The 55,693-nt window shown below is 74.3% G+C and carries 60 protein-coding genes and 1 pseudogene (2 of these 61 only partly in view); 13 read left to right on the plus strand and 48 right to left on the minus strand.

All coding sequences use genetic code 11. The features are described 5' to 3' along the window. Positions 1-61, minus strand: partial view of a glutamate synthase large subunit gene (gene gltB, locus C569_RS0107640; RefSeq protein ID WP_018785203.1) — the beginning only. The gene continues 4,625 nt to the left of window position 1, outside the view; the window shows 61 of its 4,686 coding nt (coding positions 1-61); it begins with the start codon at positions 59-61; the stop codon falls past the left edge of the window. Positions 62-206: 145 nt separating this feature from the next. On the opposite strand from gltB, the gene C569_RS0107645 reads away from it, so the two are divergent. Continuing rightward, entirely contained in the window at positions 207-1,049 is an 843-nt protein-coding gene (locus C569_RS0107645; protein WP_018785204.1) for a GNAT family N-acetyltransferase, read from the plus strand. Positions 1,050-1,128: 79 nt separating this feature from the next. Here the strand turns inward: C569_RS0107645 and C569_RS0107650 are convergent, their stop codons facing one another. Together C569_RS0107650 and lgt are read right to left on the minus strand one after the other, a co-directional pair. Next, positions 1,129-2,316 carry an NAD(P)/FAD-dependent oxidoreductase gene (locus C569_RS0107650; RefSeq protein WP_018785205.1) on the minus strand — a complete coding sequence of 396 codons (1,188 nt, stop codon included), beginning with the start codon at positions 2,314-2,316 and terminating at the stop codon, positions 1,129-1,131. 11 nt (positions 2,317-2,327) lie between these two features. Next, complete coding sequence (gene lgt, locus C569_RS0107655) at positions 2,328-3,533, minus strand: prolipoprotein diacylglyceryl transferase (protein WP_026267831.1); 1,206 nt, start codon at positions 3,531-3,533, stop codon at positions 2,328-2,330. Between the two features lie 102 nt (positions 3,534-3,635). Here lgt and C569_RS0107660 point away from each other — a divergent pair, with 102 nt between their 5' ends. Beyond that, positions 3,636-4,187, plus strand: a complete 552-nt coding sequence (locus C569_RS0107660; protein ID WP_018785207.1) for an NUDIX hydrolase — start codon at positions 3,636-3,638, stop codon at positions 4,185-4,187. A 146-nt stretch (positions 4,188-4,333) separates the two neighbouring features. On the opposite strand, the gene trpA is transcribed toward C569_RS0107660, so the two are convergent. Genes trpA through trpC form a run of 3 tightly spaced genes read right to left on the minus strand, consistent with a single transcriptional unit; the run spans position 4,334 to position 7,266 of the window. Beyond that, positions 4,334-5,137 (minus strand): tryptophan synthase subunit alpha, encoded by an 804-nt coding sequence (gene trpA, locus C569_RS0107665; protein WP_018785208.1) that lies wholly within the window; start codon positions 5,135-5,137, stop codon positions 4,334-4,336. 4 nt (positions 5,138-5,141) lie between these two features. Continuing rightward, entirely contained in the window at positions 5,142-6,368 is a 1,227-nt protein-coding gene (gene trpB, locus C569_RS0107670) for a tryptophan synthase subunit beta (RefSeq protein ID WP_018785209.1), read from the minus strand. 34 nt (positions 6,369-6,402) lie between these two features. Next, positions 6,403-7,266 carry an indole-3-glycerol phosphate synthase TrpC gene (gene trpC / locus C569_RS0107675; protein ID WP_018785210.1) on the minus strand — a complete coding sequence of 288 codons (864 nt, stop codon included), beginning with the start codon at positions 7,264-7,266 and terminating at the stop codon, positions 6,403-6,405. A 385-nt stretch (positions 7,267-7,651) separates the two neighbouring features. On the opposite strand from trpC, the gene C569_RS0107680 reads away from it, so the two are divergent. Further along, positions 7,652-7,927: a hypothetical protein gene (locus C569_RS0107680; protein ID WP_026267833.1), complete on the plus strand. Its 276-nt coding sequence runs from the start codon at positions 7,652-7,654 to the stop codon at positions 7,925-7,927. On the opposite strand, the gene C569_RS0107685 is transcribed toward C569_RS0107680, so the two are convergent. From C569_RS0107685 to C569_RS0107700, 5 genes and pseudogenes are all read right to left on the minus strand, one after another. After that, positions 7,920-8,477: a Trp biosynthesis-associated membrane protein gene (locus C569_RS0107685; RefSeq protein WP_018785212.1), complete on the minus strand. Its 558-nt coding sequence runs from the start codon at positions 8,475-8,477 to the stop codon at positions 7,920-7,922. The two genes, C569_RS0107680 and C569_RS0107685, sit on opposite strands and share 8 nt — an antisense overlap. Next, a complete protein-coding gene (locus tag C569_RS0107690) occupies positions 8,474-10,027 on the minus strand; it encodes an anthranilate synthase component I (protein WP_018785213.1) in 1,554 nt (517 codons plus the stop codon). The genes C569_RS0107685 and C569_RS0107690 overlap by 4 nt, the downstream gene beginning before the upstream one ends. Beyond that, positions 10,024-10,437 carry a phosphoribosyl-AMP cyclohydrolase gene (gene hisI / locus C569_RS34140; RefSeq protein WP_026267834.1) on the minus strand — a complete coding sequence of 138 codons (414 nt, stop codon included), beginning with the start codon at positions 10,435-10,437 and terminating at the stop codon, positions 10,024-10,026. Before hisI ends, C569_RS0107690 begins: the two co-directional genes overlap by 4 nt. A gap of 180 nt (positions 10,438-10,617) precedes the next feature. Continuing rightward, positions 10,618-11,268: pseudogene (locus C569_RS34145) on the minus strand (phosphoribosyl-AMP cyclohydrolase); the annotation flags it as partial. 162 nt (positions 11,269-11,430) lie between these two features. Beyond that, on the minus strand, positions 11,431-11,820 hold the full coding sequence (locus C569_RS0107700) for a MerR family transcriptional regulator (protein WP_018785215.1): 390 nt from the start codon (positions 11,818-11,820) through the stop codon (positions 11,431-11,433). A 109-nt stretch (positions 11,821-11,929) separates the two neighbouring features. On the opposite strand from C569_RS0107700, the gene C569_RS0107705 reads away from it, so the two are divergent. Genes C569_RS0107705 through C569_RS0107715 form a run of 3 tightly spaced genes read left to right on the plus strand, consistent with a single transcriptional unit; the run spans position 11,930 to position 13,997 of the window. After that, positions 11,930-12,652 carry an ABC transporter ATP-binding protein gene (locus C569_RS0107705; protein WP_018785216.1) on the plus strand — a complete coding sequence of 241 codons (723 nt, stop codon included), beginning with the start codon at positions 11,930-11,932 and terminating at the stop codon, positions 12,650-12,652. Continuing rightward, positions 12,649-13,404, plus strand: a complete 756-nt coding sequence (locus C569_RS0107710; protein WP_018785217.1) for an ABC transporter permease — start codon at positions 12,649-12,651, stop codon at positions 13,402-13,404. The genes C569_RS0107705 and C569_RS0107710 overlap by 4 nt, the downstream gene beginning before the upstream one ends. Continuing rightward, the gene (locus C569_RS0107715; RefSeq protein ID WP_018785218.1) at positions 13,401-13,997 is read left to right on the plus strand and encodes a TetR family transcriptional regulator; all 597 of its coding nucleotides are present in this window, start codon (positions 13,401-13,403) and stop codon (positions 13,995-13,997) included. Before C569_RS0107710 ends, C569_RS0107715 begins: the two co-directional genes overlap by 4 nt. 50 nt (positions 13,998-14,047) lie before the next feature. On the opposite strand, the gene C569_RS0107720 is transcribed toward C569_RS0107715, so the two are convergent. Next, complete coding sequence (locus C569_RS0107720) at positions 14,048-14,779, minus strand: DUF2470 domain-containing protein (RefSeq protein ID WP_018785219.1); 732 nt, start codon at positions 14,777-14,779, stop codon at positions 14,048-14,050. 67 nt (positions 14,780-14,846) lie between these two features. Between C569_RS0107720 and rpsD the strand changes: the two genes are divergently transcribed. Further along, complete coding sequence (gene rpsD, locus C569_RS0107725) at positions 14,847-15,455, plus strand: 30S ribosomal protein S4 (RefSeq protein ID WP_018785220.1); 609 nt, start codon at positions 14,847-14,849, stop codon at positions 15,453-15,455. 28 nt (positions 15,456-15,483) lie between these two features. Here the strand turns inward: rpsD and C569_RS0107730 are convergent, their stop codons facing one another. Next, complete coding sequence (locus C569_RS0107730) at positions 15,484-17,274, minus strand: ABC transporter ATP-binding protein (protein ID WP_018785221.1); 1,791 nt, start codon at positions 17,272-17,274, stop codon at positions 15,484-15,486. Next, positions 17,271-19,145, minus strand: a complete 1,875-nt coding sequence (locus tag C569_RS0107735) for an ABC transporter ATP-binding protein (RefSeq protein WP_196806694.1) — start codon at positions 19,143-19,145, stop codon at positions 17,271-17,273. Before C569_RS0107735 ends, C569_RS0107730 begins: the two co-directional genes overlap by 4 nt. A 191-nt stretch (positions 19,146-19,336) precedes the next feature. On the opposite strand from C569_RS0107735, the gene C569_RS0107740 reads away from it, so the two are divergent. From C569_RS0107740 to C569_RS0107750, 3 genes are all read left to right on the plus strand, one after another. Continuing rightward, a complete protein-coding gene (locus C569_RS0107740) occupies positions 19,337-19,966 on the plus strand; it encodes a TIGR03085 family metal-binding protein (RefSeq protein ID WP_026267837.1) in 630 nt (209 codons plus the stop codon). Between the two features lie 127 nt (positions 19,967-20,093). Further along, entirely contained in the window at positions 20,094-21,044 is a 951-nt protein-coding gene (locus C569_RS0107745; protein WP_018785224.1) for a terpene synthase, read from the plus strand. A 139-nt stretch (positions 21,045-21,183) separates the two neighbouring features. Then, positions 21,184-23,010: a long-chain fatty acid--CoA ligase gene (locus C569_RS0107750; RefSeq protein ID WP_026267838.1), complete on the plus strand. Its 1,827-nt coding sequence runs from the start codon at positions 21,184-21,186 to the stop codon at positions 23,008-23,010. A 71-nt stretch (positions 23,011-23,081) separates the two neighbouring features. Here the strand turns inward: C569_RS0107750 and C569_RS0107755 are convergent, their stop codons facing one another. Continuing rightward, the gene (locus tag C569_RS0107755) at positions 23,082-24,383 is read right to left on the minus strand and encodes a low temperature requirement protein A (protein ID WP_026267839.1); all 1,302 of its coding nucleotides are present in this window, start codon (positions 24,381-24,383) and stop codon (positions 23,082-23,084) included. A gap of 70 nt (positions 24,384-24,453) precedes the next feature. Beyond that, complete coding sequence (locus C569_RS0107760; protein ID WP_018785227.1) at positions 24,454-25,905, minus strand: PLP-dependent aminotransferase family protein; 1,452 nt, start codon at positions 25,903-25,905, stop codon at positions 24,454-24,456. 59 nt (positions 25,906-25,964) lie between these two features. Here C569_RS0107760 and C569_RS0107765 point away from each other — a divergent pair, with 59 nt between their 5' ends. Together C569_RS0107765 and C569_RS0107770 are read left to right on the plus strand one after the other, a co-directional pair. After that, entirely contained in the window at positions 25,965-26,600 is a 636-nt protein-coding gene (locus tag C569_RS0107765; RefSeq protein WP_018785228.1) for a YitT family protein, read from the plus strand. Positions 26,601-26,716: 116 nt separating this feature from the next. Further along, positions 26,717-27,175: a hypothetical protein gene (locus C569_RS0107770; RefSeq protein WP_018785229.1), complete on the plus strand. Its 459-nt coding sequence runs from the start codon at positions 26,717-26,719 to the stop codon at positions 27,173-27,175. 12 nt (positions 27,176-27,187) lie between these two features. Here C569_RS0107770 and hisF read toward each other — a convergent pair whose 3' ends face one another. From hisF to hisD, 12 genes are all read right to left on the minus strand, one after another. Beyond that, a complete protein-coding gene (hisF, locus tag C569_RS0107775) occupies positions 27,188-27,955 on the minus strand; it encodes an imidazole glycerol phosphate synthase subunit HisF (RefSeq protein WP_018785230.1) in 768 nt (255 codons plus the stop codon). An 86-nt stretch (positions 27,956-28,041) separates the two neighbouring features. Further along, positions 28,042-29,043, minus strand: coding sequence for an NADP-dependent oxidoreductase (locus C569_RS0107780; RefSeq protein WP_026267840.1), 1,002 nt, complete (start codon positions 29,041-29,043; stop codon positions 28,042-28,044). After that, complete coding sequence (locus tag C569_RS0107785) at positions 29,040-29,465, minus strand: organic hydroperoxide resistance protein (RefSeq protein WP_018785232.1); 426 nt, start codon at positions 29,463-29,465, stop codon at positions 29,040-29,042. The genes C569_RS0107780 and C569_RS0107785 overlap by 4 nt, the downstream gene beginning before the upstream one ends. Before the next feature lies 1 nt (position 29,466). Continuing rightward, complete coding sequence (locus C569_RS0107790) at positions 29,467-29,913, minus strand: MarR family winged helix-turn-helix transcriptional regulator (RefSeq protein WP_018785233.1); 447 nt, start codon at positions 29,911-29,913, stop codon at positions 29,467-29,469. Positions 29,914-29,996: 83 nt separating this feature from the next. Beyond that, the gene (locus tag C569_RS0107795) at positions 29,997-30,422 is read right to left on the minus strand and encodes a RidA family protein (RefSeq protein WP_018785234.1); all 426 of its coding nucleotides are present in this window, start codon (positions 30,420-30,422) and stop codon (positions 29,997-29,999) included. Further along, on the minus strand, positions 30,419-31,147 hold the full coding sequence (gene priA / locus C569_RS0107800; RefSeq protein WP_018785235.1) for a bifunctional 1-(5-phosphoribosyl)-5-((5-phosphoribosylamino)methylideneamino)imidazole-4-carboxamide isomerase/phosphoribosylanthranilate isomerase PriA: 729 nt from the start codon (positions 31,145-31,147) through the stop codon (positions 30,419-30,421). Before priA ends, C569_RS0107795 begins: the two co-directional genes overlap by 4 nt. Before the next feature lie 19 nt (positions 31,148-31,166). Continuing rightward, complete coding sequence (locus tag C569_RS0107805; protein ID WP_018785236.1) at positions 31,167-31,487, minus strand: hypothetical protein; 321 nt, start codon at positions 31,485-31,487, stop codon at positions 31,167-31,169. A 31-nt stretch (positions 31,488-31,518) separates the two neighbouring features. Further along, positions 31,519-32,139 carry an imidazole glycerol phosphate synthase subunit HisH gene (gene hisH / locus C569_RS0107810; protein ID WP_018785237.1) on the minus strand — a complete coding sequence of 207 codons (621 nt, stop codon included), beginning with the start codon at positions 32,137-32,139 and terminating at the stop codon, positions 31,519-31,521. Continuing rightward, on the minus strand, positions 32,139-32,306 hold the full coding sequence (locus tag C569_RS33630) for a hypothetical protein (protein WP_018785238.1): 168 nt from the start codon (positions 32,304-32,306) through the stop codon (positions 32,139-32,141). Before C569_RS33630 ends, hisH begins: the two co-directional genes overlap by 1 nt. A 235-nt stretch (positions 32,307-32,541) precedes the next feature. Continuing rightward, positions 32,542-33,153, minus strand: coding sequence for an imidazoleglycerol-phosphate dehydratase HisB (gene hisB, locus C569_RS0107820; RefSeq protein ID WP_018785239.1), 612 nt, complete (start codon positions 33,151-33,153; stop codon positions 32,542-32,544). Then, positions 33,150-34,223, minus strand: a complete 1,074-nt coding sequence (locus tag C569_RS0107825; protein WP_018785240.1) for a histidinol-phosphate transaminase — start codon at positions 34,221-34,223, stop codon at positions 33,150-33,152. Before C569_RS0107825 ends, hisB begins: the two co-directional genes overlap by 4 nt. After that, positions 34,220-35,545 carry a histidinol dehydrogenase gene (gene hisD, locus C569_RS0107830; protein ID WP_018785241.1) on the minus strand — a complete coding sequence of 442 codons (1,326 nt, stop codon included), beginning with the start codon at positions 35,543-35,545 and terminating at the stop codon, positions 34,220-34,222. Before hisD ends, C569_RS0107825 begins: the two co-directional genes overlap by 4 nt. A 108-nt stretch (positions 35,546-35,653) precedes the next feature. On the opposite strand from hisD, the gene C569_RS0107835 reads away from it, so the two are divergent. Beyond that, positions 35,654-36,358: an LON peptidase substrate-binding domain-containing protein gene (locus C569_RS0107835; protein WP_018785242.1), complete on the plus strand. Its 705-nt coding sequence runs from the start codon at positions 35,654-35,656 to the stop codon at positions 36,356-36,358. Here C569_RS0107835 and C569_RS0107840 read toward each other — a convergent pair. The 20 genes from C569_RS0107840 to murF all read right to left on the minus strand — a co-directional run. Continuing rightward, positions 36,324-37,169 (minus strand): DUF2567 domain-containing protein, encoded by an 846-nt coding sequence (locus C569_RS0107840; RefSeq protein WP_018785243.1) that lies wholly within the window; start codon positions 37,167-37,169, stop codon positions 36,324-36,326. The two genes, C569_RS0107835 and C569_RS0107840, sit on opposite strands and share 35 nt — an antisense overlap. 48 nt (positions 37,170-37,217) lie before the next feature. After that, a complete protein-coding gene (locus C569_RS0107845) occupies positions 37,218-38,789 on the minus strand; it encodes an ATPase (protein ID WP_026267841.1) in 1,572 nt (523 codons plus the stop codon). A gap of 117 nt (positions 38,790-38,906) precedes the next feature. Continuing rightward, entirely contained in the window at positions 38,907-39,755 is an 849-nt protein-coding gene (locus C569_RS0107850) for a hypothetical protein (RefSeq protein WP_026267842.1), read from the minus strand. Position 39,756: 1 nt separating this feature from the next. Next, complete coding sequence (locus C569_RS0107855) at positions 39,757-40,701, minus strand: RluA family pseudouridine synthase (RefSeq protein WP_018785246.1); 945 nt, start codon at positions 40,699-40,701, stop codon at positions 39,757-39,759. Next, a complete protein-coding gene (gene lspA / locus C569_RS0107860) occupies positions 40,698-41,300 on the minus strand; it encodes a signal peptidase II (protein ID WP_018785247.1) in 603 nt (200 codons plus the stop codon). Before lspA ends, C569_RS0107855 begins: the two co-directional genes overlap by 4 nt. 66 nt (positions 41,301-41,366) lie before the next feature. Next, the gene (locus tag C569_RS0107865) at positions 41,367-41,786 is read right to left on the minus strand and encodes a TraR/DksA C4-type zinc finger protein (protein WP_018785248.1); all 420 of its coding nucleotides are present in this window, start codon (positions 41,784-41,786) and stop codon (positions 41,367-41,369) included. 225 nt (positions 41,787-42,011) lie between these two features. Then, positions 42,012-43,517 (minus strand): potassium/proton antiporter, encoded by a 1,506-nt coding sequence (locus tag C569_RS0107870; RefSeq protein WP_018785249.1) that lies wholly within the window; start codon positions 43,515-43,517, stop codon positions 42,012-42,014. Positions 43,518-43,539: 22 nt separating this feature from the next. After that, positions 43,540-43,848 carry a DUF167 domain-containing protein gene (locus tag C569_RS0107875; protein ID WP_018785250.1) on the minus strand — a complete coding sequence of 103 codons (309 nt, stop codon included), beginning with the start codon at positions 43,846-43,848 and terminating at the stop codon, positions 43,540-43,542. Between the two features lie 2 nt (positions 43,849-43,850). After that, entirely contained in the window at positions 43,851-44,534 is a 684-nt protein-coding gene (locus C569_RS0107880) for a hypothetical protein (protein WP_018785251.1), read from the minus strand. Positions 44,535-44,606: 72 nt separating this feature from the next. Further along, complete coding sequence (locus C569_RS0107885) at positions 44,607-45,410, minus strand: DivIVA domain-containing protein (RefSeq protein ID WP_018785252.1); 804 nt, start codon at positions 45,408-45,410, stop codon at positions 44,607-44,609. A 41-nt stretch (positions 45,411-45,451) separates the two neighbouring features. Next, positions 45,452-45,757, minus strand: a complete 306-nt coding sequence (locus C569_RS0107890) for a YggT family protein (protein WP_018785253.1) — start codon at positions 45,755-45,757, stop codon at positions 45,452-45,454. Between the two features lie 28 nt (positions 45,758-45,785). Further along, positions 45,786-46,484: a cell division protein SepF gene (locus C569_RS0107895; RefSeq protein WP_018785254.1), complete on the minus strand. Its 699-nt coding sequence runs from the start codon at positions 46,482-46,484 to the stop codon at positions 45,786-45,788. Positions 46,485-46,677: 193 nt separating this feature from the next. Beyond that, complete coding sequence (locus C569_RS0107900) at positions 46,678-47,424, minus strand: YggS family pyridoxal phosphate-dependent enzyme (protein ID WP_026267843.1); 747 nt, start codon at positions 47,422-47,424, stop codon at positions 46,678-46,680. A 9-nt stretch (positions 47,425-47,433) separates the two neighbouring features. Continuing rightward, positions 47,434-48,549, minus strand: a complete 1,116-nt coding sequence (ftsZ, locus tag C569_RS0107905) for a cell division protein FtsZ (protein ID WP_018785256.1) — start codon at positions 48,547-48,549, stop codon at positions 47,434-47,436. Positions 48,550-48,777: 228 nt separating this feature from the next. After that, complete coding sequence (locus C569_RS0107910) at positions 48,778-49,596, minus strand: cell division protein FtsQ/DivIB (RefSeq protein WP_018785257.1); 819 nt, start codon at positions 49,594-49,596, stop codon at positions 48,778-48,780. Then, positions 49,593-51,074: a UDP-N-acetylmuramate--L-alanine ligase gene (murC, locus tag C569_RS0107915; RefSeq protein WP_018785258.1), complete on the minus strand. Its 1,482-nt coding sequence runs from the start codon at positions 51,072-51,074 to the stop codon at positions 49,593-49,595. The genes C569_RS0107910 and murC overlap by 4 nt, the downstream gene beginning before the upstream one ends. Positions 51,075-51,105: 31 nt before the next feature. Continuing rightward, positions 51,106-52,212, minus strand: coding sequence for an undecaprenyldiphospho-muramoylpentapeptide beta-N-acetylglucosaminyltransferase (gene murG, locus C569_RS0107920; RefSeq protein WP_018785259.1), 1,107 nt, complete (start codon positions 52,210-52,212; stop codon positions 51,106-51,108). After that, positions 52,212-53,627, minus strand: a complete 1,416-nt coding sequence (locus tag C569_RS0107925) for an FtsW/RodA/SpoVE family cell cycle protein (protein ID WP_026267844.1) — start codon at positions 53,625-53,627, stop codon at positions 52,212-52,214. Before C569_RS0107925 ends, murG begins: the two co-directional genes overlap by 1 nt. A gap of 231 nt (positions 53,628-53,858) precedes the next feature. After that, on the minus strand, positions 53,859-54,986 hold the full coding sequence (gene mraY / locus C569_RS0107930) for a phospho-N-acetylmuramoyl-pentapeptide-transferase (RefSeq protein ID WP_018785261.1): 1,128 nt from the start codon (positions 54,984-54,986) through the stop codon (positions 53,859-53,861). Next, positions 54,983-55,693 carry the 3' portion of a UDP-N-acetylmuramoyl-tripeptide--D-alanyl-D-alanine ligase gene (gene murF, locus C569_RS0107935; RefSeq protein WP_018785262.1) on the minus strand. 699 nt of this gene lie beyond the right edge of the window, so 711 of the gene's 1,410 nt are visible here — the last part of the coding sequence; its start codon lies beyond the right edge, outside the window; its stop codon occupies positions 54,983-54,985. The genes mraY and murF overlap by 4 nt, the downstream gene beginning before the upstream one ends.

The raw sequence follows: 55,693 nt of genomic DNA on the forward strand, positions 1-55,693 counted from the left end.
GGTCGTAGAGCCCGGTCGTCTGTGGGGCCGGCTGCGGGCTGTGAGGGTACGGAAAGGCCACCGGGCCTCCTGTCGTCACTCAGGTTCGATCATGATGGGGACGACGTCGGCCCTCTGCGGTTTATTGAGTCTACGTTAGGGCTTCCGGCGCAAGGCCAGTTCAGATTGATCACACTTCCAGATGCTGGGACGTGTAGTCTCGCGCGGTGGATCTCGCACGTGCTGACACACTCGACCGGTTGGAGCGGTTCTACGACGCGGTGCCCCGCGACGGGGCCCGGACCGAGGATTACGGCGCCCTGGTGCTGTTCGTCCGGGACGGGGCGGGCTGGCCGTTCTACGCCCGGCCCCGGCTCGACGCCACCGAGGCGCCCACGCTGGCCGACGTGACGGCGGTCCGCGAACGGCAACGGGAGCTGGGCCTGCCGGAAACGTTCGAGTGGGTGCACGAGCACCAGCCCGACCTGCTGGCGGTGGCCCGCTCGGCCGGACTCAGCGTGCTGGAGGCGCCGCTGATGCTGCTGGAGCCGGAGCGGCTGCCCGAGCCGGGGATTTTCAGCGCCGTACCGGTGCGGGTGCTGGACCCCGCCGGCCCCGGCTTCGCGGCGGACATCGCGCTGCGGCGGGCCGTCGCGGCGGTCGGCTTCGCCAACGGCGGCACCGCGCGCGGCGAAGCCGGACCGGCCGAGCGGGACGCCGCCCTCGCCCAGCTGGACGTGGCCGCGCTGGAGGAGGAGGCGACCCGGGTCGCCGACGGGCGGCGCATCTCGGTGCTCGCCGAGACGCCCGACGAGGGCGCGCTCGCCAGCGGGATGGCGATGCGGGTGGACGACGTGGCGGAGATCGCCGGCGTGGCCACGCTGCCCTCCGCCCGGCAGCGCGGGCTCGGCGCGGCGGTGACCGCCACCCTCGCCCGGGAGCTGCGCGCCGCCGGTACCGACCTGATCTTCCTGAGCGCCGGCAGCGAGGACATCGCCCGCGTCTACCTGCGAGTCGGGTTCCGCCGGGTGGGCACCGCCTGCATCGCCGAGCCCACCGCCGTCATCTGAGCACCCGCCCGGCCCGCGTGGTCCCCGAGCCCGCACCACCGGGGCCGGGCCGCCGAGAGGCCGGCTCGCGGCGGCACGGTCAGGACGGCGGCTGCCAGGCGGCGGCCGCCGCGGCGGCGGTGTTGCGCAGCCGCGGGCTGATCGTGCCCAGCGCGGCGTCCCGGGCGCGCAGCGCCAGCCGGCCCCGGGCCTGGAGGACCGCCGACATCCGCCGGGTCTGCCGGACCATCGTGGCCGCGCGGGGGCGGCGCAACCTGTCGTACCCGGCCACCGCGTCCGGCAGCCGCGACTCCCGCAGCAGCCCGGCCAGCGTCGCCGCGTCCTCGAACGCCAGGCAGGCGCCCTGCCCGAGGTGCGGCGGCATGGCGTGCGCGGCGTCGCCGAGCAGCACCACACCGCCCGGGCCGGCCGGGAAGCCGTACGCCTTGGGCAGCGGGCGCAGCTCGCGGATCTCCTGCTGCACCACGTCCTCCGGGTCGGTCGCCTCCAGCAGTGTGCCGATCGGGGCGGGCCAGCCCGCGAACCAGCGTTTGAGCAGCGCGAGCTGGATCTCCGGCGGTTCCGGGCGGGGCGCGCCGGCGGCCGTGGCGACCCAGTAGACGCCGCCCCGGCGGGACGCGCCCGCCGTGCCCCGCTCGCCGAGCGAGGCGGCCAGGAAGCGGTACCCGGCACCGAGCGTCTCGCCGTGCACCGGCTGGTCGTCGGGCAGTTGCGGGGCCCGGTACCAGGGGATGACCGCCCGCCAGGCGGCGCACCCGGAACTGACCACTGCGGTCTCCGGGGCGAGCTGCCGGCGGACCTCGCTGTCCGTGCCGTCGGCGGCCACCACCAGGTCCGCCTCGTAGGTGTGCCGGCCGTCGCCCACCGCCGGGCGCTCACCCGACACCGCGCGTACGGTCCGCACCGTCACGCCGGTCCGCAGTTCGACCCGGTCGCCCAGGCCGGCGATGAGCGCGTCGTGCAGGTCCTCCCGGTGCACCACCACCGGCATCCGCTCGGCCGGCATGGACCGGGCCTGCACCAGCCAGTGGCCGTCCGGGCGGCGCACGCCGCCGTCGGGCAGCGGGGTGGCGATCGCGTCCAGCCCGTCGCCCAGTCCGAGAGCGCGCAGCGCGCGTACCCCGTTGGGCCAGAGCACCACGGCGGTCGGCTCCGGGCGGACCCGGTCGGCGCGTTCCAGCAGCGTGACCTGCCAGCCCGACCGGGCCAGCACACCGGCCGCCGCCATTCCGCCGAGGCCGGCGCCGACCACCACCGCGCTGCGCATGACTCCCCCGCTCAGCTGTCCCGGTCCGCCGGGCGCCCGCCGCCGTCGGCCCGGCCGGCGTTCGTGCGCTCCGCGTCCGCCCGCTCCGGATCGGTGTCGTCGCCGTCCGCCCGGTCGGCGTTCGCGCTGTCGCCGCCGTCCGCGCCGCCCGTCGCGTCGCCGTCGGCGGCGGACTCGGCCCGCGCCGGTTCGTCGTCGGCCGGGGGCAGCACACCGGTCGTCCGGTACGCGTCGAACTGCTCCTCGCTCACCACCCGGTAGCCCTCGGGCGCGGCCGGCCGGGCGGTGACCTCCCGGGCGGAGAGGTCGACCTGGGACACGTCGCCCGCCGGGGCCGCCGCGGGGGCCGGCTCGCCCACCGGCACCAGGTATTCGCGGGGTCCGCGGACCCGGACGAAGTAGGCGAGCGCGCCGAGGAAAACCAGCGCGGCCGTCCAGACGTTGAGGCGTACGCCGAGGATCAGGTTCGCCTCGTCGGTGCGCATCAGCTCGATCCAGAACCGGCCCGCCGTGTAGCCCATCACGTAGAGCGCGAACGCCCGGCCGCGGCCGAGCCGCAGCCTGCGGTCGAGGAACAGCACCAGCGCGGCGACACCCACGTTCCAGAGCGCCTCGTAGAGGAACGTCGGGTGGTAGAGCCCGGGCTGGAGCACCGGGTTGCCGGCGTCGTCGCGCAGCGCGTGACCCGGGTTGTCCGGGTCCATGACGTGCACCTCCAGGCCCCACGGCAGCGTGGTCCGCCCGCCGTACAGCTCGTTGTTGAACCAGTTGCCCAGGCGGCCGACGGCCTGCGCCAGGGGCAGCCCCGGCGCCAGCGCGTCGGCGACGACGGCGAACGGGATGCCGAGCTGCCGCGCGGCAAGCCACGCGCCGACCGCGCCACCGGCCACCGCACCCCAGATGCCGAGGCCGCCCTCCCAGATGTAGAGCGCCTTGATCGGCTCACCACCGGCGCCGAAGTATTTCTCCGGCGAGGTGATCACGTGGTAGATCCGCGCGCCGACGATGCCCGCGGGCACGGCCCAGACGGCGATGTCCAGCACCGCGCCCGGCGCCACACCGCGCCGGCGCAGCCGGTACTCGGTGACCACGCAGGCCACCACGATGCCGAGGATGATGCAGAGCGCGTACGCCCGGATCGGAACCGGACCGAGCTGCCAGACAGCGGTGCTGGGGCTGGGCATGGCCGCCAGTGGGGTCATCGGGGCGAGGGTCACGGGTGCACACGGTACCGGTGCGGACCGTGTGTGCGGCACCCCGGGCCGCCTGCCGCGCGGGTGGGATGACTTCTGGTTTGCACGGTCGTAGGCTCTTTGTCCATGAGCCCGCTCACCTGGGCTGTCGCCGCTGTCGTCACCGACGGGTCCGGCCGGCTGCTGCTGTGCCGCCGGTCCGCGGGGGCCCGCCGCTGGGGGTTGCCGGGCGGGCGGCTGCGCCACGACGAGAGCCCGGCGGACGCCGTCGTCCGGGCGGTCCGCGCGGAGACCGGCTGGGCGGTGACGCCGGCCGACCTGGTGGGCCTCTACCGGGTCACCGATCCGCAGGCGCCCGCGCCGCCGGCCGGGCGGTGCGGCGGGCGGCCGGACGTGCTGGTGCACGTGTTCCGCGCCGCGCCGGCCGGCGCCGATCCGCCGGGTGAGCCGGTGGCCGGCTGTCTGGCGGAGTGGTGGCCCGCGGACGGGCTGCCCGGCGCGCTCACCCCCACGACGCGCGCGGCGGTCGCGGACGCGCTCGCCGGGCGCTCCGGCGTGCTGCGCCGCACCACCGCCGCCGACGCGTTCACGCCACCCGGCGACGGACCGCCCGGCGACGGGCGGCCCGCCCCGCCCGGCCAGCGCGCATCCGAGCAGGCCGACAGCAGTAGCCGCTGACCACCCGCTCGCGCATGATCGGCACCAGTTCGGCGAAGTGGCGGTCCTGGCGTCCATGACCACGCCAGGTCGGCGGAATGGAGTCGATCAAGCAGCTGGCCCCGGTGCGGCCGGGGCCGGTCAGCGCAGCCTCGGCGAACCGACCGTCAGCGGGCGGGGTTGCGGACGCCGTCGGCCAACTCGGCGCTGAGCTTGCGCAGCGCGGTCAGGCCGGCCGCCTGGTCCGGAGCGTCCAGCACGCAACGGACCAGCGCGCTGCCCACGATCACCGCGTCCGCGTACCCGGCGACGGTGGCGGCCTGCGCGCCGGTGCCCACGCCCAGCCCCACGCCGACCGGGATGTCGGTGACCTCGCGCAGCCGGGAGACCAGGACCGGTGCCGCCTCGGAGGTCTGCGCGCGGGCGCCGGTGACCCCCATGATCGCGGTGGCGTAGACGAAGCCGCGGCAGTGCTCGACAGTCATCCGCAGCCGCGCGTCGGTCGAGGACGGCGAAACCAGGAACGTGCGGTCCAGGCCGTGCGCGTCGGAGGCGGCCAGCCACTCGGCGGCCTCGTCCGGGATCAGGTCGGGCGTGATCAGGCCGGTGCCACCGGCGGCGGCCATGTCGCGGGCGAACGCGTCCACGCCGTACTGCTCGATGGGGTTCCAGTAGGTCATGGTGACCACGCTCGCACCGGTCGCGGCGACCGCCTCGACGACGCGCAGCGCGTCGGCGACGCGGACGCCGCCGGCGAGCGCGATGTCGCTCGCCTTCTGGATCACCGGGCCGTCCATCACCGGGTCGGAGTACGGGATCTCCACCTCGATGACGTCCACGCCCGCCTCGACCATGGCCTTCATGGCGGCGATGCTGCCCTCGACGGTCGGGAAGCCCGCCGGCATGCAGCCGACCAGCACCGCCCGCCCGTCCGCCCGCGCCTTGTCGAAGGCGACCCCGATGCGGCTCACGCTGTCACTCCTTGTCGAGGATGCCGAAGTACGCGCCGGCGGTGTGCACGTCCTTGTCGCCCCGGCCGGACAGGTTGACCACGATCACCGGTTCCCGGCCCAGCTCCTCGGCGAGCCGGGGGGCGATCGCACGGGCGCCGGCGAGCGCGTGTGCGCTCTCGATCGCCGGGATCACGCCCTCGGCGCGACAGAGCAACTCGAACGCGGCCATCGCGTCGGCGTCGTCCACCGGCAGGTAGGTGGCCCGGCCGGTGTCGTGCAGCCAGGCGTGCTCCGGGCCGACGCCCGGGTAGTCCAGGCCGGCCGAGATCGAGTGCGACTCGATGGTCTGCCCGTCGGCGTCCTGGAGGACGTACGTGCGGGTGCCGTGCAGCACACCGGACGAGCCGCCGGTGATGCTGGCGGCGTGCCGGCCGGTGCCGACACCCTCACCGCCGGCCTCGAAGCCGTAGAGACGGACCCCGGCGTCGGGCACGAACGCGTGGAAGATGCCCAGCGCGTTGGAGCCGCCGCCGACGCAGGCCGCCACCGCGTCCGGCAGCGCGCCGGTCAGCTCCAGGCACTGCCGGCGCGCCTCCTCGCCGATGCCGCGCACGAAGTCGCGGACCATCTCCGGGAACGGGTGCGGTCCGGCGGCGGTGCCGATCAGATAGTGGGTGTCCTCGACGTTGGCGACCCAGTCCCGCATCGCCTCGTTCATCGCGTCCTTGAGCGTGCGCGAGCCGGTTGTCACCGGGACGACTGTGGCGCCGAGCATCCGCATCCGGGCCACGTTCAGCGCCTGCCGCTCGGTGTCCACCTGGCCCATGTAGACGACGCATTCCAGGTCGAACAGGGCGGCGGCGGTGGCGGTGGCGACGCCGTGCTGACCGGCGCCGGTCTCCGCGATGACCCGCCGCTTGCCCATCCGCTTGGTGAGCAGCGCCTGGCCCAGCACGTTGCGGACCTTGTGCGCGCCGGTGTGGTTGAGGTCCTCCCGCTTGAGCAGGATCCGCGCGCCGACCCGCGCGGAGAACCGCCGGGCCTCGTAGAGCAGCGAGGGCGTACCGGCGTAGTCGCGCAGCAGCGCGTCGAACTCGGCGAGGAAGTCCTCGTCGCCCATCGCCTTCCGGTACGCCGCGTCCAGCTCGTCGAGCGCGGCGACGAGCGCCTCGGGGACGAACCGGCCGCCGAACCGGCCGAAGTGACCGGCGGCGTCGGGAACCTGGCCGGTTGCGGGTGCGGCGCTCATCGCGGGCGTCCTCTCGGATCGGGTGCCCGGCGGCTCAGCGCACCGGGCGGGGCGTGGCCGGGTGGTTACCGGCGTTGACCAGCTCGGCGACCGCTTCGCGCGGGCTCTTCTGGGTGACCAGGCCCTCGCCCACCAGCACGGCGTCGGCGCCGGCGGAGGCGTACCGGATCAGGTCGTGCGGACCGCGCACCCCGGACTCGGCGATCTTGACGACGCTGCTCGGCAGGCCCGGCGCGATCCGCTCGAACACCGAACGGTCGACCTCCAGGGTACGCAGGTCGCGGGCGTTCACACCGATCACCTGCGCACCGGCCTCCAGGGCGCGGTCCGCCTCCTCCTCGGTGTGCACCTCGACCAGCGCGGTCATGCCGAGGGACTCGATCCGCTCCAGCAGCCCGACCAGCGCGTTCTGCTCCAGCGCGGCCACGATCAGCAGCACCAGGTCGGCGCCGTGCGCGCGGGCCTCGTGCACCTGGTAGCTGGAGACCACGAAGTCCTTGCGCAGCACCGGCACGTTCACCGCGGCCCGCACCGCGGCGAGGTCGTCGAGCGACCCGCCGAACCAGCGGCCCTCGGTCAGCACGCTGATCGCCCGCGCGCCACCTGCCGCGTAGTCCCCGGCCAGGTCGGCCGGGTCGGCGATCTCGGCCAGCCGTCCCCTGGACGGCGACGAGCGCTTCACCTCGGCGATCACCGCGACGCCGGGGCGGCGCAGGGCCGCGTACGCGTCGAGCGGTGGCGGCGCGGCAGCGGCCAGTTCCCGGATCCGCTCCAGCGGAACCTGCTCCTGGCGCCGGGCGACGTCCTCCCGCACGCCGGCCAGGATCTCGTCGAGGACCCCTGCGGACGGCGCCGCTCCGGCGTCGTCCCCCTCCTCGTGCGCATGCTCAGCAGTCACCAACGGACTCCCCTCTCCGGGCGTCATGGGCCGATGCTAGGGGGCGCCACCTGGCGACGAGTGCCGGGGGGTATGGCGCACCTCACGACATGGGCTGTGGCATGATGGCCGACTTCCGGTGAACGCCATGTCACGCAGCGCCACCGCTTGCATCGACCGTCACCCATCCCCTATCTCACCACGATCGATCCGGGCCCGCAGGACGGGTTCCGGGCGACCGCTGTGACCAAGCTCAAGGACCTCCGGCCCTGCCCAGGTCGCCCCCGGTGCGACAGCGTTGACCTGTGCTTCACTGCGGCGAAACGTCCGCCCGGGAGCATCGTCGTCGGGCACACTCGACGCCGGCGGCTGCCGACCGTCGCCAACGATCTCGGATGGGGTGACCATGAGCGCCAACGGGCCGACCCAGACCATCGGCTTGACCACCATCTCCCGCACCGTCGCCTCGCTCGCCGTCGGCGTGGTGCACACGCTCGAACGCGCGGCGGCCGGTGACGGCCGGATGCGTACCGCCCGGGGCAACGCCTGGGAGGCGGTCTGCGCCGACCGGGCCCGCGCCGCGCAGCGCCGCGAGCTGGAGCGGCTGGTGGCGGAGCTGGCCGCCGCACGGGCCGCGGCCCGGCAGCGGCGCGACGCCCGCGAGGCGCAGCCGGTCAGCTGACCGTCGGGTCCTCGCCCCGGTCCAGCGCGTCCCACGCGTCCCGGGTGCCACGCTCGACCGCCGGCCGGCCGGGCTCGTCCGCCGGGTCGGACCGCCGCTCGTACCGGGCACCCATCGCCGGCCAGCCGTCGCCACGCAGCGCGGTGAACGCGCCGCCGGCCGCCAGGGCCAGGCCCCCGGCCAGCACCAGCGCCGGCCACCGGAGAGTCACCCCGGTCTCGGTCAGGCCGATCCCGCCGCCGGCCGCCACCGCCACGCCGACGCCGGCCAGCAGCACACCCAGCAGCCGGCGCAGCCGGCCCCGGGTGGCGAGCACCGCGCCACCGCCGGCGAGTCCCACGTAGGTCAGCGCCAGCACCCAGGGCAGCAGCTCCGTCCCGGTACGCTCGGCCCGTCCGGACGGCAGCGACCCCCGCGCGGTCACCTCGACCGCCCAGGTCCGGGTCACCGCCCAGCCGGCCAGGCCCGCGCCGGCCAGGCAGAGCAGCACCGCGTACGCGAGTTCGCGCCGGCCGCGGGCCGCCGGCGCGGTGGTGCCGGGCACGCTCACCGGGCCGCCCGCAGCGTCTCGGCGGCCGCGATGGCGGCGAGGACGGCGGCGGCCTTGCTGCGCGTCTCCTGGTCCTCGGCGGCGGGGTCGGAATCGGCCACGATCCCGGCGCCGGCCTGCACGTAGGCGCGGCCGTCGCGGATCAGCGCGGTCCGGATCGCGATGGCCATGTCCAGGTCGCCGCCGAACGCGAAGTAGCCGACGGTGCCACCGTAGACACCGCGCCGCACCGGCTCCAGCTCCTCGATGATCTCCATGGCGCGCACCTTGGGCGCACCGCTGAGCGTCCCGGCCGGGAACGTCGCGGCCAGCGCGTCGAACGCGGTGCGGTCGTCGCGCAGCTCCCCGACGACTGTGGAGACGATGTGCATGACGTGGCTGTAGCGCTCGATGGTGGCGAACTCGGGCACCTCGACGGTGCCCGGCCGGCACACCCGGCCCAGGTCGTTGCGGCCCAGGTCGACGAGCATCACGTGCTCGGCGCGTTCCTTCGGGTCGGCGAGCAGCTCGGTGGCGAGCTTGGCGTCGCCGTCCGGGGAGCCGCCACGCGGACGGGTGCCGGCGATCGGGTGCAGCAGCGCCCGCCGCCGCCCGTCCGGCCCGGCACTGACCTTGAGGTGCGCCTCCGGTGACGAGCCGACGATGTCGAAGCCGTCGAAGCGCAGCAGGTACATGTACGGGCTGGGGTTCGTGGTGCGCAGCACCCGGTAGACGTCGAGCGGGTCGGCGTCGGTGGGGCGCTCGAAGCGCTGGCTGAGCACGACCTGGAAGCACTCGCCGGCCCGGATCGCCTCCTTGGCCGCCTCCACCGCCTCCGGGTAGCCGCCCTCGGGGGTGCGGCTGACCACCTCGCCGACGCCGGGGCGCCCGACGGTCGAGACCATGGGCGGAATCGGCCGGGACAGCGCTGTGGTCATCGCGTCGAGGCGCCCGACGGCGTGGTGGTACGCGGCCTCGACCCGCTGCGCCCGGCCGCTGTCGTCGAGCGGCGGCAGCACCGCGTTGGCGACCAGGATCGCGGAGCCCTCGTAGTGGTCGAGGACCACCAGGTCGGTCGCGAGCATCATGCCCAGCTCGGGCACGTCCAGCTCGTCCCCGGTCAGCTCGGGCAGGCGCTCGAAGCGGCGGACCAGGTCGTAGGCGAGGTAGCCGACAAGGCCGCCGGTCAGCGGCGGCATGTCACCGGCCGGATCCCAGCCCGGCCCGGCGAGCGCGGCGACGGTCTCGCGGAGCACGGTGACCGGGTCGCCGCCGGTGGGCACGCCCGCCGGTGGTGTGCCGGTCCAGCTCGCCGCGCCGTCGCGCTCGGTGAGCGTGGCGCTGCTGCGGACGCCGATGAACGAGTAGCGCGACCAGGTGGTGCCGGCCGAGCCGACGCCCTGCTCGGCGGACTCCAGCAGGAACGAGCCGGGACCGCCGGCCAGCTTGCGGTAGACCCCGACCGGCGTCTCCGCGTCGGCGAGCAGCCGCCGGGTCACCGGCACGACCCGCCAGCGGGCGGCCAGGTCGGCGAAGGTGGACCGGTCCGGGCTGACCGCGCCGTCGGTCACGGGGTCACCTCCGGCGAGCTGACCGGCAGGTCGGTGAAGAAGCAGGTGCGCTGCCCGGTGTGGCAGGCGGCGCCGACCTGCTCGACGCCGACCAGCAACGCGTCGCCGTCGCAGTCGAGGGCCACCGAGCGCACGTACTGGTGGTTGCCCGAGGTGGCGCCCTTGACCCAGTACTCGCCGCGGCTGCGCGACCAGTAGGTGGCCCGCCCGGTGGTGAGCGTGCGGTGCAGCGCCTCGTCGTCCATCCAGGCGACCATCAGCACCTCGCCCGAGTCGTGGGCGCGGACCACGGCGGCGACGAGGCCGTCCGGGGTCCGGCGGAGCTTGGCCGCGATGGCCGGGTCGAGCCGGGACGGACGGGCCGGGCCGGGAGCGGGGGCGCCGGTCAGCGGCGCGTCAGGGGCGGGCACGGTTGACCATTCTCCCGCACGCGGCCCGGGCACCGCCGACGTGTCCCGGGAGGCGGGCGGCACCGTGCGCAGCACCCGGCCCAACTCGCCGAGGTAGCGGTCCACCCGGCCGTCGACCAGCGCCTCAGCCAGGTCCGCGCCGTGGGTGGCGGCGATCTCGTCCGCGTACGGGCGGATCAGCGGGAGGATGCCGGTGACCAGCCGTCCGGCGGCGGCGCCGACAGCGGCCGGGTCACCGGCGCGCAGCCCGAGGCAGAGCAGCATGTCGTGGCGGTAGCCGGGCGGGGCGACCGGCAGGTCCAGCGCGGCGGTCAGGGCGGCCCGGCGGGACACCACGCGTACCGACGGATTGGCCGGCCGCAGCACCGAGGGGCAGAGCCGGGCCAGGTCGGCCGCGGCGAGCCGGACCCCGACCGGGTCGTCGGCCACGCGGGCGGCGGCGACCTTGCCGAGCGTCGCGACCAGTTCCTCCAGGCGCGGCTCGTCGGCGGGCTGGCAGAGCACCGGCAGGTCGATCCGGCGGCGCCATTCCGGTACGGCCCACAGCAGCCGGGCGGGCGCGGTGACCGGGAGCCCGAACGCCCAGTCGGCGGGCTGGCCGAGGCGGCGTACCCAGGAGCGGACGTCGCGGGCCGCCACCGACACGTGCACGAGGCGACCACCGTACTCGGTCAGGTACGCCCGCCGGGCCGCGTACGGCGTGCCGCGGCGGGACGTGGCCGGCCGGATCCCCGGGCCGGCCGGCCGCCCGTCGTCGGCGACCACGAGCACGTCCACGTCCACGTCGCTGTGCTCGGTGGCGGCCCGCCGGGCGTGACTGCCGCGCAGCATGATCCCGACGACCGGCCGGTCGGCGGCCTGCCGCAGGCGGGCGGCCCAGTCGTCGAGGAATGCGGTGTCGGGCAACTGCGCTGGACCCACGGCGTCATGGTGCCCAAATCCGATCTTCGCCGCAATGACCGTTGCCGGACCCGGTGTCCGCCGCTGGGGCGTTCAGGCTGATTCCTCCTCGGCCCGGCGGTACGCGTCGATCTTGTGTTCGAGGATCTTCAGGTCCTCCTCCAGCTCGGCCATCCGGGCCAGTACGCGGGCCCGGTGCGCCTCGAACAGTGCCCGTCGCGCGCCGAGTGTGCTGTCGCCGTACCGGGCCAGTTCGGCGTAGCGGCGCATGTCGCGCACCGGCATCCCGGTGCGGCGCAGCCGGGTGAGCAGGAACAGCCAGTTGACGTCGGACTCGGTGTAGCGCCGGCGGCCCGACGAGTCCCGCCCGACGCGACCCACCAGGCCCTCCTGCTCGTACCAGCGCAGCGTGTAGGTGGTCAGGCCGACCCGTTCGGCCGCCTCACCCACGGTGAGGCTCGTCTCCCGCGTGCTGATGTCCACGCTCTCCAGGCTTCCAGTTCGAGCGCACTCGAAGTCAAGTCCCCGTTGCCGGGCGGACACAATTCACCTACCGTTGAGTTCAACGCATGGTGAATTGACGGAGGCGAGCATGGACGACGCGGTGTCGGTCCACGAGCTGGTGGTCGAGCGGGGCGGGCGGCGGGTGCTGCACGGCATCAGCTGCGGGGTGCCCCGGGGCACGGTGACCGGGCTGCTCGGGCCCAGCGGCAGCGGCAAGACCACGCTGATGCGCGCGGTGGTCGGCGTGCAGACGGTCGGTTCCGGCGCCGTCGACGTGCTCGGCCGCCCCGCCGGCTCGGCCGATCTGCGCCGCCGGGTGGGTTACCTCACCCAGGCACCGAGCGTCTACGCCGACCTGACGGTGCGGGAGAACGCCCGCTACTTCGCGGTGCTCCAGGGCCGGGGCCGCGCCGAGGCCGACCGCGCGGTGGCCGACGTCGGCCTGGCGACCGCCGCCGACCAGCTCGTCGGCACGCTCTCCGGTGGCCAGCGCAGCCGCGCCTCGCTCGCCTGCGCACTCGTCGGCGAACCCGAACTGGTGGTCCTCGACGAACCCACCGTCGGGCAGGATCCGGTGCTGCGGGCCGACCTGTGGGCCCGGTTCCACGCCATGGCCGCGAACGGCACCACGCTGCTGGTCTCCAGCCACGTGATGGACGAGGCCGCCCGCTGCGACCGGCTGCTGCTCATCCGCGAGGGCCGCCTGGTCGCCGACGACACCCCGGCCGCGGTCCGCGCCGCCACCGGGACCGACGACCTGGAGGAGGCGTTCCTGCGCCTGATCCGCGACGCCGAGGGGGAGACGCGATGAACGGACGGATCCTGGCCGCCACCACCGGGCGCATCCTGCGCCAGCTCCGCCACGACCGGCGGACCGTGGCGCTGCTCGTGGTGGTGCCGTCGGTGCTGCTCACGCTCGTCTACTTCATGTACGTCGACCAGCCCGCCCCGCCCGGCGGGCCCAGCACGTTCGACCGGGTGGCCCTGATCATGCTGGGCTTCTTCCCGTTCATCATCATGTTCCTGGTGACCAGCATCGCCATGCTCCGCGAGCGCACCACGGGCACCCTGGAGCGCCTGCTCACCACGCCGCTGGGCAAGCTCGACCTGCTGTTCGGGTACGGCATCGCGTTCGGCCTGGCCGGGGTGCTCCAGTCCACCGTCTCCTCGGTCGTCGCGTACCGGGTGTTCGGCCTGGAGACCGCGGGCAGCGCCTGGCTGGTCGTGCTGATCGCCGGGGTGAACGCGGTGCTCGCGGTGGCGCTCGGGCTGTTCTGCTCGGCGTTCGCCCGCACCGAGTTCCAGGCGGTCCAGTTCATGCCGGTGGTGGTGGCCCCGCAACTGCTGCTGTGCGGCCTGTTCGTGCCGCGCGACCAGATGGCCGGCTGGCTCCAGGCGGTCAGCGACGCGCTGCCGCTGTCGTACGCGGTCGAGGCGTTGCAGGAGGTCGGCGCGCACGCCGAACCGACCGCGACGATGTGGCGCGACGTGGCGATCGTGGCCGGGGCGGCGGTGGCGGCACTGGTGCTGGCCGCGGCGACGCTGCGCCGGCGCAGCGGGTGAACGCGCGGCGCACCGGGCGGCGGCCCGGCAGCCCGGACACCCGCGAGGCCATCCTCGCCGCGGCGCGGGAGGCGTTCGCCGAGCGTGGCTACGACGCCGCCTCGATCCGGGCGATCGCCGCCGCGGCCGGCGTGGACCCGGCGCTCGTGCACCACTACTTCGGCGGCAAGGAGGAGCTGTTCCGGGCCGCGACGGCGTTCCCGGCGGACCCGGGACGGCTGCTGCCGGCGGTCCTCGCCGGCGGCCCGGACGCGGCCGGCGAGCGGATGGTCCGGGTGTTCCTGGAGGTCTGGGACTCCCCCACCGGCACGGCAGCGGTGGCGCTGCTGCGCTCGGCGGTCAGTAACGAGTGGACCGCCCGGCTGCTGCGCGAGTTCCTGGTCACGCAGGTGCTGCGCCGGGTGCTCGACCAGCTCGACATCGACCCGGGGCAGCGCGCGCTGCGCGGCGGCCTGGTCGCCACGCAGCTCGCCGGGCTGGCCATGATGCGGTACGTGCTCCGCCTCGACGCGGTCGCCGCCGCCGAGCCGGCGACGCTGGTGGCCGCCATCGGCCCGACGGTGCAGCGTTACCTCACCGGCGACATCACCTGAGCCGTCGGGGCCCGGAGCGTCACCGGCCCCGGCGACTCGCGGCGACCCGTTCAGGCGGCGGCCCGGGGGCAGAGCATCGGGTGCAGCAGGCGGGACAGCTCCGCCACGTCGGCGACGGGCCGGGGGAAGGCGAGTCGGGCCCGCCGGGTCGCGCCGGGCCGCCCGTGCGCGACCAGCAGCCCGTACCTGTCGATCCGGACCACCCGCGGGATCTGGTCGCCGGGCAGGTCCAGCCGCCGCCGCAGGTAGTCGCCGACCTGCTCGGCGTGGTGGTCGGCCAGGTCCGCCAGCAGGTCGGCCTCGACCGGGTGCAGCGGGTCCGGCTCGGCCTCCGCGTACGCCTCGGGGTCGATCCGGCGCACGCGCCCGGCGCGCTCCCAGCGGGCCTCGGCCACCTCGAAGCGGTGCAGGTGGAACCGCCTGCCCACGTCGAGCAGGTCGCCGGCCGGGTCGGTGGCGGCGAAGTCGACTGCGGCGTCGCGCGCCTCGTCCCCGTCCAGCCGCTCGGCCCAACCGGACACCCAGGCCCGGCCGAGCGAGGGCGCCCCGGCCGCCGGCGGCAGGTCGAGCACGTCGAGCACTGTCGCCACGTCGGTGTCGTCAGCCGGCGGAACGAGCGCCGCGGCGAGGTCACTGACCACCGGTACGAGCAGCAGCACCCGCCCGTCCGGGTCGACGGCGTGCCGGACCTGGTGCGGGCCGGGATGCCGGGCCAGGTGGACGAGGGCGGGCAACCGGCCCGCGACCAGGGTTCGCACGATCTCCGCCGGGCTGGGCCGCATGATCCCGACCTCCTCAATGTAGGTTAGGCTTACCTAAGTGTCAGGTTAGACGATCGGAGACGTCCCCGTGAACCACCCCCGGCCCAAGGCCCGGCTCTCCCGCGCCCTCGGAATCCCACTCACCCGCAAGTGCGTGCGGTACTTCGAGCGGCGCCCCTATCCCCCGGGCGTGCACGGCCGGTCCCGCCGCACCACCTCCGACTACCAGGTGCGGCTGCTGGAGAAGCAGCGGCTGCGCCACCAGTACCACGTCAGCGAGGCCCAGCTGCGCCGGCTGTTCGACGAGGCCGCCCGCGGTGCCGGCAAGACCGGCGAGACGCTCGTCGCGCTGCTGGAGCGGCGCCTCGACGCGGTGGTGCTGCGGGCCGGCCTGGCGCGCAGCATCTACCAGGCCCGCCAGCTCGTCGCGCACGGCCACATCACCGTCGACGGGCGCAAGGTGGACCGGCCGTCGTACCGGCTGCGCCCCGGCCAGGTGGTCGGCGTACGCGAGCGCAGCCGCGCGCTGCCACCGTTCCAGCTCGCCGCCGCCGGCGCGCACGCCGACGCGCACCCCCGGCCGTACCTGTCGGCGCAGCCGGGCGAGCTGCGCGCCACGCTGGTACGCGAACCGGCCCGGCACGAGGTGCCGGTGATCTGCGACGAGCAGCTGGTGGTGGAGTTCTACTCCCGCTGACCGCCGCTTGCGAGCAGACCCGCCAGGATCAGCGGGTCTGCTCCAACCAGGAGGCGTACAGCAGCGCGTACACCGAGTCGGCGTCGCGGACCAGTTCCTCGTGCGGGCCACGCTGCACGATCCGGCCCCGGTCCACCACGATCACCTCGTCCGCCGCCTGCGCGGTGGACAGCCGGTGCGCGATGGCGAGCGTGGTCCGGCCCCTGGTCACCGCATCCAGGGTCCGTTGCAGGCGGACCTCGGTGGCCGGGTCGACGGCGCTCGTCGCCTCGTCCAGCACCAGCAGGTCCGGGTCCGCGACGTACGCCCGGGCCAGCGCCACGAGCTGCCGCTCGCCGACGCTCAGCGCCTCCCCGCGCTCACCGACCGGCGTGTCCAACCCGGACGGCAGCCCGTCCAGCCAGTCGGACAGGCCCAGCTCGGCAAAGGCGGCGCTGAGCCGCTCGTCGGTCAGGTCGGGGCGGGCGAAGCGGACGTTCTCCCCGACCGTGGCGTCGAACAGGAAACCGTCCTGCGGCACCATCACCACCCGGGAGCGCAGCGAGTCGAAGCGCACCTGCCGCAGGTCGACCCCGGAGAGCAGCACCGCGCCCTCGGTCGGGTCCATCAACCGGGTGAGCAGCTTGGCGAACGTGGTCTTACCGCTTCCGGTCTCGCCCACCACCGCCACCCGGCTCTTGGCCGGGATGTCCAGCGTCACGTCGTGCAGCACCGGCGGGCCGCCCGGATAGGCGAACGTCACACCCGCGAACCGGGCGTCCAGCGGCCCCGGCGGCAGCTCCCGGCCCTGCTCGCCCGGGTCGGCCACGTCCGGGGAGACGTCCAGCACGTCCAGCACCCGCCGCCAGCCGGCGATCGCGTTCTGCGCCTCGTTGAGCACCTCGGTGGCGATCTGCACCGGCTGGATGAACAGCGTGACCAGGAACAGGAACGCGGTGAGCTGGCCGATCGACAGCGTGCCGCCGACGCCCAGACTGACCCCGACCACCACCACACCGGCCAGCGCCAGCCCGGCGGCCAGCTCCCCCACCGAGCTGCCCATGATGCTGATCCGGATCGCCCGCTGCTGGGCCGTCCGCTGCCCGTCGATGGCCGTGTCCAGTCGGCGCGCGGTGCGCCCGGCGATGCCGTACGCCCGGATCACCGACGCGCCCACCACGCTCTCGCCGATCGCGCCGAGCAGCGTGCCGGTGCGCTGCCGCACCAGCCCGTACGCTCCGGCCAGGCGGCGCTGCAACCGCCGGATCACCAGCACCGCGGGCGCGAACGCGACGAGCACCACGAGCGTCAACTGCCAGGAGTACGCCAGCATCACGGCGGTGGTCACCAGCAACTGGCCCAGGTTGACGATCAGGATCACGCCGCCCCACTGGAGGAACTGGGTGATCTGGTCGACGTCGCTGGTGACCCGGGAGACGAGCGACCCGCGCCGCTCCGACTGCTGGTGCAGCATGGACAGGTCGTGCACGTGCCGGAACGCCCGGGTGCGCACCCCGGCCAGCGCGGTCTCGCTGACGGTGAACAGCCGCCGCATCATCAGGTACCCGCAGGCGGTGGTGATCACCAGCACGCCGGCGGTGATCGCCACGGTGACCGAGATGACGTTCAGGTCGAGCCCGCCGACGATGCCGTCGTCGATGCCGCGCTGCACCGCCACCGGCACGGCCACCCGGCCGACCATGTAGACAAGCGCCAGCGCCAGCGTGCCGGCGAGGCCGGTGCGCAGCTCCGGGGAGAGCGCCAGCCCGCGCCGCAGCGTCCGCCAGGTGGTCTCGATGTTCTCGATGTTCTCGATGTTCTCCCCCGTGGTCGTACTCACCGGTCCACCTCGATCTCCAGGCCCGAGGGCAACGGCGTGACCTCGTCGTACGTCCGACCCTGCTCGCGTTCCTGCTCGGCCTGCTCGTACGCGGTGACCAGGTCGGCGTAGCCGGGCACGGTGCCCAGCAGCTCGGTGTGGGTGCCGCGGGCGACCACCCGGCCCTGCTCCACGTAGACCACCTCGTCGGCGAGCGCGATGGTGGCCCGGCGGTACGCCACCACCAGGATCGACGCCGGGGCGCCGCCGTCGGCGGGCGCGCGCAGCCCGGCCAGGATGGCCGCCTCGACGCGCGGGTCGACGGCGCTGGTGGCGTCGTCGAGCACCAGCAGCCGGGGGCGTCCGGCGAGCGCCCGCGCCAGCGTCAGCCGCTGGCGCTGCCCGCCGGACAGCGAGGTGCCCCGCTCGCCGACCATGGTGTCCAGCCCGTCCGGCAGCGCGGCCACGAAGCCGTCCGCCTCGGCCAGCCGCAACGCCGCCCACACCTCGTCGTCGCCGATGCCGGCGCGGTCCAGCGCGATGTTGGCCCGGACCGTGTCGTCGAAGACGAACGGCACCTGCGCCACCAGCGCCACCGTCCCGGCGAGCGAGGCGGCGGTCAACTCCCGCACGTCCACGCCGTCCAGCGTGACCCGCCCCGCGCCCGGGTCGACCAGTCGCACGGCGAGCGACGCGATCGTGGACTTACCCGCGCCGGTCGGGCCGACCAGGGCGACCGTCTTGCCGGCCGGGACGGTGAACGTCACAGCGCCGAGCACCTGGGCGCCGGGCAGGTGCGCCTCGGCCGGCTCGTACGCGAAGTGCACGTCGCCGAAGGCGAGCGTGGCCGGCTCGCGGGTCGCCGGGTCCAGGGTCGTCGTGCCGTACGGCATCTCGCCGGTGGCGTCGAGCACCCGGCGTACCCGGTCCCACCCGGCGACGCTGCGCGGCAGTTCGGCCAGCACCCAGCCGATGGCGCGTACCGGGAAGGCCAGCACGGTGAACAGGAACGCGACGCTGACCAGCTCGGTCACGCTGATCGCGCCCTGCCGCAGCCGGATCGCGCCGACCACCAGCACGGCGAGCGTGCCGAGGCTCGGCAGCGTCTCCAGCATCGGGTCGAACACGCCGCGCAGCCGGCCGACCGAGATCAGCGCGTCGCGCAGCTGACCGGCGCGGGCGGCGAAGCGGGCGGTCTCCTGAGCCTCGCGGCCCATCGTCTTGACCACCAGCGCGCCGTCGAAGCTCTCGTGCGCGATGCCGCTGACCTCGGCCCGCAGCCGCTGTGCCCGGGCCTGCCGGGGCGCCATCCGGCGGGAGTAGACCACGTTGAGCGCGAACAGCGCGGGGAACACGGCGAGGCCGACCAGGGCCAGCGCCCAGTCGGTGAAGAACAGCGAGGCCACCGCGCCGACGAGCATCACCAGCGTGCCGACCGCGAACGGCAGCGGGGCGATCGGGTACCAGGCCGCCTCGACGTCGGAGTTGGCGTTCGACAGCAGCGTGCCGGTGGAGTTGCGGTGGTGCCAGGCCAGCGGCAGGTCCAGGTAGCGGCGGGTGACCCGGCGGCGGTAGGCGGCCTGGAGCCGGAACTGCATGTAACCGGCGCCGAGCCGCCGGCCGAAGATGCCGACGACCCGCAGCACGCTGATGCCGAACAGCGCCGTCGCGGCCAGCGCCAGCGCCCCGCCGGCCACCTCGCCGCGCTCCACGGCCGGTACGACCACGTCCCCGACCACCGCGCCGACCACGTACGCGCTGGCGATCACCAGGAGGCCGAACAGCACGCTGCCGCTGACCGCGACCGCGAAGATCCGTGGCTGTTCCCGGATGGCCCGGCCGAGCACCCCTAGCCCCCTGCCGAGCACGTCCCGACTTGTCCCGCCCGCCACGCTCTCCCCCGCCGTAAGCCACAGTTTTCTCCCCCATCCTTACCGCTCGCCGCCGCTCCCGCCGACCCGGCCGGGATATGTCCGCCGTCACGTTCCCGCCGGACCTGCCCGAGGGCGGCCGGAAGCGGCCAGCGGCGCGATTCCGCCGGGCGTGTCGCGCCGACCGGCCGGATCGGGCCTACGATCGGGCCATGCCGCGGTACGCCCGAGCGGAGCGCGAGGCGCTCGCCGACCTGATGCTGGAAGTGGGACCGGACGCACCGACTGTGAACGAGGGGTGGACGACCCGTGACCTGGCGGCGCACCTGCTGGTTCGGGAGCGCCGGCCGGACGCGGCCGGCGGGATCCTGCTGCCGCCGTTGCGCGGCTACGGCGAGTCGGTCCGCCGGCGGATCGCCGCCGGGCCGTACGCCGACCTGATCGCCCGGGTACGCCGTCCCCCGGTGTGGAGCCCGGTGAGCAACCCGCTCACCGACGAGGTGGCGAACGGGATGGAGTTCTTCATCCACCACGAGGACGTGCGGCGCGCCCGGCCGGGCTGGCACCCGCGTGACCTGCCGGCCGGGCAGGAGACGGTGCTGTGGAAGCGGGTCGCCCTGCTGGCCCGGATGGCGCTGCGGCGGTTCCCGGCGGAGATGCTGGTGCAGGCGCCGGGACACGGTGAACTGCGCACCGGTGGCGGCGGCGAACGACTGCGGCTGGTGGGCGCGCCGGGCGAACTCGTGCTGTTCCTCACCGGACGGCAGCGGGTGGCCCGGGTCCAGGTGGACGGTCCGGCGGACCCCGCCGAACGGCTGCGGACCGCCGAACTGGGCTTGTGACAGGGAGTGAATGACCGGTCACGGCCAGCCGGTCGGCTGCGGACACCCGCGCATCGATAACGGTTACGTCCTCCCGTACGCTCCTGCGAGCCGGCCCGACCCCGCGGGCGGCGGACAGGGGACGACGATGCGCGAGTTCGCCCTCTCGGCTCTGCACGAGCCGCCCTTTCCCTCCCGGTGCCACCCCGCCGCCGACCTGGCGGCCGTCCAGAGCGACGCCTGGGTACGCGCCTTCGGCCTGGCGGGGGACCAGGCCGGGCACCGGCGTCTGGCCGGGGCGCGCGCCGCGGAGCTGGCCGCACGCGCCTGCCCCGAAGCGTCGCCGTCGGGCCTGCGCCTGCTCACCGACCTGATCAACTGGCTGTTCGTGGTGGACGACGCCTGCGACGACGACGGCCTCGGCGCCGCGCCCACACTGCTGGCGCCCACGCTGGCCGGCCTGCTGGCGGTGCTCGACCGGCACGGCGACCCGGAGGTGCCCGTGCCGCCCGACGGCCGCCCGGTCGCCGTGGCACTGCACGACCTGATCCGCCGGGCCCGCGACCGGAACCGGCCGGCGCACCTGCTGCGCCTGGTCAGCCAGCTGCGGGAGTACCTGCTGGCGCTGCTCTGGGAGGCCGCCAACCGGGAGCGCCGGCGGGTGCCGGGCGTGGCCGAGTACGTGCAGATGCGCCGCCACACCGGCGGGGTGCGTCCCAGCTTCACGGTGACCGACCTGGCCCGCCCGTCCGCGCCCCGCGCCGAGCAGCGGGTCGCGTCGGCGCTCACCGTGCTGGACGCCCTCGCCACCGACCTGGTCTGCTGGTGCAACGACCTGTTCTCCTACGGCAAGGAGCGCGGCACCGTCCCGGAGGCGCACAACCTGATCACCACGATCGCGGGCGAGACCGGGCAGGACGAGTCGGCGGCGCTGCACGCGGCGGCGGACCGGTTCAACAAGGCCCTCGCCACCTACGCGGAGCGGGACGCGGCGCTGAGCGCCGTGGCCGACGAGGGGATGCGGGCGTTCCTGGACACCCGCCGGGACTGGATCCGGGCCACCTACGACTGGTCCCGCGCGGCCGGCCGGTACGCCTGACCCGGTTCCAGCAGGCGGGACCGGTGGCGACTCGGCCGATCGGGACTAGCCGCTGGCCGGGTGCAGGCAATACCCTTCGGTAACCGCAGACCGGCGTGACCCCCGTCACGTCCCTCCACCCCTGAAGGCGGCTACCGCGATGGCTCTCGATGTACCATACCGTTCCGTACCGGACATGTTTCTCAAGCGCGTGGCGGAATTCCCTGACCGGCACGCCTTCGCCCACCCCGCACCCGACGACTCGGGCCCGGTCTGGCTGACGTGGGAGCAGGTCGGGCAGCGCGCCAAGGCGATCGCCGCCGGGCTGCACGGGCTCGGTGTCGGCCTGGAGAACCCGGTGGCGATCCTGGCCAACACACGCCTGGACTGGGTGCTCGCCGACTTCGGCATCATGTGCGCCGGTGGGGCCACCACCACCGTCTACCCCACCACCGAACCCGAGGACGCGGTCTACATCATCGCCGACTCCGGCTCGAAGGTGCTGTTCGCGGAGAACCCGGCCCAGGCGGCGAAGATCGCCGGGGCGGACCTGCCCGCGCTGACCCACGTGGTGCTCTTCGACGGCACGCCCGACCCGGCGGCGACCGTCCCGCAGCTCACCCTGGCCGAGCTGGAGGAGCGCGGCGCCGCCGCGCTGAGCGCCGAGCCGGACCTGATCGACATGCTCGTCGCCGGCATCGGCCCGGACCACCTGGCCACGCTGATCTACACCTCGGGCACCACCGGCCGGCCCAAGGGCGTGGAGCTGCTGCACGGCGGGTGGTGCTGGGAGGGCGTGGCGCAGGCCGAGCTGGGCCTGCTGCGCGTCGACGACCTGCAGTACCTGTGGCTGCCGCTGTCGCACTCGTTCGGCAAGACGCTGCTCTGCGGCGCCACCCACGTCGGCCTGCCCACGTACGTCGACGGCCGGGTGGACAAGCTCGTCGACCTGCTGGGCGTGGTGCAGCCGACGCTCATGTGCGGCGCGCCCCGGGTCTTCGAGAAGGTCTACAACAAGGCGGTCACCACCGCCCAGGGCGCGGGTGGCGCCAAGGCCAAGATCTTCGCCTGGGGAGTCGCGGTCGGCAAGGAGAAGGTCGCCCTGGAGCAGGCCGGCAAGCCGGTCCCGGCCGGCCTGCGGATGAAGTACGCGCTGGCCGAGAAGCTCGTGTTCAGCAAGCTCCAGGCCCGGCTCGGCGGCCGGATGCGGGTGCTGGTCTCCGGCGCGGCGCCGCTGAGCAAAGAGATCGCCACCTTCTTCGCCGCCGCCAACCTGCCCATCTCCGAGGGCTACGGGTTGACCGAGACCAGCGCGGGCGCGTTCGTGAACCCGCCCGACGGCCTGAAGATCGGCAGCGTGGGCCGCGCCATGGGCGACCTGGAGTGCCGGATCGACACCGACGGCGAGGTCCTGCTGCGCGGCAAGCCGGTCATGCGCGGCTACCACAACCTGCCCGAGGAGACCGCCGCCGCGTTCACCGAGGACGGCTTCTTCCGCACCGGTGACATCGGCACCCTCGACGCCGACGGCTACCTGCGCATCACCGACCGGAAGAAGGACCTGGTCAAGACGTCCGGCGGCAAGTACGTCGCGCCGTCGCACATCGAGGGCATGTTCAAGGCTGTCTGCCCGTACACCTCGCAGGCGGTGGTGATCGGGCAGGCGCGCAACTACTGCACCATGCTCGTGACGCTGGACCCGGACGCGATCAAGGGCTGGGCCGCCGGCACCCCGCTGGAGGGCAGCGACTACACCACGATCGTCACCTCGCCGCAGGCGCGGGAGATGGTCGAGGGGTACGTGGCCGAGCTGAACACCAAGCTCAGTCGCTGGGAGACGATCAAGAAGGTGGCGATCCTCCCCCGCGACCTCACGATCGAGGACGGCGAGGTCACGCCGTCGTTGAAGATCAAGCGCCGCAGCGTGGAGACGAACTTCGCCTCCGAGATCGACAAGATGTACGAGGGCACGCTGGCCGAGCTGTAGCCCGCACCGCCGGAACGGTCGCGCCGGCCGTGCCCCACCGTCCCGGGGCACGGCCGGTCGCGTCGGCGCGGTCACAGATGCCGCTGCCGCCAGTGGCTCTGCTCGGCCTCGGCGGCGACCTGCTCCTCCAGCGCGAGCGCGCGTACCCGGCGCCGCCACCCGTCCTCGCCACGGGTCTCCCAGGCGATGCCGGCACCGGTGATCGCCGTCAGCACGACGAGCGCGATCAGCTCGTGGAGGCGGGCGACGGCCGGGACGGCGGCGACGAGCACCAGCACCGTCACCAGCAGCGGCGTCCGCACCCGGCGTTCCACCAGCCACCAGCACGCGGCGAGGCTGAGCAGATGGAGCCCGACGCCACCGAACAGGATCCCGGCCCAGAACGTCCCCAGCGGCGGACCCCAGGCGGGCGTCGTCGGCGACGTGGCCTCCGTCAGCAGATCTTTGAGACCGAGGGCGAACAGGATGATCCCGGCGATTATCGGCAGGTGCAGGAACGTGTAGACGGTGCGGGCCAGCCGCAGCCGCGCGGCCGGGTCCCGGGCGTGGTGCAGGGCCTGCTCCGACGCGAACGCCAGAGTGTCGAAGTACGCCCACCACAGCGTCGCCACGATCACCACACCGAGCAGCGCGGCGATCACCACCGGGCCGGTGAGCGGCAGTCCGCGCCTCGGGCCCAGTCCGAGCGCGATGAGCGACTCGCCGAGCGCGACGAGCACGATCAGCGCATGCCGTTCCGCCCAGTGCCCGGCCGAGAGCACCACCCACCACTGCCTGCCCAGGATCATCCCGGCGGCGTACTCGACGATCAGCGCCAGCGTCCAGAGCGCCAGTTGCAACGCCACCGCGAGCCGCTCCTGCGGCAGCCGCGCGGGCAGGGTACCGGCGACGATCAGCAGCACCGTGGCCACGGTCGGAGCCGCGAGGCGTGTCCGCAGTCCCCGGCGCCGGGCCGGGTCGGCGCGGTCGGCCCAGGCGAAGACGGCCAGCTGGGCGGTCCGGATCACGAAGTAGCACCCGGCGAAGAGGAGCGGCCCGGGCAGCCAGCCACCGCGGTTGGCGAACGCGCTGGGCGTACTGAGCACGAGCAGGAACGTCGCCCCCACGGTGACGACGCCGACCAGCGGCAGCATCCCCTGGTCGGCGCGGAACACGTTGCCCATCCGGGCGAAGCCGGTCCACGACCACCAGAGCAGCGCCAGCACCAGCAGGAAGCGGTACAGGTTGGCCGGGGTGAGCTCCGAGGCGGTGAGCGTGGTGACGCTCAGGAACGCGAAGACGAAGACCAGGTCGTAGAAGAGCTCCAGCCGGGTGGTGCGGGAACCCGGCGCGCCGCGCCGCACCGTCCACGACCATCGGACCCCGTTCCCCATCCGGGCAGTGTGCGGGTGCCGGTCCGGCCGGTGCCGGGGTTCGGGCCTCGCACCACCGGATCGGGCCGGTTCAGGCGATGACGGTCGGCTCGGGCCACTGCGGGCGGTTGGTCCGGTCCAGGTCGTAGCGGACCGCCGCGAGGCGCCCGACCGCCTCCACCAGTTCGGCGGCGGGCAGGGTGAAGGGCAGTCGCAGGAAGCGTTCCAGCGTACCGTCCAGGCCGAACCGGGGTCCGGGCGCCAGCCGCACGCCGACCTCCTCGGCCGCCCGGGCCAGCGCGCTGGAGATCGGGCCGTCCAGCTCGGCCCAGAGTGTGACGCCGCCGCTCGGTACCCGTACCCGCCAGTCGGGCAGCCGGTCGGCGAGCGCCGCGACCAGGGCGTCGCGCTGGGTGACGAGCTGGGCCCGGCGGTCGGTCACGATGGCCGGCCCCTCGGTGAGCAGGTGCACGGCGACGAGCTGGTCGAGCACCGGGCTGGCCATGTCCACCCCGACCCGGGCCGCGGCCAGCCGCTGCACCTGGGGTGCGGAGGCGCGCACCCAGCCGATGCGCAGCCCGCCCCAGTAGGGCTTGCTCATGCCGCCGATGCTGATCACCCGGGAGTGCCTGTCGAAGACGGCCACCGGCGGCGGCAGCGTGGTGTCGTCCAGCGGCAGGTCGACGAAGGACTCGTCGACCACCAGGTCGGTGCCGGCCGCGTGGGCCGCGCCGACCAGCCGCTCGCGCAGGTCGGCGGCCATCAGGTGGCCGGTGGGGTTCTGGAACTCGGGGATCACGTACGCGAGCTTCGGCCGGGTCTGCCGGAGGCTGCCGAGCAGGAGTTCGGCGTCCCAGCCGTCGTCGGACAGGCCGTGCGTGGCGATCCGGGCCCGCCGGGCGGACAGCGCGGCCAGCGCGTTGGGGTAGGTGGGCGACTCGACGAGCACCCCGCCGCCGGGCGACAGGGCCAGCCGCAGCACCAGGTCCAGCGCGTGCTGGGTGCCGCTGGTGACCATGATCTGCTCCGGGCTGGTGGGCAGACCGCGTTCGGTGTAGGCGCGGGCCACCGCCTCGCGCAGCTCGATGATGCCGGTCGGGTGGTAGCCGGCACCGCCGAGGTAGCGGGGCAGGTCCTCGGCCGCGGCCCGGGCGGCCGGGACGAGCTGCGGGGGCGCGGACAGCGCGGCCACGCCAAGATCGATCATGTCGCGGTCGTCGAGCGGCGTCCACAGCCCGGTGCTCGCCACCCGGTGCCCGCCGGGCAGCATGGTCCAGCTACCCGCGCCCCGGCGGCTGGCCAGGTGGCTACTCTCCCGCAGTTCCCGGTAGGCGGCGGTGACAGTGGTCCGGCTGATCCGCAGCGCCTCGGCCAGCTCCCGCTCGGCCGGCAGGCGTACCCCGAGGGGCAGCCGTCCGTCGGCGAGCAACCCGCGGACGGCGCCGGCGAGCGCGGCGTAGTCGGGGCTGCGCCGGCGGCCCGGCAGGGCGTGCCACTGGCCGAGGAGTCGCGCCAATTGGACGCCGCGCACCTGGCTGGTCATGGCCACACCTCCAAAATTGGCGCCCTTGAGGCCAGCGATTGGCCTCTAGGGTGGCATGCATGGCACAGCTTGGCAATCTCCGGCACCGGCCGGTGCGACGGCTCACCCAGCTCTACGCCGGACTGGTCCTCTACGGCGTGAGCATGGCGCTGATGATCCGGTCGGAGCTGGGCCTGGACCCGTGGGACGTGTTCCACCAGGGGCTCGCCCGGCAGACCGGCCTGTCCTTCGGCACCGTCACCATCGCCGTCGGCGCCCTCGTGCTGCTGCTCTGGATCCCGCTGCGGCAGCGGCCCGGCCTCGGCACGGTCAGCAACGTCGTGGTGATCGGACTGGTCGTCGACGCCACACTGACCGTGCTGCCGCCCGGCGAGGGCATGCCGGCGCGCGTCGCACTGCTCGTCGCCGGGATCGTCGCCAACGGCGCCGCCACCGGCCTCTACCTCGGTGCCGGGCTCGGCCCCGGCCCGCGCGACGGGCTGATGACCGGCTTCGTCGCCCGCCACCCCCGGTTCTCCGTCCGGCTGGTCCGCACGATCATCGAGATCACCGTGCTGGCGCTCGGCTGGCTGCTCGGCGGCACCGTCGGCCTCGGCACGGTGGCCTACGCGCTGACCATCGGCCCGCTGGCCCAGTTCTTCATCCCGGTCTTCGCGCTGCCCGCACGACCGGCGGCCGGTGCGTACGCAACGTGACCGCGGCTGGGCCGACCGCCACGGTCCGGCCCGGACCGCGACGCGCTGAGCTGCGACGACACACAACCGGGAAACCAGGTGTTTCCTCCGCCGTCGCGGCCGGGCATCATTCCTACATGGGGGAGAACGAATGGCGCTGGAGCGACGCCTGGATCTTCGTCGCGTTGGTCATCGCCAGTGGCGCCGGCCGGCACCGGCGGGCCGCCGCGACACGCCGCCCCGAAGGCGTCCGGCTGACCGACGTCCTCTCCACCGCCGACCACCTCAACCAGGCCATCCCGGAGCGGCACGAGGTGGAGGGTGCGGTCCGGCGGCTCGTCGGCGCGGGCCTGGTCAGCGTCGCCGACGGCTGGTTCCGGGTCACCCCGGACGGTGAACGGCTCTGGCGCACCCGGCCCAGCGCCGGTCTCGGCACCACTGTGGACACGGTGCAGGGCGTGCTGACCCGGCGGCACCCGCCGGCCGAGTCCGAGTGGCACCTCGGCGAGGACGACCACGCCGCCGCCGTGCAGGAGTACGTGGTCCGGTCGATCCCGATGCCGCGCCGCTCCCCCGAGGGGCACTCCGGGCGGTAGTGACAGCCCGCCTCAGCGCACCGGGTGCCCGGCGCCGCGCAGCACGTCCTTGACCTCGCCGACGCTGAGTTCCCCGAAGTGGAAGACGCTCGCCGCGAGCACCGCGTCCGCCCCGGCCCCGACGGCCGGCGGGAAGTGGGCCACCGCGCCCGCGCCGCCGCTGGCGATCACCGGCACGTCGACGACCTCGCGGACCGCCTGGATCAGCGGCAGGTCGAACCCGGCCTTGGTGCCGTCGGCGTCCATCGAGTTGAGCAGGATCTCACCCGCGCCCAGCTCGGCGCCGCGCGCCGCCCATTCGACCGCGTCCAGGCCGGTGCCCCGCCGGCCCCCGTGCGTGGTCACCTCGAACCCGCTCGGTGTCGTGCCGTCCGGGGTGCGGCGCACGTCCAGCGAGAGCACCAGGACCTGCCGGCCGAACCGGTCGGCGATCTCGGCGATCAGCTCCGGCCGGGCGATGGCCGCGGTGTTCACGCCGACCTTGTCCGCCCCGGCGCGCAGCAGCGTGTCGACGTCGGCGACCCGGCGGACGCCGCCGCCCACGGTGAGCGGGATGAAGACCGACTCGGCGGTGCGCCGCACCACGTCGAGCATCGTGCCCCGATCGCTGGACGAGGCGGTGACGTCGAGGAAGGTCAGCTCGTCCGCCCCGGCCCGGTCGTACGCCGCCGCCAGCTCCACCGGGTCACCGGCGTCACGCAGGTCGACGAAGTTGACCCCCTTGACCACACGCCCGGCGTCCACGTCCAGACACGGGATGACCCGTACCGCCACCGTCATGCCCCGAGCCTAACGAACGCGCGGGCGGTGGTGACCCGCCGGTGAGGCCGGTCACCACCGCCCGCGGTGGAGTGCGTTCGCGCCGGTCAGAGACGGACCAGCATCTTGCCGAGGTTCTCGCCGCGCAGCAGGCCGAGGAACGCCTCGGGGGCCTGCTCGATGCCGTCGACGATCGTCTCGTCGTACGAGAGCCGGCCCTCGCGCAGCCAGCCCGCCATCTCCTGCACGAACTGTTCCCGCAGGTGACCGTGGTCACCGACGAGGAACCCGCGCAGCGTCAGCCGCTTGCCGATCACCAGCGCCAGGTTGCGCGGCGCGGCCTGCGGCTCGGTGGCGTTGTACTGCGAGATCATGCCGCAGATCGCGGCCCGGCCGTGCAGGTTCATCGCCCCGATCGCGGCCTCCAGGTGGTCGCCGCCGACGTTGTCGAAGTACACGTCGACGCCGTCCGGGGCGGCTGCCTTGAGCTGCTTGTACACCGGGCCGTCGTGGTAGTCGAAGGCGGCGTCGAAGCCGAGCGCGGTGAGCCGTTCCACCTTCGCCGCCGAGCCGGCGCTGCCGATCACCCGGCCGGCGCCGCGCAGCTTCGCGATCTGGCCGACCATGCTGCCCACCGCGCCGGCCCCGCCGGAGACGAACACGGTCTCCCCCGGCTTCATCGCCGCCACGTCGAGCAGACCGGCGTACGCGGTCAGCCCGGTCATGCCGAGCACGCCCAGGTACGCGGTGACCGGCGCCAGGCCGGGATCGACGGTACGCACGCCCTTGGCGTCCACCAGCGCGTACTCGCGCCAGCCGAGCCCGTGCAGCACCGTGTCGCCGGGCTTGACGCCCCCGGCCTCGCCGGCCACCACCTCACCGATCGCGCCGCCGTCCAGCGGGGCGTCGAGCGCGAACGGCGGCACGTACGACTTGACGTCGTTCATCCGCCCGCGCATGTACGGGTCGACGGACATGAACCGGTTGCGGACCACCACCTGTCCCGGGCCCGGCGTCGGCACCTCGGTGGTGACCAGCCGGAAGTTCTCCGGCGTGGGCCAGCCCTCCGGCCGGGACGCCAGGTGGATCTCCCGGTTCATCCCGCTCATCGGGCCTCACGGACCGTGCGCGTGACCTCGACGTTGCCGCGGGTCGCGTTGGAGTAGGGGCAGACCTGGTGGGCCGCGTCGACGAGCTGCTCGGCGGCTGCGCGCTCGACCGCGGGCAGGTCCACCACGAGCGTCACGGCCAGGCCGTAGCCGCCGCTGCCGTTCGGGCCGATGCCCACCTCGGCCTCCACGACGGAGCCGGAGACGTCCGCCTTGGCCTGGCGGGCCACCACGCGCAGCGCGGAGTGGAAGCAGGCCGCGTAGCCGGCCGCGAAGAGCTGCTCGGGGTTGGCCGCGCCGCCGGCGCCACCCATCTCCTTCGGTACGGCGAGGTCCAGCTCGACCGTGCCGTCGGAGGTCCGGACGTGACCGTCCCGGCCGTCGCCGATGGCGCGGGCGGAGGCGGTGTAGAGCACCTGCATGTCACTGCTCCTTGTGTCGGTGGATCGTCTCGGTGACCCGGGTGAGAATGCCGTGGAGGAAGACCAGTTCGGCCTCGGTGAGCCCGGTGGCGGAACCCACCCGGCGCGGCACGTCGCCCATCCGCTCCCGCAGCGCCCGGCCCCGGCCGGTGAGGCCCACCTCGACCCGGCGCTCATCCGCCGCCGAGCGGGTACGCACCACCAGACCGGCCGCCTCCAGCCGCTTGAGCAGCGGGGACAGCGTGCCGGAGTCGAGCCGGAGCGCAGCGCCGAGCGCGGAGACCGTGAGGGCGTCGTCGTCGTGCTCCCAGAGCACCAGCAGCACCAGGTACTGCGGGTAGGTCAGGCCGTGCTCGTCGAGGATGGGCCGGTAGACGTCGGTCAGGGCGCGCGACGCCGCGTAGAGCGCGAAGCACACCTGCCGGCCCAGTACCAGATCCTCGGTCACGCCCTGAACCGTAGCGCGCAATCAAGTTGTGCACAACTCATCGGGCCGCGGAACGGCGCGACGCCGACCACCACGGCCACCGCTCAGCGGTCCGGCAGGTACGCCTCCAGCTCGACCTCGACCAGGAGATCCGGGTCGATCAGCCCGGCCACCACCACCATCGTGGCGACCGGGCGCACCGGACCGAACACCGCGTTGTGCGCCCGGCCCACCTCGTCGGCGTAGATCCGGTCCGTCACGTACATCCGCGTCCGCACCACGTCGGCCGGCCCGGCGCCGACCTCCGCCAGCGCGTCCAGGCCGATCCGGATCGCCTGCGCGGTCTGCGCCGCCGCGTCACCGGCGTGCGCCACCCGGCCGTCCACCGTGGACGTGCAGCCGGCCGTGATCGCCAGCGAACCGGCCCGGACCACCCGCGAGTAGCCGTACAGCGCCTCCCACGGACCACCCGAACCGAGCCGGGTCACCACCCCGGCGTCCACCGGCGTCCCGGCCGGCTCGGCCGTCACGCGCCGGCCCGCAGCGTCGCCAGCGCCTCGGCGACCGTGAACGCGCCCGCGTAGAGCGCCTTGCCGGCGATCACGCCCTCCACCCCCACCGGCTCCAGCGTGGCCAGCGCCCGCAGGTCGTCCAGCGTGGACACGCCACCGGAGGCGATCACCGGGGCGTCGGTCCGGGCGCACACCTCACGCAGCAGGTCCAGGTTGGGCCCGCGCATGGTGCCGTCCTTGGTGATGTCGGTGACCACGTACCGCGCCGCGCCCGCGGCGTCGAGCCGGGCCAGCACCTCGTAGAGGTCGCCGCCGTCGCGGGTCCAGCCACGTGCCGACAGGGTACGGCCGCGCACGTCCAGCCCGATCGCCACCCGGTCGCCGTACTCGCCGCAGATCCGGTCGCACCACTGCGGATCCTCCAGCGCGGCGGTGCCGATGTTGACCCGGGCCGCCCCGGTGCCGAGCGCCGCCCGCAGCGACTCGTCGTCGCGGATGCCCCCGGACAGCTCCACCTTCACGTCCAGCTTGCCGACCACCTCGGCGAGCAGCGCGGCGTTGGAGCCCCGCCCGAACGCGGCGTCCAGGTCGACCAGGTGGATCCACTCCGCGCCGTCGGACTGCCAGGCCAGCGCCGCGTCCAGCGGATCGCCGTACGCGGTCTCGCTACCGGCGGCGCCCTGCACGAGCCGGACGGCCTGGCCGTCGGCGACGTCCACGGCGGGCAACAGGGTGAGGCTCAACGCTTCTCTCCTCGGATCCTCAACGACGGTCCAGCGCGATCACCACGATCGCGGGCAGGACCAGCAACAACAACACGACCAGCACCAGCCGCAGCGCGAGGTCGTCCACCAGACTCCAGATGGCGACCACCGCCACGGCGGTGAGCACCAGGATCGTCGCCCGCTCGCGGCGGGTGTGCCGGCGCAACCGGCCGGTACGGCCGCGCCGCGGCGACGGCGTGAGCCGGCGTACCAGCCAACGACGTCGTTCCCGGCGCGCCACCCGGCGGGCGCGGGCGGCGCGCGCCCGTTCCTGCTCGGCCTCGCGCTCCGCGCGGCGGCGGGCCCGCTCCTTGCTCACGCGGACGCCCGCGTGCCGGCCAGCGGCCCGCTCACAGCGTGCCGAGCCAGTTGCGCAGCAGCGCGGCACCGGCGTCGGCGGACTTCTCCGGGTGGAACTGCGCGGCCGACAGTGGCCCCCGCTCGACCGCGGCGACGAAGTCCGCGCCGTGGTGCGCTGTGGTCACCGTGGCACCCGCCCCGGCCAGCGCCGCCGGGTCGGTCACCGCATAGGAGTGGACGAAGTAGAACCGGGTGCCCTCGGGCAGGTCGGCGAACAGCGTCGAGCCGGCCGGCGGCCGCACGGTGTTCCAGCCCATGTGCGGCAGCCGCCGCGCGGGCAGCCGGGTCACGCCGCCGGGCAGCAGCCCGAGCCCCTTGGTGACCACGCCGTGCTCCTCGCCGTGCCCGAAGAGGATCTGCATGCCGACGCAGATGCCCAGCACCGGGCGGCCGGCGGCGACCCGGTCGGCGATGACCGGCCCGGCGCCCAGCGCCTCGACCCCGGCCATGCAGGCGGCGAACGCGCCCACGCCCGGCACCACCAGGCCGTCGGCCGACGCGGCGGCGGCCAGGTCGTCGGTGACAGTCACGTCGGCACCGGCCCGCGCCACCGCGCGCTCGGCCGAGCGCAGGTTGCCCGAACCGTAGTCGAGCACCACCACCCGTGCCATCAGCTCTCTCCCGGCAGCAGCCAGAGCACCCCGGCGACGGTGGCCAGCACCGCCAGCAGGCCGATGATCACCACAGCGGCGCGGGGGGCGCCCTGCTTGAGCAGCGACCACGTCCCGCCGACCAGCAGACCGGCCAGGATCAACAGAAGTGTGGGCAGCACCTTCATCAGAGCCAGCTTCCATTCGCGACTGCGGGACTCCGCTTCGCTGCGTTCCTCGCGCTCATCAGAGCCAGCTTCCATTCGCGACTGCGGGACTCCGCTTCGCTGCGTTCCTCGCGCTCATCAGAGCCAGCTTCCATTCGCGACTGCGGGACTCCGCTTCGCTGCGTTCCTCGCGCTCATCAGAGCCAGCTTCCATTCGCGACTGCGGGACTCCGCTTCGCTGCGTTCCTCGCGCTCATCAGAGAGCGCCTTTCGTGGACGGCACCACGCCCGCGTTGCGCGGGTCGAGCGCGGTGGCCTCGCGCAGCGCGCGGGAGACGGCCTTGAACTGCGCCTCGACCACGTGGTGGGCGTCCGGGTGGCCGCCGGGACGGGCCGCGCGCAGCACGTCCACGTGCAGCGTGATCCGGGCCGACTGGCCGAACGACTCCCAGATGTGCCGGGTCATGCTCGTCGGATAGACCGGCCCGATGTACGGGGCCAGCGCTGGCTCGTCGTGCACCACGTACGGTCGCCCGGACAGGTCGACGGCGGCCCGGACCAGCACCTCGTCCATCGGGACGGTGGCCGAGCCGTACCGCCGGATGCCGGCCTTGTCGCCCAGCGCCCGGTCGAACGCGGCGCCCAGCGCGAGCGCCGTGTCCTCCATCGTGTGGTGCGCGTCGATCTCCAGGTCGCCGACGGTGTGCACGGTCAGGTCGAAGCCGCCGTGCCGGGCGATCTGGTTGAGCATGTGGTCGTAGAAGCCGACGCCGGTGGAGATGTCGGCCTTGCCGGTGCCGTCGAGGTCGATCTCGACGAGCACCTTCGTCTCGTTTGTGACCCGCTCGATCCGGGCGATCCGGCTCATGAAACTGTCTCCATCGCGGTGAGGAAGGCGTCGGTCTCGGTCGGGGTGCCGGCGGTGACGCGCAGCCAGCCGGGCAGGCCGACGTCGCGCACCAGCACGCCGGCATCGAGCAGGGTACGCCAGGCCACCGCCTGGTCCCCCTCGACGGCGAACAGCACGAAGTTGGCGTCGCTGTCGGCCACCCGGTGGCCCCGGGCGCGCAGCTCGGCGACGATCCGGTCCCGCTGCTGCATGATCGCGGCCACGGTGCCGAGCAGGGCGTCCCGGTGCGCCAGCGCCGCACGGGCCGCTGCCTGGGTGAGCGCGGACAGGTGGTACGGCAACCGGACCAGCTGCACCGCGTCCACCACCGCCGGGTCGGCGGCCAGGTAACCGAGCCGGCCGCCGGCGAACCCGAACGCCTTGCTCATGGTGCGGGTCACCACCAGCCGCGGGTGGCCGGGCAGCACCGCGAGCGCGCTCACCGTGCCGGGACGGGCGAACTCGGCGTACGCCTCGTCCACGATCACCACGCCGGGCGCCTCGTCCAGCACGGCCGCGACCACGGCCGGGTCGAGCGCGGTGCCGGTCGGGTTGTTCGGCGAGCAGAGGAACACCACGTCCGGCCGGTGCTCGCGGACCTGGGCCACCGCCTCGCCGGCGGTGAGCCCGAAGTCCTCGCCGCGCCGGGCGGGCACCCACCGGGTGCCGGTGCCGAGCGCCAGCAGCGGGTGCATCGAGTACGCCGGGATGAAGCCGAGCGCGGTGCGCCCGGGACCGCCGAACGCCTGCAGGAGTTGCTGCTGGATCTCGTTGGAGCCGTTCGCCGCCCACACGTGGTCGGCGGTGAGCCCGTGCCCGAGGTAGGCGGCCAGGTCGGCGCGCAGCGCCACCGCGTCCCGGTCCGGGTAGCGGTTGAGGTCGCGCAGCTCGGCGGCGACCGCCTTGCCGATCGCCTCCACCACCGGCTCCGGCACCGGGTAGGAGTTCTCGTTGGTGTTCAGCCGCACCGGCACGTCGAGCTGCGGCGCCCCGTACGGCGTCCGCCCGCGCAGGTCGTCGCGGATCGGCAGATCGTCGAGCGTGGTCACGACGCGCCGCCCCCGCCGAACCGGACGCTGACCGCCTGGCCGTGCGCGGGCAGGTCCTCCACCGTCGCCAGGGTGACCACGTGCGGGGCCACGTCGCGCAGCGCTTCCCGCGTGTATTCGACCAGGTGCACGCCGCGCAGGAAGGACTGCACGGACAGCCCGGAGGAGTGCCGGGCGCAGCCGCCGGTGGGCAGCACGTGGTTGGAGCCCGCGCAGTAGTCGCCGAGCGACACCGGCGACCAGGCGCCGACGAACACCGCCCCCGCGTTGCGGACCCGCAGCGCCCACTCGCGGGCGTTGCGGGTCTGGATCTCCAGGTGCTCGGCCGCGTACGCGTCGACCACCCGCAGCCCCGCCTCCAGGTCGTCGACCAGGACCACGCCGCTCTGCTCGCCGCGCAGCGCGGTGCCGATCCGCTCGGCGTGCTTGGCCGCCGGCGCCTGCCGGGCCAGCTCCGCGTCGACCGCGTCGGCCAGCGCGGTGGACGGGGTGACCAGCACGCTCGCGGCCAGCGGGTCGTGCTCGGCCTGGCTGATCAGGTCGGCGGCGACGTGCGCCGGGTCGGCGGTGTCGTCGGCCAGGATCGCGATCTCGGTCGGGCCGGCCTCGGCGTCGATGCCGACCACGCCGCGCAGCAGCCGCTTGGCGGCGGTGACCCAGATGTTGCCCGGACCGGTGATCATATCGACCGGCTCGCAGCGCTCGTCCCCGGCCGGGTCGACGCCCGCGCCGTACGCGAGCATGGCGACCGCCTGGGCGCCGCCGACCGCGTACACCTCGTCCACGCCGAGCAGCGCGCAGGCGGCGAGGACCCGCCGGTCGGGCAGGCCGTCGTTGTCCTTCTGCGGGGGGCTCACCACCACCAGGGAGCGCACCCCGGCCGCCTGGGCCGGCACCACGTTCATCACGACCGTCGACGGGTACATGGCCAGGCCGCCGGGGACGTAGAGACCGACCCGGTCGACCGGCACCCACCGCTCGGTCACCGTGCCACCCGGCACCACGGTGGTGGTGTGGTCGGTGCGGCGCTGGTCGGCGTGCACCTTGCGGGCCCGGGTGATCGACTCCAGCAGTGCGGCGCGCACCTGCGGGTCCAGCTCGCCCTCGGCGGCGCGGATCGTCTCGGCCGGCACCCGCAGCCGCTCCGGGGAGACGCCGTCGAACCGTTCGCTCGCCTCCCGGATCGCCGGGTACCCATGGTCCCGGACCGCCTCCACGAGCGGGCGGATCCGCTCGACCGCCACGGAGACGTCGAGCTGGGCACGGGGCAGCAGGCGGCGCGGGTCACGGGCCCCGCCGCGCAGGTCGATCCGATTCAGCACGTCTGCGAGTCTAGGCCGCCGCCGGTGTCACCGGCCGGGCCCGTCCGGTCGCCGGGACGGTGAGCCGGGACACGCACGGGCGGGCGGGTTGGCGATACGCTCGATCACGTGAGCGCACGGCTGCCGGTGTTCCCGCTCGGGACCGTTCTCTTCCCCGGGCTGGTCCTTCCGCTGCACATCTTCGAGGAGCGCTACAAGGCGCTGGTGCGCCACCTCGTGGGGCTGCCCGAGGGAGCGCCGCGCGAGTTCGGCGTGGTGGCGATCCAGGCCGGCTGGGAGGTCGCGCCGGCCGGGCCGCCGGGGCGTTCCGGGCCGGCCGGCGGCGAGGTCACGCTGCACGAGGTCGGCTGCACCGCCGAGCTGCGGCAGGTCACCGAGCTGGCCGACGGGGGCTTCGACATCGTCACGGTGGGGCGGCGGCGCTTCCGGGTCGCCGAGGTCGACGACTCCGCCGAGCCCTACCTGACCGCCGAGGTGGAGTGGCTGCCGGAACCGGACGGCCCGGACGAGGTCGCCGACCTGCTGGCGGCCCGGGTGATCTCGCTGTTCCGGCAATATCTCGGTCTGATCCGGCCGGACCAGCAGGAAATCACCGAGCAGTTGCCGGAGGATCCCACGGTCCTGTCGCACCTGGTCGCCGCGACCGCCGCGCTGACCGTCGGCGACCGGCAGCGGCTGCTCGCCGTCGACGACACGGCCGGCCGGCTGCGCGCCGAGCTGCGCCTGCTCAACCGGGAGACGGCGTTGCTGCGGCAGGTACGCGCGGTGCCGGTGCCGCTCAGCGAGCTGGCTGGTCCCCCGGCGCCGAACTGAACCCGGGCGGGGGCGGCCAGGCCGCGCCGGACTCCGGCTCCGGCCGCAGCGACGGCCACCGCGACCAGCCCGCCAGCAGCGTGTACGTGACTGCCGCGCCGAACGCGGCGAGCAACAGGTTCCCGTGCGGCAACGGCAGCGGGCCGTACCAGTCGACGCCACCGGCGCGCAGGTCGACGGGCTTGGTGAACGCGGTGCCCGGCGGCGCGGTCTCCACCAGCCGCTGGAACGCCGACAGCCCGATCCGGCGGCCGACCTGCCAGGCCGCCACCGCCGCGCCGAGACCGCCGAGCGTCACCGCGAGCAGGCCGGCCGGGCCGCGCCGGCGGCGCAGCAGCACCCACAGAGCGACCGCGGCGAGCACGCCGAAGCCGAGCGTCAGGAGGCTGAACCAGCCGTCCGCGGCGATCGGCTGCTCCGGCTGGGTGGTCACGTAGACCGCGCCGGCCGGGGTCTGCCGCACCGGGGTGGCGGGCGCCGCCCACGCCCACAGCAGCCCCAGCGGGACGCCGAGCGCGGTGAGCAGCGCGACCACGCCGAGCGCGGTGAGCAGCGGGCGACCGGACCGGGTGGCGCCGGGCAGCTCCGCCACCACGCCGGGATGCCCGGCGAGCGGGTCCGCGCCGGGTGCGGTGACCGGCGTGCCGGCGGGCACCGGCAGGCCACCGGGCCAGCCGGGCGGCTGCTCGCGCTCGGGCGGCGGGCCGCCGGGGCGCGGAGCATCGCCCGGCCGTAGCGCCTCACCGGGCCGTGCGTCGGTGCCGTCGGTGCGCTCGCGCGCCCGCTCGGGCTCAGGGGTGTCCGGACTCACCCGTTGATCCTCTCAGGCCCGGGCACGGCGCCGGGGGGTGGTCGCCGGTCAGCGCGCGAACGGTTCCAGCATCACCGCTGCCGCCTTGAGCCAGGCGTCGCGGGTCTCGGCCTGGAGCTGGTGGTACTCGATCGAGGAGCCGGTCTCCAGCGCCGGGTCGTAGGGCACCACGGCGACCGCCCGGGTCCGGGTGGCGAAGTGCCGTTCCAGGTCGTCCTGCAACGACGTACGCCCCGGGGTGGGGCAGGAGATCAGCGTGACCGCGTTGTCGGCCAGCTCGCCCATGCCGACCTCGTGCAGCAGGTCGAGCATCCAGTCCGCGCTGAACGCCGCGTCCTCGCGCGGCACGGTGGTCACCACGAGCTGGTCGGCGGCCTGCATGACGGTGCGCCAGTTGGGGCTCTCCACGTTGTTGCCGGTGTCCACGCAGACCACCTCGTGGGTGCGGCGCAGCAGCTCCAGCACCCGCTTGACGGTGAACTGGTCGAGCCGCTGGGCGAAGCGCGGGCTCTCCTCGCCGGCCAGCACGTCGTACGAGCCGTCGGAGGCGTGCCGCAGGTAGTCGTCGAGGTGCGACAGCAGCGTGTCGCCCTCGAGGATCTCGATATGTGCCAGGTCGTGGATCAGGTGCCGGATGGTCCGGGCGTGTCGGGCGCTGCCGGCCCGCAGACCGAGCGTGCCGCGCAGCTCGTTGTCGTCCCAGGCGAGCACGCCGCGCCCGCGCACGCTGCCCACCGTCGCGGCGGCGAGCACCGTCGCGGTGGTCTTGTGCACGCCGCCCTTGGGGTTGGCGAAGGCGAGCACCCGGGGGGTGCCCAGCTCGCGGCGGAGCACGCCCGTCGCCCGTTCCAGCTCCGGGTCCGGCTCCGGGGCGCGCCACTGCACCTGGGCCGCGTCGGCCCGGCCGGACCGGCCCTCCAGCGGGCGGCGGGGCGCGGGCACCACCGGCTCCGGGGCGGGCGGCGTCTCCGGCCGGTAGCGGCCCCGGTCCAGCAGCGCGTAGCGGGACTCCGGCGGGGGCGGCGCGGGCCGGTAACCGCCGTCGAGAACGGAGTACCGGGACTCGGCCGGCGGCTCGGCCCGGCCGCGCGGCTCCGGACGGGCCGGCTCGGGCCGCCAGGACGGCTCCGGGCGTGGCTCGGCGGTGAAGGGCTGGTCGGGCGCGAACGACGGGTCGGGCGCGAACGACGGGTCGGCGCGCCAGGACGGGTCGGGCGGGTAGGGCTGCCCGGCCCGCCGGGACGGCTCCGGATCGCTGCGGTACGCCGGTTCGGCCCGGTAGGCCGGCTCGCCGTCGTGCCGGGGATCGGCGCGGAAGGCCGGATCGACCCGGAACGTGGCCTCGGCCCGGTAACCGGGCTCGGCGCCGTACGAGCCGTCCGGGGCGCGGCCGACGGCGGTGGCGCGGCCGGTCCATCCGGTGCCCGCGCCACGACGGGGCAGCGGGTCGGGCGGCGGCGCCGGTTGCTCCTCGACGTGCCGGTCGGCGTCGGCGTGCTCCGTGCCGCGACCGCCGAGCCGGGCCCGGTCGAGCAGCGCCCGCCACCGCGGTGCCGGCTCGCCCTGCCGACCCCAGCCGGTCTCGCTGCCGTCCAAGGATTCGCCCCTCCCCCAGCCCATCGATCTCCGCCTGACAGGCTACGAACGAAACCCTATTCGGACCACTCCCCGCGCCGCACATCGCCCGGTGGTCCGCCGCACCATGGGATCGGCCCGGTCGCCGCCCGCCCCGATGTCTCAGGAGGTGGGAGCGGGATTGGGCACCCCGGAGCCGCCGCCGGTCGCGGGGGCGGTGGGTGAAGGTCCGCTCACCGTCCGTGCGGCTTCCGACGAATCGCCCATTCCGCCTGCTTCGGCCGGTCCGGTGTCTGCCGGCGGCCGGACCACGTCACGCTGTTCGGGCAGCGGCGGGGTGAACACGGTCCGGTCCAGACGGGTCACCTCCGGCGCCGGGTCCACCACGCGCACGTTCCGGCGACCGGCGAGCGCGCGCAGGGCGTCCGGCACGGCACTGACGACCGCGGCGTAGACGCAGGCGCAGCCCGCCCGGTACGCCTCCGCCTCGCGGGCGGCGACCTCGGCGCCGCTGTCGTACACCCGGCGCAGCTCCGGGTCGGCGGTGGCCGCGGCGGCCCGGGACCGGTAGTCGGCGGTCTCCCGGTCCTTGCGGGTCGCGACGCCGGCCATCCCGGCCACCGCGTCCTGCGGCAGGCGCAGCGCCGCGATCCGGACGATCTCGGTCTGCCGGCCGGGCAGCGGCACCCGCGCCACCACCGCCGAGACCCGCGTGCCGTCCAGCGCGGCGGCCGCCCGGGCCGGGGTCAGGTAGCCGTCGAACGACACCAGCGCGTAGCCGTCGGGCGCGTCGAGGCGGGCCAGTTCCTCCCCGGCGGTGCGCAGGTACGCCGGGATGCTCGCGCCGCCGGTCACGCCGACCCGGGTCACCTCGCCGACCGTGCGGTCGCTCACCGGGCGGTCCCGCCGCTGCGCCACCGCCACCACCAGCACCACGAGCGCGCACACCAGCGCGAGCCAGGTCAGCGCGGCGGACCGGGACCGGCGCGGCGGCACGGGATCGTCGCTCACGTCAGTCCCGCAGGATCTCCAGCGCCCGGGCCAGGTCGTCCGGGTACTCGCTGACAAACGTCACCTCGTCGCCGCTGCCCGGGTGCGCGAAGCTCAGCGAGCGGGCGTGCAGCCACTGCCGGGACAGCCCCAGCCGGGCCGACAGCGTCGGGTCCGCGCCGTAGGTCAGGTCGCCCACGCAGGGGTGCCGCAGCGTGGAGAGGTGCACCCGGATCTGGTGCGTACGCCCGGTCTCCAGCCGCACGTCGAGCAGGCTGGCAGCGGGGAACGCCTCGATCGTGTCGTAGTGGGTGATGCTCGGCTTGCCGCCGGACACCACGGCCCAGCGGTAGTCGTGGTGCGGGTGCCTGTCGATCGGCGCGTCGACGGTGCCGCGCAGCGGGTCCGGGTGGCCCTGCACCACGGCGTGGTAGCGCTTCTCCACCTCGCGGAACTTGAACGCCCGCTTCAGCGCGGTGTACGCGCGCTCGCTCTTGGCCACCACCATGACGCCGGTGGTGCCGACGTCGAGCCGGTGCACCACGCCCTGCCGCTCCGCGGCGCCGCTGGTGGAGATCCGGTGACCGATGCCGGCCAGCCCGCCGATCACTGTGGGGCCGGTCCAGCCCGGGCTCGGGTGCGCCGCCACCCCGACCGGCTTGTCCACCACCACGATGTCGTCGTCGGCGTACACGACTGTCAGGCCGGGCACGGCCTGCGGCACCACGGTGGGCGGCGCGGCCGGCGCGGGCAGTGTGACCTCCAGCCACGAGCCCGCCCGGACCTTGTGCGAGTTGGCCCGGGCCACACCGTCGACGAGCGCGTCCCCGCCGTCGATCAGGCCGGCGGCGGCCGTGCGGGAGAGCCCGAACAGGCGGGACACGGCCTGGTCCAGGCGCATCCCGTCGAGGCCGTCCGGCACGGGCAGGGAACGGGTGTCGCCGCCGGCGGCGAAGGCGGAGGTCACGCGCTCTCCCGCTGCTCGGCCGGAGCGGCGTCGTCGCGCTTCTCGTCGCGCAGCCGGGAGCCGTCGCGCTGCCGGCCGGTCAGCTCCAGGAAGACCGCGAGCACCACGCCGCACACCAGCGCGCTGTCGGCCAGGTTGAACACCGGCCAGACCTGGCCGTACGGGTCGAAGAGGCTGATCATGTCGACCACGTGGCCGACGAAGTGGCCCGGCGCGCGGAAGAGCCGGTCGAGCAGGTTGCCGAGTGCGCCGCCCAGGACCAGGCCCAGCGACACCGCCCACGGCAGCGAGCGCAGCCGCAGCGCCATCCAGGCGATCCACCCGATCACCAGGAACGTGATGATCGGGAAGATCCAGGTGTGGTCGGAGCCGATGCTCCAGGCCGCGCCGCTGTTGCGGGTGAGGCTGAAGTAGACCGCGCCGCCGAGCACCGACACCGGCTCCCGGCCGGTCAGCTCGGCGAGCGCGAGCTGCTTCGTGCCGAGATCCGCCAGCAGCGCGAACAGGGACACGCCGAGCAGCAGGCCGACGGCCTTGCGGCGGGGCGCGCCGGCACCCGACTCGGTGGTGTCGGACCCGGCGGGCGGTGCTGCGGTCATCTGCTCCCCATCGACGCTCGCGACGGCGTGGTCACCGTCTGCCGTACGGCCGCCGGGGAGCGGTGCTCAGCGCCGCTCCTCCAGCTGCTTGCACGTCACACAGAGGGTGGCCGACGGGAACGCGGCGAGCCGCTCCACCGGGATCGGGTTGCCGCACCGCTCGCACCAGCCGTAGCCGCCCTCGTCGAGGCGCTCCAGCGCGCGCTCGACCTGCGTGATCCGTTCTTTGATGCTGTTGGCGAGAGAGATCTCCTGCTCCCGCTCGAACGTCTTGGTGCCGGTGTCGGCCTGGTCGTCCCCGGCCGAGTCGGTCAGCCGGTCGCGCTGCAGCTCGGTGATCTCGCTCAGCGTCTGATCGTACTCGGCGTTGAGCTCGTCCCGCCGTGCCGCCAGGGCGGCCCGGATCTTCTCGGTCTCCGCCGCGCTGCGGGTGGCCTTCGCCACCGGTTTGCGACCGGCGGTCCTGGTGTCGGCCGGCTTCGCCATCGTCAGCTCCCTCAGCCGCGAGGCGCGGCGGTCAGCGGTGCGTGGGCGGGGACGCCGTCGTCGGCGCCGTCCGCGTACGGAAGGGTGCACGACGAGCGGGCCCGCCGTGCACTCCGGAGGTTGGCAAGGATACGGAACGTACAGGCGTCCGACAACGTGCCGCACCGTCGTCCCACGTATCCGCCCCGGACTGCCATCAATCGGGGCAAAAGGAACGGTAGCAGATCAGTGGGCCGGCTCCTCGCCGTACTCCCCGAACCACCTCGCCAGCCGGCCCCGGCGGCTCACCGCCCGCAGCCGCCGCTCGGTCTCGTCCCGCACCCCGGCGGTGGCGACGATGAGCAGGCTGTCCCCGACCTTGAGCCGGGTGTCAGCGCCCGGCACGAAACCGACACCGTCGCGCAGCACGAGCGTCACCGCCGCGCCGACCGGCAGCCGCAGCTCGTCCACGTGCACCCCGGCCAGCCGCGACCCGGCCGGCACCTCCAACTGGAGCAGGTCCGCGCGCATCCGCTCCAGCGGGGCGGTCTCCAGCAGGATCTCGCTCGCCTCGGCCGGTGCCGTCACCCCCAGCCGGCGGGCCGCCGGCGCCAGCGTCCCGGCCTGGAGCACCGTGAAGATCACCACCAGGACGAAGACCGCGTCGAACAGCCGGTCCGCCCCCGGCACGCGCAGCGACAGCGGAATGGTCGCCAACACGATCGGCACCGCGCCACGCAGCCCGGCCCAGGACAGGAAGAGCTGCTCGCGCAGCTTCACCCGGAACGGCAGCGCGGACACCGCCACCGACAGCGGCCGGGCGAGCAGCAGCAGCGCCAGCCCGGTGATCACGGCCGGCAGCACCGCCGCGTCCAGCCGGCTCGGCGAGACCAGCAGGCCGAGCAGCACGAACAGGCCGATCTGGGCCAGCCAGGCCAGGCCGTCGGCGAAACCGAGGATGGCCTGGCGGTGCGGCAGCCGCGAGTTGCCGAGCAGGACGCCCGCGACGTACACGGCGAGGAAGCCCGAGGCGTGCAGCAACGAGCCGGCCGCGTACGCCAGCACGGTGAAGCCGACCACCGCGATCGGGTAGAGGCCGGCCGACGGCAGCGCGGCCCGGCGCAACGCGTACCGGCCGGCCAGCCCGGTGCCGACACCGACCGCCGCGCCGGCGCTCAGCTCGTAGCCGAGCAGCAGCACCTCGTACCACCAGGGGTGGGCCGCCTCGACCCCGGCGCGGGACAACAGCAGCACGAGCAGCACGGCCGGCGCGTCGTTCACGCCGGACTCCGCCTCCAGCGTGGCCACCAGCCGGGGCGGCAGGCGCAACCGGCGCAGCGTGGCGAACACGGCCGCCGCGTCGGTGGAGGAGAGCACCGCGCCGTAGAGCAGCGCCAGCCGCCAGTCCAGGCCGAGCAGCAGGTGCACCACCACGCCGACGACCACGATGCTGACCACGACGCCGACCGTGGACAGCGCCGCGGCCAGGCCGAGCACCGGCCGCAGCATGCTCCACCGCGCGGTGAGGCCGCCCTCGGCGATGATCACGATGAGCGCGCAGAAGCCGAGCACCCGGGTCAGTTCGACGTCGTCGAACCGGATGCCTATGCCGGCCTCGCCGAGCAGCACGCCGAGCGCCAGGTAGACCAGGAGACTCGGTACGCCGAGCCGGGTGGAGAACCGCACCGCTCCCACCGCGACCAGCAGCACGCCGGCGCCCACGAGCAACGCGACGTCGAGCCCCGGTGTCATCGCCGGCCGGCCCGACCGGACCTCACGCCGTGCTGCCGTCGCGCAGCCGGCGCAGCACCTCGGGCAGCCCGTCGTGCGGGCGCTCGATGCGGAACAGCTTGTCCCGGCTGGCCGCGCCGGACCGCAGCGACACGGTCGCCGGCCGGACGCCGAGCGCGTCGGCGAGCGCGCGCCGGGCCGCCTCGGTGGCGCGGCCGTCGACAGCGGGGGCGTGCACCGCGACGACGAGCGCCGGACCGTACGGCCCGTCGAACCGCCCGCCCACCCGGGCGCGGGCCGCCCCGGGCTTCACCCGCACCGCGACGGTGAGTGTGGTGTCCGCGATCGTCATGGTCAGCGCGGCCGGGCCTCGGCGAGCAGGGTGGTGGCGGCGGCGCATCGCGCGCACGGGGTGAAGCCCAGCGCGACCGCCTCGGCGACCGGCAGGGGTTCGTCCTCCCGGCCCACCAGGTGCGGGCAGCCGGACAGGTGGAAGCGGGGACGGCCGTCGATCACCAGGACCTCGCCGGGCAGCCGGACCAGCCGGGCGACCTCACCGGTGGTGAGGAACTCGGCCGGCGGATCGTCGTCGAACGCCTCGCCGGGTGCGGGCGAGGTGGGCCGGGTGGTCTCCGGCACGCGCGGGCCTGGCGGCGAGTAGGGCACCGCGTCCGCGACCACCGGATCCGACGGCGAGTACGCGGCCGGCGGCGGGACGTCGTCCGGCTCGGTCACCGGCGACCCGGGCGGTTGCCGCCACCCGGATCCACCGGCGCCGACCGTGGACGTGTGGTGCGGGACCGGGCTCACCGGTTCGTCCGGGGACGGGACGGTGTGCGCGGTCCGTGTTCGCGGCCCGGCCTCCCGGCCGGCCGAGGCCCGCGTCGCGGCGGCCTGGCGGGCGAACGCGACGAAGGCGACGGCGGACAGCAGGCTGGCCGCGATCGAGACGATGAGCAGAAGGCTGGATCCGCCGGCGAGGCCGGCGATCAGCAGCACCACCGCGACGAGGATGAGCAGGATGCTGGCGGCTACCACGGCTCACCCCCGGCCGCGTCGTGTCGGTCTGGGCGGCCGGTGGCCGTCACGGGGACGGCCACCGACGCGGGATCAGCGGCCGGACTCGAGCGAGCCCGCGCGGCCACCGCCGTAGGAGCCGGCGAGACCGGCCGCGGCGAGACCGTTGCTGCCGACGGCACGGGTGCCCTCGGCGCGGTTCATCTCCACCTCGAGGCCCTGGCCGCGACCGTCGAGGTCACGCAGCTGGCTTTCCAGGTACGCCTTGAGGCGGGTGCGGTACTCGCGCTCGAACTGCTTGAGCTCCTCGATGTGCTTCTGCAGCGCGGTGCGCTTGGCGTCCAGGCCGCCCATGGCCTCCTGGTGCCGCTGGCGGGCGTCCCGCTCCAGCGCGTCGGCCTTGGCGCGCGCCTCCCGGGTGACCTCCTCGGCCTTGGAACGGGCCTCGGAGAGCAGCTGGTCGGCCTCGCGACGGGCGTCGGAGACGTGGTCGTCGGCGGTGCGCTGGGCCATCATCAGCACCCGCAGCGCCTGCTGCTCGCCGTCACCGGTCACGCCGGCCGGGCCGCCCTGGGCGCGGACCTGCTCCAGCTCGGCCTGCATCGCGCGGGCCGCCTGCTCGGCGGCCGCCTTGTCGCGCTGCACGCGGTCGAGCTGGGCCTTGACGTCGTTGAGCTCCGCCGCGAGGCGGGCGTCGCCGCCGGGGCCGGCGGGAGCGCCACCCCGGCCGCCGCGCTCCACCTGGGCGCGCAGCTCGTTGTTCTCCTCGATCAGACGGGCCAGCTCACGCTCGACCTCGTCCAGGAAGGCGTCGACCTCCTCCTCGTCATACCCCCGCTTGCCGATCGGCGGCTTTTTGAAGGCGACGTTGTGAACGTCGGCCGGGGTCAGCGGCATCGAAACTCCTCGGGTCAGTTGCGGCCGCGAAAGCGCTCTGGTCAGGCAAACGCGAAGATCAGGCGCCTAAACACGAACTCCATCAGCACGAACAGGATAACCAGGAGCACAAGGGAGGCCAGGTCGATGCTCACGGTACCAATTCGCAGTGGTGGGATCACACGCCTCAACGCTCGCAGGGGCGGATCAGTGACGCTCCACACGACTTCCAGTCCGGCCGACGCTCCCCGTCCCGGTTGCCAGCGGCGACCATAGGCCAGCACCGCCCCGAGAACAAATCGCGCCAAAAGGATAATTAGGAAGATGTACAGCAGCAGGTAGAGCACCTGGAACAGGATCGACAACACGGCAGGCGACGTCCCTCGGTCGTGCGGCTCAGCTCAGGCTGAAGAAGCCGCCCTCAGCGATCTTGGCCTTGTCCTCCGCGGTGACCTGGACGTTGGCCGGTGAGAGCAGGAACACCCGGTTGGTCACGCGCTCGATCGTACCGCGCAGGCCGAAGGCGAGCCCGGCGGCGAAGTCGACGAGCCGGCGGGCGTCCGCCTCGTCCATCTCGGTGAGATTGATGATCACCGGTACGCCGTCGCGGAAGTGCTCGCCGATGGTCCGCGCCTCACGGTACGTGGTCGGGTGCAGCGTGGTGATCTGGTAGCGCTGCTCGTCGTCCGGCACCACCCGCTCCCGCTCCCGCGGCTGGGCCTGCGGGGCGAGCGCGAGGTTGTCGCGGGTGTGGTAGGTCAGGGCGCCCGAGGTGTCACCGGCGGAGGACCGGGTGATCGACCGGACGCTGGAACGCTCGGCCCGCTCCGGGCGCTCGACCTCGGCCCGGTCGGCGTCGACCGCGCGGCTGGACGCGCGCTCGGACAGCCGGCCCCGGTCGCCGAGCCGGCTGCGCGTCGGCGGCTCCTCGGTCTCGTCGTCGTCCTCGTCGGCGAACTCCTCGGCGTACCGGCTCGACCGGTAGCGCGACGAGTCCCGGTAGCCACCCTTGTCGTAGCCACCGTCCTCGTACGCCCGCTCGTCGTCCTCCTCGACGAGACCGAGCCAGACCCCCGCCTTGCGCAGTGCACCCATCCCCGCGCCCTTCCGTCCGCCGTGCGGCACGCGCCCCCGTGCCGTGTCGCTTGATCACGAGTGGACGATCATGCCCACCGGACCGGATCGGCAATCCCCTGACGCGCGGTTCGCGGTCCGCCCGTCACGGCCCCCGGCTACGAGGACGCCGTCCTGAACAACACTGATGTCATTTGCTTCCGTCGTGGTGAGGCTACCGCAGCGCAGGACGCATTCCGAGCAACGCGCTGCCGACACGGACATGTGTCGCGCCGTGACCGACCGCGCTCTCCAGGTCTCCGCTCATGCCCGCCGACAGCACCGTCGCGCCCGGATGGTCGGCCCGCAGTGCCGCCGCCACCTCGGCCAGCCGGGCGAACGCCCGGTCCGCCTCCCAGCCCAGCGGCGCCACCGCCATCAGGCCCGCCAGCCGCAGCCCGTCGGCGCCGGCCACCGCCGCGGCCACCGGGCCGAGCCCCCGCTGCGGATCGGCAGCGCCGGGCAGCGCCCCGCCCCGCGCCGGGTCGCCGTCGATGCTCACCTGCACGAGTACGTCCAGCGGACGGTCCCGGACCGCGCCGGCGGCGGCGTCCAGCGCGGCGGCGAGCCGGACGCTGTCCACCGACTGGACCACGTCGGCGTACCGGACCACCGAGCGGGCCTTGTTGCGCTGCAACTGGCCGATGAAGTGCCAGCGCGGCGCGGCGCCGGCGTCTGCCACCGCCTCCGCCTTCGGCGCCGCCTCCTGGTCACGGTTCTCCCCGACGTCGGTCACGCCGAGCCCGGCCAGTGCGACCACGTCCGCCGCCGGGTACGTCTTGGTCACCGCGACCAGGGTGACCTCGTCGCGCGGCCGCCCGGCGGCCGCGCAGGCGTCAGCGATGCGGGCCCGCACCCGGGCCAGCCCGGCCGCGAGTTCGGCACGCCGCTCGGGCCCCACCGCCGTCTGTGACTCCGTCATCGGCGCCGCTCAGGACCCGTTCTTGAGGAAGTCGGGCACGTCGACGTCGTCGAAGAGCACCCGGCGCGACGGCTGCTGCGGCGCCGGCATGGTGGCCGGCGGGTTCGCCGGCGCGTTCGGCTGCGCCGGCGGGTTCTGGTTGCTCTTGCGCGGCGGCTCGACCGCCTTGTACGCCGGCGCACCCCCGTCGAAGCCCGCCGCGATCACGGTGACCCGCACCTCGTCGCCGAGCGCGTCGTCGATGACCGCGCCGAAGATGATGTTCGCGTCCGGGTGGGCCGCGTCGGTGACCAGCTGCGCCGCGTCGTTGATCTCGAACAGGCCGAGGTCCGACCCGCCCGCGATGGACAGCAGCACGCCACGCGCGCCGTCCATGCTCTGCTCCAGCAGCGGGCTGGAGATGGCCGCCTCGGCCGCCTCGACGGCGCGGTTCTCGCCCCGGGCGCTGCCGATGCCCATGAGCGCGCTTCCGGCGCCGCTCATCACGCTCTTCACGTCGGCGAAGTCCAGGTTGATCAGACCTGGCGTGGTGATCAGGTCGGTGATGCCCTGGACACCGGAGAGGAGGACCTGGTCCGCGGTGCGGAACGCGTCCATCATGGAGATGTTGCGGTCACCGAGCGCGAGCAGCCGGTCGTTCGGGATCACGATGAGCGTGTCGCACTGGTTGCGCAGCTCCTCGATGCCCGCCTCGGCCTGGACCTGCCGGCGCTTGCCCTCGAACGAGAACGGCCGGGTGACCACACCGATGGTGAGCGCACCGAGCTTACGGGCGATGTTCGCCACCACCGGCGCGCCGCCGGTGCCGGTGCCACCGCCCTCGCCGCAGGTCACGAACACCATGTCGGCGCCCTTGAGGACCTCCTCGATCTCGTCGCGGTGGTCCTCGGCGGCGTTCTTGCCGACGTCCGGGTTGGCGCCCGCGCCAAGTCCCCGGGTCAGCTCCCGGCCCACGTCGAGCTTGACGTCGGCGTCGCTCATCAGCAACGCCTGCGCGTCGGTGTTGATCGCGATGAACTCGACGCCCTTGAGCCCAACCTCGATCATCCGGTTGACGGCGTTGACGCCGCCGCCCCCGATGCCGACGACCTTGATGACCGCCAGGTAGTTGTGCGGAGGTGTCATCTCCGGTCCTTTCCCTTCGAGATTGGCATGGGCCGACCCCACACGGCTTGGCCGGATCAGCGGCCTCCGACGGGTGAACCCTCACCCTCTACTAGAGGCTTAGAGTTATGTCAACCACTGATCTCTTCGGGGCAACGTATGCGCCGCCGCGCCAGGAGCCAAGGACCTGTTCCGGCGTGTCGCCGACGGAGCGACGGGGGACACAGCACGGGCTCGCTGAGCCGCGGGTCACTCGAACGTGACCACGTCCGGCGCGCTGACGTCGATCCGGTCCGCCTCGCGGCTCAGCAGCGCGGTGGCCACCGTCGACTTGTCGGTACCGCGGGAGGCGTCGCCCCAGAAGACCTGACGCTCGCCGCGCAGCAGCAGCGTGATCCGGGCCAGGCCGGCCACGTCCACCGCGACCAGCTCCGCGCGCAGCTTCTCCCCCAGCGCGGCGAGCACCGCCAGCCCGGCCCGCGTACCCGGGTCGTCGGGGCCGGGCCGGGCGACCCGGACCTGCGGCAACCCGTCCGGCGCCCGGTCCAGGCGCTGGAAGACGACGCCCGAGCCGTCGACGACCACGAAGCCCACACCCTGCGGCACCGCCGCCACCGGCGTGCGTTCCCGCACCCGGATCACCAGCGTGCCCGGCCACTCCCGCTCCACCGTGGCGTTCGCCACCGGCGGCAGCGCCCCGACCCGGCGCGCGGTCGCCTCCAGGTCGACCCGGGCCAGCGGCGCGTTGTCCGGCACCGCCGCCGCGTCACGGATCTGCACCGGCGTGACCAGCCGCGCGCCGACCACCCGTACCTCGCGGACACCGAACAGGCCGGTGCCCAGCACCGTCCACGCCACCAGGCCCGCGACGGCGAGCACCGCGGCGGTGACCGCCCAGGGCAGCGCGGCGCGCATCCGCCGCTGCCGGGCCCGGGCCATGAACCGGCGGGTCGACGGCGGTACGGCGTCCGCGTTCGCCCGCACGAGCTGCCAGCGCCGGGCCGGGCTGCGCCGCCCGGCGCCGCCGTCCGGTCCGGGGGTACGGCCGCGGGCCGGACCGGGACTCATCCGGCCGGGGTCGCCGCGCCGTCCGGGTCGACGCCGGCGCCCAGCCCCGTGCCCCCGGCGGAGCGGGCGAGCAGGGCGTCGAGCAGCTGGTCACCCATCAGCGAGATCGGCGGCGCGCCCATGGTCACCACCACGTCGCCGGTCCGTGCCCGCCGGGCCACCTCACCCGGCACGTCGTCCCACGCCTCGACGAACACCTTCCGCTCCGCCGGCAGCGGCACCTCCCGGATCAGCGCGGCCGAGCCCTCGCCGGGGCGCCGCGTCTCACCGGGGCCGAAGACCTCCAGCAACACCACCTCGTCCGCGATGCCGAGCGCGGCGGCGATCTCCGCCTGGTTGTCCCGGGTGCGGTAGAGCCGGTACGGCTGGAACACCACGATCAGCCGGCCGTCGCCGGCCACCTCGCGCAGCGTCTGCAACGCCAGCGTCATCGAGGTCGGGTGGTAGGCGTACTCGTCGTAGACCAGCACGCCGTCCGCCATGCCCTTGCGCTCGAAGCGGCGCCGCACGCCCGGAAACGCGCCGAGCGCGGCCTCCGCCGCGGCCACCGGCAGTTCCAGCAGGTACGCGGCGAGCACCGCGGCGGCGCTGTTGAGCGCCATGTGCCGGCCCGGTACGGGCAGCCGGATCTCGCCCAGCGGCCGGCCCTCGACCTCGGCCTGGAAGCGCACCCCGTGCGCGGACGACACGACCTCGCTCATCCGCAGATCCGCGTCGGCGGACTCGCCGTACGTCCAGACCCGGCGGCCCTCGGCACGCAGCGACTCGGCCAGCCGGCGCCCGCCCGCGTCGTCGGCGCAGGTGATCACGAAGCCGGCCGGATCGGTGAGCCGGGCGAACTCGGCGAACGCCGCCTCCAGGGTGGCCAGGTCGCCGTAGGTGTTCAGGTGGTCCGCCTCGATGTTCGTGACGATCGACACGAACGGGCGGTAGATGAGGAAGGAGCGGTCGCTCTCGTCCGCCTCGACCACGAAGTGCTCCCCGGTGCCGTGGTGCGCGCCGGAACCCACCTCGGAGATCTCGCCGCCGATCACGAACGAGGGGTCGGTGCCGGCCTGCTGGAGCACCATGGTCACCATCGAGGTGGTCGAGGTCTTGCCGTGGGTGCCGGCGACCGCCACCGTCCGGCGGCCGGTCATCGCGGCGGCGAGCGCCTCGGAGCGGTGCAGCACCCGCAGGCCCCGGCGGCGCGCCTCGACCATCTCCAGGTGGTCCTGCGGGATGGCGGAGGAATAGACCACCGTGTCCACCCCGTCGAGGTTGGACACCTCGTGGCTGGAATGGATGGTGCCGCCGAGTGCCCGCAGGCCGGCCAGCGACGGCCACTCCCGCAGCTCGCTGCCGGAGACCGGCAGACCCCGGGTGAGGAACAGCCGGGCCAGCCCGGCCATCCCGACCCCGCCCACCCCGATCAGGTGGATCCGGCCCAGGTCCTCCGCCGTCATGGTGCCGGCGGGCGTGAACTGCGCGGTGTTCATCAGACGTACCTTCCCGTCGCGGTGTCCCTCATCAGCGGGAGACCGCCTCGTAGACGAAGTTCAGCAACGCCACGTCGCCGTCCCGGCGGCCGTACCCGGCAGCGGCGTGGCTCATCGCGTACAGCCGCTGCGGGTCCCGGATCAGCGGGATCACCGTCCGCTCCACCCAGGCCGGGGTCACCTCGGCGTCGTCGACCAGCAGACCGCCGCCCGCCTCCACCACCGGCAACGCGTTGCGCTTCTGCTCCTGGTTGCTGTGCGGGTACGGCACGTAGACGGTCGGCAGGCCGATCGCGGCCACCTCGGCGCAGGTCATCGCGCCGCCGCGGGCCAGCATCAGGTCGGCCGCGGCGTAACCCAGCTCCATCTCGGACAGGTACGGCAGCGTGATGTACGGCACCGGCAGGTCGGTGGGCACGGAGACCGGCTCGTTTCGGGCCCCGATGACGTGCAGCACCTGCACACCGTTGCGGGCCAGCTCCTTCGCGGCGCCGGAGACGGCCAGGTTGATCGAGCGGGCGCCCTGCGAGCCACCGGCGACGAACAGCACCGGCAGGTCGGGACGGAGTCCGAAGTGGGCGCGGGCGGCGTCGCGCAGCGCGGCCCGGTCCAGCCCGGCGATGCCCCGGCGCAGCGGCACACCGACCACGCGGGCGTCGCGCAGCGCCTCGGCCTGGGCCGGCTGGTGCGGGAAGCCCACCGCGACGTTCTTGGTGAACTTCATCCCGAGCCGGTTCGCCACGCCCGGCGGCACGTTCACCTCGTGGATGACGATGGGCAGCTCCCGCCGCCACGCGGCCAGGTAACCGGGCACCGAGACGTACCCGCCGAAGCCGACCACGGCGTCGGCCTGGACCTCGTCGATCACCTTGCCCGCGGCGCGGGCCGCCTTCCACATCCGGTCCGGGGTACGCACCAGGCTCATGTTCACCGACCGGGGAAGCTGGTACGCCGGGATCTGCCGCAGGTCGTAGCCGGCCGGCGGGATCAGCTCGTTCTCCAGCCCCTTGGGTGTGCCCAGACAGGTGATCCGGACGCTCGGGTCGTGTCGGCGCAGGCAGTCGGCGAAGGCGAGCAGCGGGTAGATGTGCCCGCCCGTACCCCCTCCGCAGAGCACCACCGAACGCAGCGGACCCATCAGCGTCTCCTCTCGCTCGCCGCGCCGGCGCGCGCCCGGTCGGGCCGGGCGCCGCGGGGCGCGGCCTGGTCGTCCTGCCGCCGCTGCCGGGACCGGGGCACGGACCCTCGGTCGGCCGCCGGCGGCGTCGCACTGCGGCGCCGGCCGGGAAGCGGCGGCAACGGGGCCCACACTAGTCGGACCCATCGGGCGGGCGGACGGGCGTGCAGCGCTCGCGCCGCGTCCGGCTCGGCGCGGGCGAACGAGGCGAGCATGCCGATCGCGGCGAGCGTCACCACCAGGGCGCTGCCGCCGTCGGAGATGAACGGCAGCGGTACGCCGGTCAGCGGCAGCAGCCCGGTCACGCCACCGATGTTGATGACGGCCTGGCCGACCAGCCAGGCGGTCACACCGGCGGCGGCGAGCCGGCGGAACGGGTCCTCGACCCGGCGGGCGATCCGCATCCCGGTGTACGCCAGCACGGCGAACAGCACCAGGATCACTGTGCAGCCGACCACGCCCAGTTCCTCGGCGAGGATGGCGAAGATGAAGTCGTTGTGCGCCTCGGGCAGATAGTTCCACTTCAGCGAGCTCTGGCCCAGGCCGACGCCGAACCAGCCGCCGTTGCCGATCGCGTAGCGGGCCTGCACGAGCTGGTAGCAGTAGTCCAGTTGCTGCTCGAAGCAGGTCTTCGGGTCCGGCGGGTCGAGCCACATGGTGAGGCGGCCGAGCCGGTAGTTGTCGGCGCCCCGGGAGCCGGAGCCGGCGCCGAGCGAGGCCGCCGCCACCAGCAGGCCGACGCCGGCCAGGCCGATGGCGGTGAGCGCGGCGAAGACCCGGCCCCGCACGCCGGCCGCCCAGAGCAGCCCGACCACGAGCGCCAGCAGGCAGAGCATGCTGCCCAGGTCGTTGAAGCCGACCAGCACGAACAGCAGGCCCACCACCGGGAACAGCGGGGTGGCCAGTTCCTTCCACCAGCCCAGCGCGGCGCCCTTGCGGGCCAGCACGTGCGCGCCCCACAGCACCAGCGCGAACTTCGCCACCTCGACCGGTTGCAGCGAGATCGGGCCGAGGGACAGCGAGAGGAGTTCGGCCCGCAGCGGCCCGATCGACGTCACCCCGAACAGCGAGTTCAGCGCGACGAACAGGTTGAGCGTGAGCAGCAGCGCCACCGCCACGCCGAGCGCGGGGCGGCTCATCGCCCGGAACGTGCGCGCGGGCAGCCGCTGGCAGGCCCAGAACGCGCCGATGCCGATCACCGCGAACACGCCCTGCTTGGTGAGCGACGCGGAAGCGTCACCGCCCTCGGCGAAGTCCTTCACGCTCGTCGCGGAGAAGACCATGGTGAGGCCGATCAGCAGCAGCAGGCCGACGCTGGACAGCAGCAGGTAGTAGGAGGCCAGCGGGCGGGCCAGCAGGCCGCGCAGCGCGGCCAGGCCACCGGCCGGATCCCAGCGCGCGGCCGGCGGGTCGGCCGGAGGCGTGGCCGCCGGGGCACGGCGGGCCGGCGGATCGCTGGTCACCTGGATGTCTCGTCCCTCCCCCACAGGCCCATCATGGCCGCTCGACCCGCCCGCCCGTGGCGCAACCGCCCGGTCGGCGTGTCGGATCTGAAGGAAGGGCCCCTTATTAACAGACGTCTGTTAATAAGGGGCCCTTCCTTGCACCTAGCTCACCGCGGCGAGGAACTCGCTGTAGAACAGGCCCAGCGCGATGGCCACGCCGATACCGGCGATGATCCAGAACCGGACCACGATGTTGACCTCGCTCCAGCCGGCCAGCTCGAAGTGGTGCTGCAACGGCGACATCCGGAACACGCGCTTGCCGGTGGTGCGGAACGAGATGATCTGGATGACCACGGACATCGTGATGATCACGAACAGGCCACCCAGGATCGGCAGCAGCAGGATGGTCCGGGTGGACATCGCCATGCCGGCGATCAGGCCGCCCAGCCCGAGCGCACCGGTGTCACCCATGAAGATCCGCGCCGGGGACGTGTTCCACCACAGGAAGCCCACGCAGGCACCGGCCGCCGCGCCCGCGATCAGCGCGATCTCCAGCGGGTCGCGCACGGTGTAGCAGTACGACTCGGTGTAGTTCGGGTCGGCGCACCAGTGGCGGTACTGCCAGAACGCGATCAGCGCGTACGCCGCCAGCACCATCACCGAGGCGCCGGTGGCCAGGCCGTCCAGGCCGTCGGTGAGGTTGACGCCGTTTGTGGCCGCCATGACCACCATGATGATGACGATCACCGCGCCGATCTTGCCGATCTCCAGCGCCGGGACGTCCCGGATGAAGCTCAGCGTGGTGCTGCCCACCGTCTCGGTGTTCGTCGCGTTGCCGCCGGCGTCGGTCATGCTCGACGGGAAGTAGACGGCCACCGCGCCGAACACGGCACCGACCAGGATCTGCCCGGCCAGCTTGCCCCGCTTGTTGAGGCCGCCGCTGTGCCGCTTGCGGACCTTGAGGAAGTCGTCGATGAAGCCGACCGCGCCGGAGAACACCATCAGCCCCAGCAGCACCAGCGCCGTGATCGTCGGCTCGACCTGGGCGATCTGCGCGTCCGGCAGCGTGGTCAGGGCCAGGTGCCCGGCGACGTACGCGATGACCGTGGCCAGGATGAAGACCACACCGCCCATCGTCGGCGTGCCCTTCTTGCCCTCGTTGCTGGCGAGCCCGAGGTTCGATCGGATCGGCTGGCCGGCCTTCAGCCGGGCGAACACCTTGATCGCGATCGGGGTGCAGAACAGTGAGATCAGGAACGCGACCCCGATGGCGACGATGACCGCCCTCATGCGGCACCGCCCTCCGTCGCACCCTCCCGGGCGTCCGCGCGCAGCGCGTCGGCCACGTCCCAGGTCCGGTACCGGGAGCCCTTCACCAGCACCACGTCTCCCGGACGCAGCTCGCTCCGCAGCACCTCGACGGCCGCCGCCTGATCGGTGAGCAGCACCGACTCTCCTCCCCAGTTACCTACCGCTGTCGCGCCCTCGTGGATCGGCGCCGCCGGCTCGCCCACCACGAGCAGCCGGTCCACTCCCAGTTCGGCCGCGAGCCGGCCGACCTGCTGATGCCCCTCCCGCTCGAAGTCACCCAGCTCGGCCATGTAGCCGAGCACCGCGACGGTACGCCCGTCGCCGCGCATGCTGGCCAACGCCCGCAGCGCCACGCCGGTGGAGGCCGGGTTGGCGTTGTACGAGTCGTCGATCACGGTCACCCCGCCGGGACGCTCGAAGACGTCCATCCGCCGGGTCGAGACCAGGCCCAGCTCGTTCAGCGCCGCCGCCAGGCCCGGCAGCGGCAGGCCCAGTTCCCGGCCGACCGCCGCGGCGGCGAGCGAGTTGGAGACCTGGTGCCGGCCGGTCAGCCCGAGCCGTACCGGCGCGCTGCCCTCCGGGGTGACCAGGGTGTACGAGGGCCGTCCCCGGCCGTCGACAGTCACGTCCACGGCGCGCACGTCGGCACGCTCCGACTCGCCGTACCGCACCACCCGGGCCCGGGT

The sequence above is a fragment of the Micromonospora sp. CNB394 genome (assembly GCF_000374985.1).
Lineage (GTDB): Bacteria > Actinomycetota > Actinomycetes > Mycobacteriales > Micromonosporaceae > Micromonospora > Micromonospora marina.

Bases quoted from the DNA above. Each gene is read 5' to 3' on its own strand.
- C569_RS0107650 (WP_018785205.1), bottom strand. From the start codon at position 2,316: ATGCGCAGCGCGGTGGTGGTCGGCGCCGGCCTCGGCGGAATGGCGGCG.
- C569_RS0107660 (WP_018785207.1), top strand. From the start codon at position 3,636: ATGAGCCCGCTCACCTGGGCTGTCGCCGCTGTCGTCACCGACGGGTCC.
- trpB (WP_018785209.1), bottom strand. From the start codon at position 6,368: ATGAGCGCCGCACCCGCAACCGGCCAGGTTCCCGACGCCGCCGGTCAC.
- C569_RS0107680 (WP_026267833.1), top strand. From the start codon at position 7,652: ATGAGCGCCAACGGGCCGACCCAGACCATCGGCTTGACCACCATCTCC.
- C569_RS0107705 (WP_018785216.1), top strand. From the start codon at position 11,930: ATGGACGACGCGGTGTCGGTCCACGAGCTGGTGGTCGAGCGGGGCGGG.
- C569_RS0107710 (WP_018785217.1), top strand. From the start codon at position 12,649: ATGAACGGACGGATCCTGGCCGCCACCACCGGGCGCATCCTGCGCCAG.
- C569_RS0107720 (WP_018785219.1), bottom strand. From the start codon at position 14,779: ATGCGGCCCAGCCCGGCGGAGATCGTGCGAACCCTGGTCGCGGGCCGG.
- C569_RS0107740 (WP_026267837.1), top strand. From the start codon at position 19,337: ATGCCGCGGTACGCCCGAGCGGAGCGCGAGGCGCTCGCCGACCTGATG.
- C569_RS0107745 (WP_018785224.1), top strand. From the start codon at position 20,094: ATGCGCGAGTTCGCCCTCTCGGCTCTGCACGAGCCGCCCTTTCCCTCC.
- C569_RS0107750 (WP_026267838.1), top strand. From the start codon at position 21,184: ATGGCTCTCGATGTACCATACCGTTCCGTACCGGACATGTTTCTCAAG.
- C569_RS0107755 (WP_026267839.1), bottom strand. From the start codon at position 24,383: ATGGGGAACGGGGTCCGATGGTCGTGGACGGTGCGGCGCGGCGCGCCG.
- C569_RS0107760 (WP_018785227.1), bottom strand. From the start codon at position 25,905: ATGACCAGCCAGGTGCGCGGCGTCCAATTGGCGCGACTCCTCGGCCAG.
- C569_RS0107765 (WP_018785228.1), top strand. From the start codon at position 25,965: ATGGCACAGCTTGGCAATCTCCGGCACCGGCCGGTGCGACGGCTCACC.
- C569_RS0107770 (WP_018785229.1), top strand. From the start codon at position 26,717: ATGGGGGAGAACGAATGGCGCTGGAGCGACGCCTGGATCTTCGTCGCG.
- hisF (WP_018785230.1), bottom strand. From the start codon at position 27,955: ATGACGGTGGCGGTACGGGTCATCCCGTGTCTGGACGTGGACGCCGGG.
- C569_RS0107780 (WP_026267840.1), bottom strand. From the start codon at position 29,043: ATGAGCGGGATGAACCGGGAGATCCACCTGGCGTCCCGGCCGGAGGGC.
- C569_RS0107785 (WP_018785232.1), bottom strand. From the start codon at position 29,465: ATGCAGGTGCTCTACACCGCCTCCGCCCGCGCCATCGGCGACGGCCGG.
- hisH (WP_018785237.1), bottom strand. From the start codon at position 32,139: ATGGCACGGGTGGTGGTGCTCGACTACGGTTCGGGCAACCTGCGCTCG.
- C569_RS33630 (WP_018785238.1), bottom strand. From the start codon at position 32,306: ATGAAGGTGCTGCCCACACTTCTGTTGATCCTGGCCGGTCTGCTGGTC.
- hisB (WP_018785239.1), bottom strand. From the start codon at position 33,153: ATGAGCCGGATCGCCCGGATCGAGCGGGTCACAAACGAGACGAAGGTG.
- C569_RS0107845 (WP_026267841.1), bottom strand. From the start codon at position 38,789: ATGGGCTGGGGGAGGGGCGAATCCTTGGACGGCAGCGAGACCGGCTGG.
- lspA (WP_018785247.1), bottom strand. From the start codon at position 41,300: ATGACCGCAGCACCGCCCGCCGGGTCCGACACCACCGAGTCGGGTGCC.
- C569_RS0107865 (WP_018785248.1), bottom strand. From the start codon at position 41,786: ATGGCGAAGCCGGCCGACACCAGGACCGCCGGTCGCAAACCGGTGGCG.
- C569_RS0107870 (WP_018785249.1), bottom strand. From the start codon at position 43,517: ATGACACCGGGGCTCGACGTCGCGTTGCTCGTGGGCGCCGGCGTGCTG.
- C569_RS0107875 (WP_018785250.1), bottom strand. From the start codon at position 43,848: ATGACGATCGCGGACACCACACTCACCGTCGCGGTGCGGGTGAAGCCC.
- C569_RS0107885 (WP_018785252.1), bottom strand. From the start codon at position 45,410: ATGCCGCTGACCCCGGCCGACGTTCACAACGTCGCCTTCAAAAAGCCG.
- C569_RS0107895 (WP_018785254.1), bottom strand. From the start codon at position 46,484: ATGGGTGCACTGCGCAAGGCGGGGGTCTGGCTCGGTCTCGTCGAGGAG.
- C569_RS0107900 (WP_026267843.1), bottom strand. From the start codon at position 47,424: ATGACGGAGTCACAGACGGCGGTGGGGCCCGAGCGGCGTGCCGAACTC.
- ftsZ (WP_018785256.1), bottom strand. From the start codon at position 48,549: ATGACACCTCCGCACAACTACCTGGCGGTCATCAAGGTCGTCGGCATC.
- C569_RS0107910 (WP_018785257.1), bottom strand. From the start codon at position 49,596: ATGAGTCCCGGTCCGGCCCGCGGCCGTACCCCCGGACCGGACGGCGGC.
- murC (WP_018785258.1), bottom strand. From the start codon at position 51,074: ATGAACACCGCGCAGTTCACGCCCGCCGGCACCATGACGGCGGAGGAC.
- murG (WP_018785259.1), bottom strand. From the start codon at position 52,212: ATGGGTCCGCTGCGTTCGGTGGTGCTCTGCGGAGGGGGTACGGGCGGG.
- mraY (WP_018785261.1), bottom strand. From the start codon at position 54,986: ATGAGGGCGGTCATCGTCGCCATCGGGGTCGCGTTCCTGATCTCACTG.